This window comes from Streptomyces sp. NPDC002577 (assembly GCF_053594815.1).
Genome location: NZ_JBSFWK010000038.1, coordinates 1 through 57,671, shown reverse-complemented (window position 1 = coordinate 57,671; position 57,671 = coordinate 1). Strand labels below are relative to the sequence as shown.

At 69.3% G+C, this 57,671-nt stretch carries 40 protein-coding genes and 4 pseudogenes; 16 read left to right on the top strand and 28 right to left on the bottom strand.

Going from position 1 to position 57,671, the window contains the following annotated elements; genetic code table 11:
• Positions 1–185: 185 nt before the first annotated feature.
• The 7 genes and pseudogenes from ACWD4J_RS33255 to ACWD4J_RS33225 all read right to left on the bottom strand — a co-directional run bounded on the left by ACWD4J_RS33255 (position 186) and on the right by ACWD4J_RS33225 (position 10,801).
• A complete protein-coding gene (locus ACWD4J_RS33255) occupies positions 186–3,704 on the bottom strand; it encodes a putative Ig domain-containing protein (protein ID WP_451399202.1) in 3,519 nt (1,172 codons plus the stop codon).
• Between the two features lie 343 nt (positions 3,705–4,047).
• Positions 4,048–4,377: pseudogene (locus ACWD4J_RS33250) on the bottom strand (IS982 family transposase); the annotation flags it as partial.
• A gap of 70 nt (positions 4,378–4,447) precedes the next feature.
• Positions 4,448–4,966, bottom strand: a complete 519-nt coding sequence (locus ACWD4J_RS33245; RefSeq protein WP_451399201.1) for a DUF1203 domain-containing protein — start codon at positions 4,964–4,966, stop codon at positions 4,448–4,450.
• Between the two features lie 145 nt (positions 4,967–5,111).
• Positions 5,112–7,106, bottom strand: a complete 1,995-nt coding sequence (locus tag ACWD4J_RS33240) for an acetoacetate--CoA ligase (RefSeq protein WP_451399200.1) — start codon at positions 7,104–7,106, stop codon at positions 5,112–5,114.
• Positions 7,103–8,701, bottom strand: a complete 1,599-nt coding sequence (gene mhpA, locus ACWD4J_RS33235; protein ID WP_451399199.1) for a bifunctional 3-(3-hydroxy-phenyl)propionate/3-hydroxycinnamic acid hydroxylase MhpA — start codon at positions 8,699–8,701, stop codon at positions 7,103–7,105. The genes ACWD4J_RS33240 and mhpA overlap by 4 nt, the downstream gene beginning before the upstream one ends.
• Before the next feature lie 19 nt (positions 8,702–8,720).
• Positions 8,721–9,659 carry a fumarylacetoacetate hydrolase family protein gene (locus ACWD4J_RS33230; RefSeq protein ID WP_451399198.1) on the bottom strand — a complete coding sequence of 313 codons (939 nt, stop codon included), beginning with the start codon at positions 9,657–9,659 and terminating at the stop codon, positions 8,721–8,723.
• Complete coding sequence (locus ACWD4J_RS33225) at positions 9,656–10,801, bottom strand: VOC family protein (RefSeq protein ID WP_451399197.1); 1,146 nt, start codon at positions 10,799–10,801, stop codon at positions 9,656–9,658. The genes ACWD4J_RS33230 and ACWD4J_RS33225 overlap by 4 nt, the downstream gene beginning before the upstream one ends.
• 135 nt (positions 10,802–10,936) lie before the next feature.
• Here ACWD4J_RS33225 and ACWD4J_RS33220 point away from each other — a divergent pair, with 135 nt between their 5' ends.
• Positions 10,937–11,572, top strand: a complete 636-nt coding sequence (locus tag ACWD4J_RS33220) for a TetR/AcrR family transcriptional regulator (protein WP_451399196.1) — start codon at positions 10,937–10,939, stop codon at positions 11,570–11,572.
• 81 nt (positions 11,573–11,653) lie between these two features.
• Here the strand turns inward: ACWD4J_RS33220 and ACWD4J_RS33215 are convergent, their stop codons facing one another.
• Complete coding sequence (locus tag ACWD4J_RS33215) at positions 11,654–12,568, bottom strand: LysR family transcriptional regulator (protein ID WP_451399195.1); 915 nt, start codon at positions 12,566–12,568, stop codon at positions 11,654–11,656.
• A gap of 254 nt (positions 12,569–12,822) precedes the next feature.
• Between ACWD4J_RS33215 and ACWD4J_RS33210 the strand changes: the two genes are divergently transcribed.
• On the top strand, positions 12,823–15,123 hold the full coding sequence (locus ACWD4J_RS33210; protein WP_451399194.1) for an FdhF/YdeP family oxidoreductase: 2,301 nt from the start codon (positions 12,823–12,825) through the stop codon (positions 15,121–15,123).
• Positions 15,124–15,186: 63 nt separating this feature from the next.
• Here ACWD4J_RS33210 and ACWD4J_RS33205 read toward each other — a convergent pair whose 3' ends face one another.
• Entirely contained in the window at positions 15,187–16,110 is a 924-nt protein-coding gene (locus tag ACWD4J_RS33205) for an SDR family NAD(P)-dependent oxidoreductase (protein WP_451399193.1), read from the bottom strand.
• A 146-nt stretch (positions 16,111–16,256) separates the two neighbouring features.
• Between ACWD4J_RS33205 and ACWD4J_RS33200 the strand changes: the two genes are divergently transcribed.
• On the top strand, positions 16,257–17,144 hold the full coding sequence (locus ACWD4J_RS33200) for a helix-turn-helix transcriptional regulator (protein ID WP_451399192.1): 888 nt from the start codon (positions 16,257–16,259) through the stop codon (positions 17,142–17,144).
• 54 nt (positions 17,145–17,198) lie between these two features.
• Here ACWD4J_RS33200 and ACWD4J_RS33195 read toward each other — a convergent pair whose 3' ends face one another.
• The 5 genes from ACWD4J_RS33195 to ACWD4J_RS33175 form a co-directional block, all read right to left on the bottom strand.
• On the bottom strand, positions 17,199–18,020 hold the full coding sequence (locus tag ACWD4J_RS33195; protein WP_451399191.1) for a maleylpyruvate isomerase family mycothiol-dependent enzyme: 822 nt from the start codon (positions 18,018–18,020) through the stop codon (positions 17,199–17,201).
• 217 nt (positions 18,021–18,237) lie between these two features.
• On the bottom strand, positions 18,238–19,668 hold the full coding sequence (locus ACWD4J_RS33190; protein ID WP_451399190.1) for a family 43 glycosylhydrolase: 1,431 nt from the start codon (positions 19,666–19,668) through the stop codon (positions 18,238–18,240).
• Between the two features lie 157 nt (positions 19,669–19,825).
• On the bottom strand, positions 19,826–20,653 hold the full coding sequence (locus ACWD4J_RS33185) for a carbohydrate ABC transporter permease (RefSeq protein ID WP_451399189.1): 828 nt from the start codon (positions 20,651–20,653) through the stop codon (positions 19,826–19,828).
• Entirely contained in the window at positions 20,650–21,582 is a 933-nt protein-coding gene (locus tag ACWD4J_RS33180; RefSeq protein WP_451399188.1) for a carbohydrate ABC transporter permease, read from the bottom strand. Before ACWD4J_RS33180 ends, ACWD4J_RS33185 begins: the two co-directional genes overlap by 4 nt.
• A gap of 67 nt (positions 21,583–21,649) precedes the next feature.
• Positions 21,650–22,975: an ABC transporter substrate-binding protein gene (locus ACWD4J_RS33175; RefSeq protein WP_451399187.1), complete on the bottom strand. Its 1,326-nt coding sequence runs from the start codon at positions 22,973–22,975 to the stop codon at positions 21,650–21,652.
• Between the two features lie 350 nt (positions 22,976–23,325).
• On the opposite strand from ACWD4J_RS33175, the gene ACWD4J_RS33170 reads away from it, so the two are divergent.
• From ACWD4J_RS33170 to ACWD4J_RS33160, 3 genes are all read left to right on the top strand, one after another.
• Positions 23,326–24,390 carry a LacI family DNA-binding transcriptional regulator gene (locus tag ACWD4J_RS33170; RefSeq protein ID WP_451399186.1) on the top strand — a complete coding sequence of 355 codons (1,065 nt, stop codon included), beginning with the start codon at positions 23,326–23,328 and terminating at the stop codon, positions 24,388–24,390.
• A gap of 183 nt (positions 24,391–24,573) precedes the next feature.
• Positions 24,574–27,378 carry a family 78 glycoside hydrolase catalytic domain gene (locus tag ACWD4J_RS33165; RefSeq protein ID WP_451399185.1) on the top strand — a complete coding sequence of 935 codons (2,805 nt, stop codon included), beginning with the start codon at positions 24,574–24,576 and terminating at the stop codon, positions 27,376–27,378.
• Between the two features lie 43 nt (positions 27,379–27,421).
• Positions 27,422–31,003 carry a family 78 glycoside hydrolase catalytic domain gene (locus ACWD4J_RS33160; protein ID WP_451399184.1) on the top strand — a complete coding sequence of 1,194 codons (3,582 nt, stop codon included), beginning with the start codon at positions 27,422–27,424 and terminating at the stop codon, positions 31,001–31,003.
• Positions 31,004–31,461: 458 nt separating this feature from the next.
• On the opposite strand, the gene ACWD4J_RS33155 is transcribed toward ACWD4J_RS33160, so the two are convergent.
• Complete coding sequence (locus ACWD4J_RS33155) at positions 31,462–32,445, bottom strand: helix-turn-helix domain-containing protein (protein ID WP_451399183.1); 984 nt, start codon at positions 32,443–32,445, stop codon at positions 31,462–31,464.
• 111 nt (positions 32,446–32,556) lie between these two features.
• Between ACWD4J_RS33155 and ACWD4J_RS33150 the strand changes: the two genes are divergently transcribed.
• Together ACWD4J_RS33150 and ACWD4J_RS33145 are read left to right on the top strand one after the other, a co-directional pair.
• Positions 32,557–33,588: a saccharopine dehydrogenase family protein gene (locus tag ACWD4J_RS33150; protein WP_451399182.1), complete on the top strand. Its 1,032-nt coding sequence runs from the start codon at positions 32,557–32,559 to the stop codon at positions 33,586–33,588.
• A gap of 415 nt (positions 33,589–34,003) precedes the next feature.
• On the top strand, positions 34,004–34,687 hold the full coding sequence (locus ACWD4J_RS33145; RefSeq protein ID WP_451399181.1) for an LAETG motif-containing sortase-dependent surface protein: 684 nt from the start codon (positions 34,004–34,006) through the stop codon (positions 34,685–34,687).
• Between the two features lie 94 nt (positions 34,688–34,781).
• On the opposite strand, the gene ACWD4J_RS33140 is transcribed toward ACWD4J_RS33145, so the two are convergent.
• The 5 genes and pseudogenes from ACWD4J_RS33140 to gdhA all read right to left on the bottom strand — a co-directional run bounded on the left by ACWD4J_RS33140 (position 34,782) and on the right by gdhA (position 39,628).
• Positions 34,782–35,708: a CU044_5270 family protein gene (locus tag ACWD4J_RS33140; protein ID WP_451399180.1), complete on the bottom strand. Its 927-nt coding sequence runs from the start codon at positions 35,706–35,708 to the stop codon at positions 34,782–34,784.
• Positions 35,705–36,310 (bottom strand): RNA polymerase sigma factor, encoded by a 606-nt coding sequence (locus ACWD4J_RS33135; RefSeq protein ID WP_451399179.1) that lies wholly within the window; start codon positions 36,308–36,310, stop codon positions 35,705–35,707. Before ACWD4J_RS33135 ends, ACWD4J_RS33140 begins: the two co-directional genes overlap by 4 nt.
• A gap of 115 nt (positions 36,311–36,425) precedes the next feature.
• Positions 36,426–37,475 carry an aldo/keto reductase gene (locus ACWD4J_RS33130; RefSeq protein WP_451399178.1) on the bottom strand — a complete coding sequence of 350 codons (1,050 nt, stop codon included), beginning with the start codon at positions 37,473–37,475 and terminating at the stop codon, positions 36,426–36,428.
• A 582-nt stretch (positions 37,476–38,057) separates the two neighbouring features.
• Positions 38,058–38,186: pseudogene (locus ACWD4J_RS33125) on the bottom strand (S-(hydroxymethyl)mycothiol dehydrogenase); the annotation flags it as partial.
• A 77-nt stretch (positions 38,187–38,263) separates the two neighbouring features.
• The gene (gene gdhA, locus ACWD4J_RS33120) at positions 38,264–39,628 is read right to left on the bottom strand and encodes an NADP-specific glutamate dehydrogenase (protein WP_451399177.1); all 1,365 of its coding nucleotides are present in this window, start codon (positions 39,626–39,628) and stop codon (positions 38,264–38,266) included.
• Positions 39,629–39,925: 297 nt separating this feature from the next.
• Here gdhA and ACWD4J_RS33115 point away from each other — a divergent pair.
• Positions 39,926–40,276: pseudogene (locus ACWD4J_RS33115) on the top strand (NAD(P)/FAD-dependent oxidoreductase); the annotation flags it as partial.
• A gap of 163 nt (positions 40,277–40,439) precedes the next feature.
• Here the strand turns inward: ACWD4J_RS33115 and ACWD4J_RS33110 are convergent.
• Positions 40,440–41,597, bottom strand: a complete 1,158-nt coding sequence (locus ACWD4J_RS33110) for an FAD-dependent monooxygenase (protein ID WP_451399176.1) — start codon at positions 41,595–41,597, stop codon at positions 40,440–40,442.
• An 89-nt stretch (positions 41,598–41,686) separates the two neighbouring features.
• Here ACWD4J_RS33110 and ACWD4J_RS33105 point away from each other — a divergent pair, with 89 nt between their 5' ends.
• A complete protein-coding gene (locus ACWD4J_RS33105) occupies positions 41,687–42,244 on the top strand; it encodes a TetR/AcrR family transcriptional regulator (RefSeq protein ID WP_451399175.1) in 558 nt (185 codons plus the stop codon).
• A gap of 177 nt (positions 42,245–42,421) precedes the next feature.
• Here the strand turns inward: ACWD4J_RS33105 and ACWD4J_RS33100 are convergent, their stop codons facing one another.
• The 6 genes and pseudogenes from ACWD4J_RS33100 to ACWD4J_RS33075 all read right to left on the bottom strand — a co-directional run bounded on the left by ACWD4J_RS33100 (position 42,422) and on the right by ACWD4J_RS33075 (position 49,488).
• Positions 42,422–45,175, bottom strand: coding sequence for an alkaline phosphatase family protein (locus tag ACWD4J_RS33100; protein WP_451399174.1), 2,754 nt, complete (start codon positions 45,173–45,175; stop codon positions 42,422–42,424).
• A 5-nt stretch (positions 45,176–45,180) separates the two neighbouring features.
• Complete coding sequence (locus tag ACWD4J_RS33095; protein WP_451399173.1) at positions 45,181–46,536, bottom strand: ABC transporter permease; 1,356 nt, start codon at positions 46,534–46,536, stop codon at positions 45,181–45,183.
• On the bottom strand, positions 46,533–47,474 hold the full coding sequence (locus ACWD4J_RS33090; RefSeq protein ID WP_451399172.1) for an ABC transporter ATP-binding protein: 942 nt from the start codon (positions 47,472–47,474) through the stop codon (positions 46,533–46,535). Before ACWD4J_RS33090 ends, ACWD4J_RS33095 begins: the two co-directional genes overlap by 4 nt.
• Positions 47,475–47,761: 287 nt before the next feature.
• Positions 47,762–48,055: a putative quinol monooxygenase gene (locus ACWD4J_RS33085; RefSeq protein WP_451399171.1), complete on the bottom strand. Its 294-nt coding sequence runs from the start codon at positions 48,053–48,055 to the stop codon at positions 47,762–47,764.
• 70 nt (positions 48,056–48,125) lie between these two features.
• A pseudogene (locus ACWD4J_RS33080) lies at positions 48,126–48,338 on the bottom strand (GH32 C-terminal domain-containing protein); the annotation flags it as partial.
• Between the two features lie 187 nt (positions 48,339–48,525).
• A complete protein-coding gene (locus tag ACWD4J_RS33075) occupies positions 48,526–49,488 on the bottom strand; it encodes a carbohydrate kinase family protein (protein WP_451399170.1) in 963 nt (320 codons plus the stop codon).
• A gap of 249 nt (positions 49,489–49,737) precedes the next feature.
• Here ACWD4J_RS33075 and ACWD4J_RS33070 point away from each other — a divergent pair, with 249 nt between their 5' ends.
• The 4 genes from ACWD4J_RS33070 (at position 49,738) to ACWD4J_RS33055 (ending at position 53,848) form a co-directional block, all read left to right on the top strand.
• Positions 49,738–50,760 (top strand): substrate-binding domain-containing protein, encoded by a 1,023-nt coding sequence (locus ACWD4J_RS33070; RefSeq protein WP_451399169.1) that lies wholly within the window; start codon positions 49,738–49,740, stop codon positions 50,758–50,760.
• A gap of 150 nt (positions 50,761–50,910) precedes the next feature.
• On the top strand, positions 50,911–51,906 hold the full coding sequence (locus ACWD4J_RS33065; protein ID WP_451399168.1) for an ABC transporter permease: 996 nt from the start codon (positions 50,911–50,913) through the stop codon (positions 51,904–51,906).
• A complete protein-coding gene (locus ACWD4J_RS33060; protein WP_451399167.1) occupies positions 51,903–52,739 on the top strand; it encodes an ATP-binding cassette domain-containing protein in 837 nt (278 codons plus the stop codon). Before ACWD4J_RS33065 ends, ACWD4J_RS33060 begins: the two co-directional genes overlap by 4 nt.
• 77 nt (positions 52,740–52,816) lie before the next feature.
• Positions 52,817–53,848, top strand: a complete 1,032-nt coding sequence (locus ACWD4J_RS33055; protein WP_451399166.1) for a LacI family DNA-binding transcriptional regulator — start codon at positions 52,817–52,819, stop codon at positions 53,846–53,848.
• Positions 53,849–53,860: 12 nt separating this feature from the next.
• Here ACWD4J_RS33055 and ACWD4J_RS33050 read toward each other — a convergent pair whose 3' ends face one another.
• The gene (locus ACWD4J_RS33050; RefSeq protein WP_451399165.1) at positions 53,861–55,063 is read right to left on the bottom strand and encodes an aminotransferase class V-fold PLP-dependent enzyme; all 1,203 of its coding nucleotides are present in this window, start codon (positions 55,061–55,063) and stop codon (positions 53,861–53,863) included.
• 475 nt (positions 55,064–55,538) lie between these two features.
• On the opposite strand from ACWD4J_RS33050, the gene ACWD4J_RS33045 reads away from it, so the two are divergent.
• Entirely contained in the window at positions 55,539–56,483 is a 945-nt protein-coding gene (locus tag ACWD4J_RS33045) for a LysR family transcriptional regulator (RefSeq protein ID WP_451399164.1), read from the top strand.
• A 97-nt stretch (positions 56,484–56,580) separates the two neighbouring features.
• Positions 56,581–57,465 (top strand): PhzF family phenazine biosynthesis protein, encoded by an 885-nt coding sequence (locus ACWD4J_RS33040; protein ID WP_451399163.1) that lies wholly within the window; start codon positions 56,581–56,583, stop codon positions 57,463–57,465.
• Positions 57,466–57,671: the final 206 nt, after the last annotated feature.

The window sequence follows — 57,671 nt, the reverse complement described above, 5'->3', positions numbered from 1 at the left end:
GCGGCCGGTGCGGCGAACCGACAACAGGGCCGTCAACGCCCTCGCCGGCTACTACGGCGGCCGCGTGACCGACCGCCTGTAGACCCTTGCGAGACACAGAAGCGCGTCACCACCAGGGCTTGACCCAAGAAGCACACACCCCCTCCCCGTCGGGATCTGGGGTCAAGCCCTGGTGGCCGGGTTCGTCAGGCGCCGGGTGCCGTGTACGTGCCGAAGAACCGCAGTTCGGCGACGCCGATGATGTTCGTGTTGGACAGGCGGATGTACCGGTAGGGCACCGGGCCGGTCGTGGTGCCGGTGCGGGCGAGGTTCTGCCACTGCAGGACGGCCTGGGCCTTGTTGGTGATGGCCGTCCAGCTGGTCAGGTCGTTGGAGCCGAGGAGTTGCAGTCCGGAGGCGCGGCCGGTGCCGTACTGGTCCTGGCGCACGATCAGGTCGGCGCGGTCGAGGGCGAGCGAGCCGCCTTCGTGGAAGTCCCAGACGATGTAGTACTGGCCGTTCACGGCGCGGGTGTCGGTGTAGGTGGTGAGGTTCGCGTCGAAGAGCATCGCGGTGCGGGCGGCCTTGTCGGACTCGGAGGTCCCGGTGAGGCTCACCAGGTCCGCCTTCGCCATGACGCCCTTCACGAGGTTTCGCTCGTTGGAGAGGTAGAGGTACGAGTCGTCGCTGGTGGCGTAGACGGTCGTGCCCTTGGCTCCGGCCTTGCTGGTGTAGTCGGCGGTGAAACGGAGGTTGCGGCCGGAGTCGATGTCGTCGGGAAGGACGACCTGCGCGTGGAACGTGGTGTCCCCGTCCGCGGTGACCTCGGCCTTGTGCCCCTCGATGGTCACCGCGACATCGGTGATGGCCTCGGTCGCGGTGAGGGCGAGGGTGACGGTGTCGCCGTTGACGGCGCGGCCCGGGAGTGCGTTGCTCGACGAGAGAACCGTCGACGAGATCTTGTTGACGGCCTCGTGGCGGTCGCCGTGGATGCGGAACTCGCTGAAGGAGGAGATACCCGGGTATGCGGGATCGGTGGGGACGCCCGGGTCGTCGACCTGGACCTTGACGAACCGGTACTGCTCGTCCTGCAGTTCGTCGAAGACGGCGATGGTCTCCATGGCGAAGTCCTGGTCCGTGGTGTTGGTCGTCTCGCGGACGGTCAGCTTCGTCCAGGTCACCTTGTCGTTGGAGCCGTAGACGTTGGCGCCCTGGGAGCGGTTGGCGAAGTTGTACCGCGCCTGGAGGCCGACGGCGGTGACGGAGAAGCGGTAGTTGACACCGAAGTCGAGGATGAACGGGGCACGCAGGTCGCCGCTGGTGGTGTTGAAGTCGCCGTCGGTCATGTTGGCGATGGCGGCGACGGTGAGGGTGGGCGAGGTGACGAGGGAGGGGTAGGCCAGGCTGCCGTCGTCGCTCAGGCGCGGGGAGAGGAGCTGAAGCTTCGTCACCGCCGTCTGGAGGGTCGCCAGGTTCGCGAGGAATGTCTCGTCGTCCGCCGTGGCGATGGATTCCTTGACGGAGTCGGCGACCGGCCGGAAGACGGCGAGGGAGGCCGTGGTGTAGGTGGCGGTGGTGTCGTAACCGTCGAGGGCGAGCTCGTAGGCGGACTCGCGGTCGGCGGCCACCGGGAGGGTCACGTCGAGGACGGTGTCGACGGTGCCGTCGGTGGCGACGATGTGGAAGGTGTGCGTGCCGGTCTGCGAGGCGTCCGGGGTCCAGCTCAGCGTTCCGGTGGCCGCGTCCAGTTGCGCGCCCGCCGGGAGCCCCTCGGCCTCGTAGGTGACGGTGTCCGACGCGTTCGAGTCGGTGGCCGCGAGCGTGCGGGTCAGCAAGGCGCCCTTGAGCCCGATGATCGTCGTGGCGAGCCCCTGGGTGAACAGCGGCGGCGAGAGCTGGCTGACCGCCAGGAGGTTGACGTGGTCGAGGTCGACGGTCCCGTCCGGCCGTCCCTTGATCCGGTAGTAGGCGATGTAGTTGCCGACGACGCTGGCGGGAATGACGGATGCCTGGAGGTTGTAGGTGAGGTACCGCCACTCGCCGTGCGTGTTGGGCACAGTGAGCGTGTAGTACGGGGCGCTGGTGCGGTCGCGGCTGATCTCGAGGGTCGCGGAGGCGGTGGTGCGGATGCGCACGCCGACCGGATAGTACTTCGAGGTGTCCCCGTACATCAGCTGCCGGATCGCCACGGTGCTGCCCTTCTTCGAGGGGCGGACCTGGACGAACTCGTGCCCGTCCTCCGCCAGCACCTTCGAAAGGCCGTCCAGCAGGATGCTCTTGGTCGCGAACGGCACGTTGGGGTCGGTGTCCTGCGGCGGGGCCTGTCCGGCGAGGGCCCCGGGCAGCGACAGCCAGTACTCGGGGTTGGGCTGGATACCTCCCCAGAAGTTCGCGAGCGAGCCGCCGTAGTAGTAGGTCGGGCCCTCGGCGTTGCCGTGCAGCTCGGCGAGGCCCGGTGCCTCTTTCGGCAGGTTGACGGGCTCCTCGTAGGTGTAGACGTAGTACAGCTCGTCGACGGGATTGAACAGGCGTCCGCGGTAGGCCTCGGAAAGCTTGCCCGGGCCGCCGGTGGTGTCGATCCAGGGGATGTCGTAGCCCAGCATGTAGCGGTAGAAGGCGTCGGCGCCGGTCAGCACGCGGTTGTCGAGGAAGCGGTAGGGGCTGACGGCGTCGCCGGCTGTGGAGACGGTGCCGTCGACCGGGTCCACCCGGGTGCCCTGGACGGTGAGAATGCGGGCCAGGCCCGTGGCGCAGTAGACGTCGTCCTCCGCGTGCGCCTGGTCACGGCCCATCTCCTGGTGTTGGACGAAGGAGTAGCCGTAGGTGTTGAGGGGGTTCTTCCTGTCGATCCTCGGGTAGAGCGAGGCGATCGCGCCGTTCTGCTCGGGCCGCTTGGTGGTGGAGTTGACGGTGTACCACTCGACGCCCTCGCGGTAGCGGTCGAGGTTGTCGGTGAAGATGTAGCCGGCCAGGGCGCCGACGAGCGGGTAGAGGTGCTGGTTGAGGTAGTAGGTGTTCTTGTGCAGGAACGTTTCCGTCATCGGCACGATGAGATTGGTCGTCAGATTCGCGGCGTCGGAGTCGTGCCAGGCGATGTCGTAGTCGGTGTAGTCGGCGTCGAAGTCGGTGGCGCGGAAGATCTCAGCCCCGGCCAGCAGCCGGTAGAGGGGGACGCCGGAGTGGATCTGGGCATCGGCGTAGTAGGCGTACTTGTCCGGGTCCATGTTGCTCCAGATCCGGATGATCTTCATCCCGTTGGCTCGGTAGACCTCGTCACCGGTGATGAAGTAGAGGATGGCCTGGGTGAGTACACCCCAGGAGTCCTCGATGAGCTTCGACTCCGTGCCCTGTGAGGCGAAGGTGTCCGTGCCCGGCCGGTCGAGGACGCTGCCCTGGTTCTTGGACTTGAGGGTCGTGGACGCGTACGACGTCTGCCTCATCGCGGCGTAGTAGCTCGCCCAGGGTTCGACTCCGGCGAGTACCTGGGCGCGGGCGTGGCGCAGGTTGTCGGCCGAGACACCGATGCCGGGATGGGTGAAGCCGTTGGCGCTCCGCCAGGTGCGGAGGGTGGGCAAGCCGTCGTCGGCCGACGTCTCGTCGGCGTAGGCCTGTCCCGCCGCCGTGGCGGGCAGGCCGAGCGCGGCGGCGCCGGCCGCCATGAAGCCGAGGAGAGTACGGCGAGAGGGCTGCTGGGCGTTCGACGGCTCGCGGTGTGCGTCGGACATGCGGCGGCTCCGGGTGGGACGAAACAAGGCAGGATAGAAAACGATTTCTGACCGTATGAGGGCGCGTCGTTGCCGTCAAGACGCGGGGCAGAGGCATTCTTTGGGGATGAATGACCGGCTGGCAGCGAATGCGAGGCTCTCCGTGTAGCAACCGTTTTCTGACCTGGGCTGCTTCTCTTGCGTCTGACGAGGCGTGGGGTTCTCAGCATTCGGTGAACACTGTGCGTTCGCGGCGGCAGCGAAGTGGCCCCTTGCCGACCTGCTGCCGCCAGGGACGGGCAGCACGGTCAGCGCGGCGTGGACGTACCGTCGCTACGACCATCTCCATCAGGGGGCGACGAAGTTCGCTCCACACCGAGGTGTCGGCGGCCAGTAGTCGGGTGACCCGGCGCAGCAGCTCGGCGGCCTTGCGCAGCCGCTTGCTGCAGCCGGGCTGCTTGGGTCGGTACGGGAAGAGACGTCGCAGGTGGGAGTGGGTGTGGCGGAGCCACCTGGCCTCGGCGGTGAAGCCGAACATGGCCTGCATCATCGCCAGCGTGACCAGCTCGGCATCGGTGAGTCGTTGAGCGATCCCTATGGTCGGCCGCCCTGGCGCGAGATGCGGAGACGCCTTCAGCAGGTCGTCGGCCTTCACATGCAGTCCGGTGGCGAGGGAGTCCAAGTCTGGCGTCACAGCCGCACTTTGGACTCCCTCGTTCCATGTGGGCAGCTCATCCGTTGAGATCATTCAGGTGGCATGGCAGCTACCGCTCCTCGGCGGAGGGCCGTCGCACCTCGAAGTGGAAGCATCCGTATTCCAGTGCCCGGACGTGCACGAGCACCACGTCCGGGTCACTGAACGCATCGTCAAAGGCTGCGTCGAAGCCAGCCGCGGCGTCGGCCGGAATCTCCAGAAGGCGTCCACCGACGATATGGCCCCGGGCGTCATAGCGGCGCACGGTACGCAGGGCGCCCGGCCGATCGAAAGGGTAGTTCTCGCCGAGAGTGAACCCGCCGCAGTCGTCGGCGTGGATGAAGACGGGACCCTGTTCGTCGTACGCGCCCGGAAGTGCACCCCTCACGGCGGCCCAGCGTCGCAGCGGGGCGTACGAAACAAGGGCAATCCGCTCACCGAACCTGCTGGGGCGCAGGCAGCAGCGCAGCGGGGAGCCTGCGTCGTCGCGGGTCGCGATGTATGGGGCGCAGGGGCGGCCCGCGTCGTCGGCAACCCGCAGTTCCTTGAGGACGGCTGTTTCAATGGGGAGCACGGTGTACCTGGTCATGTGCCCCATGCTGACTCGACGCACGTGTGTGTGCTGGCAGGAAACGGACGTTGCGTTGCTGCGGCCCACGCAGAAGGCTGACCGAAAGCGCCACACCCGCTGAACACAGGTCCCCCATGACCACTGACCCCTTGGAATCGATCATCTAGTCGAGCCTCCGAGCCCGTCGCTCGCCGCCGAGGCGGGCGTAGTGCTCGATCAGGTCGGGGTTGTCCACGACAGCCGGGTTGACGACCTGCTCGACAGGGGCGCCCTGGAGGAGGCGTTTGACCGGGACCTCCAGCTTCTTCCCGGTGCGGGTGTGCGGGATGGCCGGCACCTCGATGATCTCGTCGGGGACGTGCCGGGGCGAGGCGCCGGTACGGATGGCCTCGCGGATGCGGTCGTGGAGGGCGTCGTCCAGTTCGGCACCGGCCGCGAGGACCACGAACAGGGGCATCCAGTATCCGCCGTCCGGCTCCTCCGCGCCGATGACCAGCGCTTCCGTGATCTCCGGAAGCCGCTCGACCACGTCGTGGATGTCGGCGCTGCCCAGGCGCACGCCGTTGCGGTTGAGAGTGGAGTCGGAGCGGCCGTGCACGATCACGGAGCCGTGGGAGGTGAGGGTGATCCAGTCGCCATGGCGCCATACGCCGTCGTACGCGGAGAAGTAGGCATCGCGGTAGCGGGCACCGTCGGGGTCGTTCCAGAAGTACAGCGGCATGGACGGCATCGGGCGGGTGACGACCAGTTCGCCGACCTGGTCGACGACCGGTTGGCCCTTCTCGTCGTACGCGGCCAGTGCGACGCCCAGGTAGGGCGCGGACAGCTCGCCCGCCCGGACGGGGACGGTGGGCGCTCCGCCGGCGAAGCCGGAGACGACGTCCGTCCCGCCGCTGATGGAGGCGAGCTGGACGCCGTCGCCGACGTGGTCGCGGACCCATGGGTAGGCGGAGGCCGGCAGGGCGGAGCCGGTGCAGCCCACCGCTCGGACCGCTGACAGGTCGTGGACGGACGGGTCGATGCCGAACTTGGCCATACCCAGCAGGTATTGGGGGCTGGTGCCGAAGAGGGTGATGCGGTGGCGGGCCGCGAGCTCCCACAGGACGTCCGGGGCGGCGAAGGGGGCCGGGCTGCCGTCGTAGGTGCAGGTCGTGGCGCCCGTCAGGAGGGTGGAGACAACGAGGTTCCACATCATCCAGTGGGTGGTGGTGTACCACAGGAGGCGGTCGCCGGGGCCCAGGTCGGACTGGAGGGCGAGGGTCTTGAGGTGCTCCAGCAGGACGCCGCCGTGGCCGTGGACGATTCCCTTGGGCAGGCCGGTGGTGCCGGAGGAGAAGACGACCCACAGGGGGTGGTCGAACGGCACGGGGGTGCAGGTGAGCTGCTCGGTGCGCGTCGCCGCCTCCTCCCATGGGAGGACGAGCGACGGGTAGTTCGACGAGAGCCCCGGCAGGGCCAGGTGGTCCACCAGGACGGTGGCCTGCAGGGTCGGCAGGGCGCGGGCCAGTTCGAGGACGGGCTCGCGGCGGTCGTGGGTGGTGCCGTTGAAGAGGTAGCCGTCGGCGGCGATCAGGACGGTGGGTTCGAGCTGGGCGAAGCGGTCGGCGGCGGCCTTGGGGGCGTAGTCCTGCCCGCACACCGACCACACCGCGCCGAGGCTGGCGGTGGCCAGGAAGGCGATGATCGTGTGCGGGGTGTTGGGCAGGTAGCCGACCACGCGGTCGCCCTGGCCGACGCCCAGATCGCGCAGGGTGGCGGCGACCGAGGCGACCTGGGCGCGCAGCCGCTTGCCGGTCACCTCGTAGCCGGCGCCGGTCTCGTCGAGGGCGAGGATGGCAGGGGCGTCGTTCGCGAGGTTGCGCAGGGCGTGGTGGGCGTAGTTGAGGGTGGCGCCCGGGAACCAGCGGGCGCCGGGCATGGTCTCCTCGGCCAGGACCCGCTCGTAGGGGGTGTCCGCGTCGATATCGAAGTACTCCCAGATGGCGCCCCAGAAGCCTTCGAGGTCGGTGACGGACCAGCGGTGCAGGGCGGCGTAGTCGGTGAGGTCGGCTTCGGCGCCCCGGTGCCGGGCGGCCCAGCGGCCGAAGTCCGCGATCCGGCCGCCGGCGGCGGACTCCGGGTCCGGGGTCCAGAAGGGGTCGGCGTACGGCGTGGTCATCGCGCGGTGCTCCTCGACAGGGGGGTGGATACGGGCTGTTCGACGGGCCCGCGGGCGGTGCACAGCAGCGGTGCCCAGCCGGCGGTGTCGGTGAAGTCGCCGCCGCCCGCCGGGACGACGTCCAGGACGACGCGGTCGGGGCGCAGCAGGACGGCGTCGGCACGCCCCGCGCGCAGCCAGGCGGCGAGGGCGCCGTCGTCTCCGGACTCGTGTACGTCGACGACCCGGGCGCCGAGTCCGTCGGTGAGCGCGCGCAGTGAGGGCGGCAGCGGTACCGCGGTCAGCACGGCGAAGGAGTCTCCGAGGACGTCGTCGAGACGGACCTGTTGTCCGTCCTCGGTCGTCACCTGGGGCTGCGGGCAGTAGGTACCGCCGAGTCGGCTGCGTCGTGTCAACGGACCGGCGGGCAGCGGGCGACTGAGGTCCCGGCTCGCCATACCCGTCACCCCGGGTATGCGGCAGACCGCGGCGACGGCGGTGCGGCGCAGAGCGGCCGCGCGGTCCTGGCCGCCGGTCATGGCCCAGCCGGTGGCGACGGCGAGGCGGATCACGTGGCGGGCGTTCGGCCTGCGTTCCCGCTCGTAGGTGTCCAGCAGACGCTCGTCGCCGCCCTGCTGGAGGACGCGAGCGAGCTTCCAGGTCAGGTTGTGGGCGTCGCGCAGTCCCGAGCACAGGCCCTGTCCGACGAACGGCGGGGTGAGGTGGGCGGCGTCGCCGAGGAGGAAGACGCGGCCCCGGCGCCAGCGGTCGGCGACGCGGGCCCGGAAGGTGTACTCGGCCTGCCGGATGACGTGGAAGTCGTCGACGCGCGAGATGTCCACCCAGGGGGCGACGAGCTCGTGCAGCCGCTCGTCGTCGAGGTCCTCTCCCTCGCTCAGCCGGAACTCCCAGCGGTAGCGGTCCTCGCCGATGCGCATGAAGGTCGCCGGGCGGTGCGGGTCGCAGACCTGGTCGACGCCTTCCCAGCAGCGGACGGCGGCTTTCGTCGTCACGTCGATGACGGTCCAGCGTTCCTCGAAGCGCAGGTCCTCCCACCGTGCCCCGATGGCGTCGCGGGTGAGGCTGCCCGCGCCGTCACAGCCGAGGACGGCATCCGCGAGCAGCAGGTGCTCGCCCTTGTCGTCGCGGTAGGCGACGCGGACCGGTCCGTCGGCGGGCGGTCCGACCGCCGTCACCTCCACACCGCCCCGCAGCTCGCACTCCGGGCGGCGGGCGAGCGCCTCGCGAAGCAGCCGCTCCAGCTCCGGCTGGTCGAACATGCTGGTCTGCGGGAAGCCGTGGTGTCCCTGCGCAGACCGCCGGAACTCGGCGATCACGCGGTGCCGGGCGTCCAGCAGCCGCAGTCCGCGGGCGGGACGGGCGATGGCGGCGAACTCGCCGGCGATTCCGGCGGCTTGGAGGATCCTGCGGACCTCGTCGTCGGTGGCGACGGCACGGGGCAGGGGGTAGACGTCCCGATGGCGTTCGAGGACGACGGTACGCACCCCGCGCCGGGCGAGCAGCAGTGCGGCGGTCACACCCACGGGCCCGGCTCCGACGATCACGACCGGTACGCGGTCGGCAAAGTCCACTGGTGGGGCTTGGTCGGCGGTCATGTGCGGCTCACTTCGGGTCTCAGTGCGCGTCGGCCACGGGCGTGCGCTGCTCGCCCAGGTCGATCCGGCCGTCCGGGGTGGCGATGGTGGCGGTGATGACGTCGCCCTGCTGCAGGTAGCGGGGGTTCTTGGCCTGCGACTTGAAGAACGCCTTCCACTTCACCGCGGGCGGCAGCAGCGCGCCGATCTTCTCGACCGGCTTGGGCGGGGCCTTCAGGGCCGTGCCGCCGGGGGTGCCGGTCAGCAGCAGGTCGCCGGGGTCGAGGGTCTGGAAGCGGGCCAGCAGGGTGAGGGCCTGCGCGGGGCGGACGATCATGTCGGCGAGGGTGCGGTCCTGGCGCAGCTCGCCGTTGACGGACAACTTCAGCCGCAGGTCGAGGAGACGGGCGAAGTCCTCCGGCTCCAGCAGTGCCAGGTACGGCCCGGTCGGCGTGAAGGTCGGGTAGGACTTGCTCTCGTAGAACTGCGTCTTCGTCAGCTGTACGTCACGTGCGCTGACGTCGTTGGTGACGACGAGCCCGGCGACGTACGAGGGCAGGTCCCGCTCCTCGACGACGGTGCCGATGGGCAGCAGTGCGCCCATGACCAGGCCGAGTTCGATCTCGTAGTCGAGGAACTTCACATGCGGCGGCCGGACGATGGCCTCGCCGGGGCCGCTGACGGAGCCGGACGCCTTGCGGAAGAAGGCGGGCGGGACGTCGTCGGTGAAGCCCGAATCGCGGGCGTGGCTACGGTAGTTGACCATCTGGGCCACCACCCGGCAGGGGGTGGTGACCGGCGAGAGCGCCACCAGGTCGGCGACGGGCGTGCCCTTCTGGTCCGAGACGGCCGCCTCCCGTACGGCGGCCCGGTCGGCGAGCAGGTCGGTCGTGGTGACCGCCTTGGTGTCGACGGCGACGGCGCGCTCGCCACGCACCACCCACCAGCCGTCGGCGGTGCGCAGGACGTTGGTGCTCATGAGTTCATCGCTTTCATCAGGCCCAGCAGACGTGCGGGGTCGAGTTCGTTGTCGCCGCGCAGGGCATGCAGCACCTCTCGGACCTTGGCGGGGGACGGGCTGGCGCCGAGGAAGTCCCGGGTGACCGGCGGTCCCCACTGGGCGAGGCCGCTCGCCGACATGGGCGCCCAGCCGGGTTCGAGGTCGCAGGAGAACAGGTCGCCGTCGGCGAAGTGTTCCAGCATGAAGTGGTCGGGGTCTCGCCAGTAGTCGAAGAGCTGGCTGCCCTGGATGTGCCGGCCGATGCCCCAGCTGCGCTGGTAGCCGCGCTCGTTCAGGTACGCGCCGCCGGCGGCGATCGTGTCCAGGTCGGTGACCTGGTAGGCGGAGTGGACGTAGCCGGTACCCGGCCCCAGGTGCATCGCAAGCGTGTGATGGTCCACGGCGAGGCTGCCCTGGTCGCAGCGGATGAACGCCATCGTCGGGCCCCGGTCGCGCTGCCCGTCCAGGAACAGGAAGTCGGACACGATCATCCCGAGCATGTCCAGATACCAGTCCAGGGCCCGGCCGAACACCCGCGTCTCCAGGACCACATGCCCCAGGCGCTGGATGCGGGACGGTTCGCGCGGCGGGCGCTGCGTGGCGTTGACACGACGGTGCTCCGTGCCGGAGTTGAGGAGCAGCGGCTGCTGTTCGGGCAGGGCGGGCAGCTGCTCGGCGCAGTGCACGACCCGCACCGGGAAGCCCGACGGGTCGAGCAGGCCGACCGCCCTGCCGCCGCCGGGCACGTCCGCGTCCCGTACCGCCGCCCCCGTCGCGCGCGCCAGCCGGTCCAGATCGGCACGCTCGGCCGCCCGGAACGCCGGGCCGATGAAACGGGACGTGCGCCCGCGCCGGATCACCATGCACGGCGAGCCCGCGAAGGTGCCCCGCAGCCACAGCTCGCTCTCGGTGCGCGCGGCGATCTGGAAGCCGAAGTCACGGGCGAAGACCTCGGCGCGGTCCAGGTCGGGCTTCTCGAACTCCAGCCAGGCCAGGTCCGCGACCTTGATCGCGGGATTCCGCGAGCGGCCGGGATGCTCGCCGCACAGGGCGCCCTGCTCACTGTGAAGGTCCTGGTGGGGCGTCGCGATGGCGGCTGCGGCCACGCGTGTTTCAGACATGGTGCCCTCCGAGCAACATTGCCGTAATGATGAAATCATCATCTCTGACAGAAACCTCGTCAATAGCTCCTCCGAAATAAAGTGAGGGATTCATCAGAACTGCAGTGATCCCCGATGCGCGGCTAGACTCGGCCCATGCCCACGTCAGCCCCGCCCAGCAACCGGTTCGAGCGACGCCGTGCCGAGACCCGCAACGCGCTCGTCCGCGCCGCCCGGCAGATCCTCGCCGAGACCGGGGACACCAGCGCCAGCATCCAGGCGATCGCCGAGCGCGCGGATGTCGGCTTCGGCTCCTTCTACAACCACTTCGAGTCCAAGACGGAGCTGTTCGATGCAGCGGTGGTGGACGCCCTGGAGGAGTTCGGCCAGACCTTCGACGAGCGGCTCAGCGGGATCGACGACCCCGCGGAACTCGTCGCGGCCGGCTTCCGGCTCAGCGCCCGGATGGCCGAGTCCCACCCCGAGCTCATGCAGGTGCTGCGCCGCCGGGGCCTCGGCTACCTCCACTCGGACAACGGTCTGGTCTCCCGGGCGCTGCGCGATCTTCAGGTCGGCTTCGCCTCCGGCCGCTTCACCGCCGTCGAGCCGGTCGTCGCCCTGTCCGCACTGGGCGGGACCCTGCTGTCCCTGGTGGAACTGAGGTTCGCCCGCCCCGACCTGGACGGCGACGAGGCCGCGACGAACCTGGCCGAGATGGTCCTGCGCATGCTGGGCGTTCCACCGGAGGACGCCCACGAGGTCGCCCGGCGTCCGCTGCCCGAACTGGGCTGAGGAGACGGCGCCACAAAGACGACCATTACCACGCCGAGGCCACTACGTACTCCTCCGGCGTACGGCGACGAACCGCGCGACCTAATCCGGGAGCCGTTCCAGCGTCGTGGAGATACCGGCCCGGTCGACGACGTCGATCAGCGCCTGTCCGATCACGGAGACGGGCTCGCGCGCCGGGAGCACCAGGCCGATGCGCTCCGTGCGGACCGGACGGACCAGGGGAACGGCGTGCATACCGGCGGGGACGCCGAAGACGTGCAGCCAGGCGTGCGGCACGATGCTCGCCCATTGACCGGCCCTGACCTGCGCGAACAGGGAGGCGATCGAGTCGGTCTCCACCCGCGGGGTCACGGAGACGCCCACGGCCTCGAACACCGCGTCGAGGACCTGGCGCCCCTGCATCATGGGGTGCAACAGGCAGAGGGGGTACTGAGCCGCCTCCTCCCAGGAGATCTCCGCCGGGCCGGAGCCGGGGGCGGAGCGCCCGGTCAGGAGGACGTAGCGTTCCTGGTAGAGCGGGACGAACTTGAAGTCGTGTTCCACGACGGTGCTGTGGTAGGTCACGGCGGCGTCCAGTTCGTACGTCCTCAGGCGGTTGACGATGTCCTCGGCCTGCAGGTCTGCGAACACCTGGACGGTCGCCAGCGGGTTGGCGGCGCAGAACGGCTGGGTCAGCAGCGCGACCGCCGTGGAGGCGGTCGGGACGGTCCCGATCCGCAGCCGGCCGCTCAGCCCGGCCCGCAGTGCCTGGATCTCGCCCTGCATCGCGTCCCGGTCGGCAAGGATGCGCTGGGCCCACAGGACGACCCGCTCGCCCTCCGGCGTGAAGCCGTCGAACCTGCGCCCCCGCTGGACCAGGGGGATGCCGAGCTCGTCCTCCAGTTTCCGGATGCCCTCGGACAGGGTCGGCTGGGAGACGTAGCAGGCCTGCGCCGCCTTCGCGAAGTGACGGGCGCGGGCGAGGGCGACGAGGTACTCGAGTTGACGCAGCAGCACACCTCAATGATCCCCCGCGCCCGTCGTCCGGCGCTGCTGGGCTCGGTCACGCAGCACTGATCGGTGTGGCCTGTCAGACGATAGGAACTTCCGCTTTGACCCGGCCCTGCCCCCTGACGAAGAGTGTCGTGCGAACGGTCGGTGAGACAGGTCCCGCCCGCGCGTGTCCGAGACGCGCGGGCTGTCCCGTTCCTGGGCGCGCTGGAGGTCGCCGAGCGGGCTCGCCGCCCTGGACGGAGAGGACGTGGTGCTCAGTGCGGGACTTCGACGAACCGGATGAGGACGAGCTGTCGGTGTCGGCTCCCAAGACGTGGGCCACCGGCGCTCCCGCGGTCGTCCACGCCCTGAAGTACGCGCTGGACCAGACGTCGCCGAAGCGCACGGCGCTGACCCTGCTCAACATCAACCAGGCCAAGGGCTTCGACTGCCCGGGCTGCGCCTGGCCCGAGCCCGCGCCGGACCGGCGGCACCGCAACGAGTACTGCGAGAACGGCGCCAAGCACATCAGCGACGAGGCCACCTCGCGGCGGGTGACCGCCGACTTCTTCCAGCAGCACTCCGTCGACGAGCTGAGCCGCAGGTCCGACTACTGGCTCAACCAGCAGGGCCGGCTGACCGAGCCGATGGTGCTGCGCGAGGGTGCGACCCACTACGAGCCGATCGGCTGGGACGAGGCACTGGACCTCCTGGCCGGCGAACTGCGTGCCCTGGACCACCCGGACGAGGCGCTGTTCTACACCTCCGGGCGTCTGGCCAACGAACCGGCCTTCTTGCTGCAGCTGTTCGCGCGGGCCTTCGGCACCAACAACCTGCCGGACTGCTCCAACATGTGCCACGAGTCCAGCGGTTCGGCGCTGAACGAGACCCTGGGCATCGGCAAGGGCAGCGTCAGCCTCGACGACCTCTACAACGCCGACCTCGTCTTCGTCGTCGGGCAGAACCCGGGCACCAACCACCCGCGCATGCTGTCCGCACTCGAGGAGACCAAGCGCCGCGGCGGCCATGTCGTCGCCGTCAACCCGCTGCCGGAGGCGGGGCTGCTCCGCTTCAAGCATCCGCAGAAGGCGCGCGGTGTCATCGGCCGCGGCACGGACATCGCCGACCAGTTCCTGCAGATACGGCCCGGGGGCGACCTCGCCCTGTTCCAGGCGCTGAACCTGCTGCTGCTCGAGGCGGAGGACAAGGAACCGGGCACCGTCCTGGACCGCGAGTTCATCGAGGCGCACACCACGGGCTACGACGCCTTCGCCGAGCACATCCGCGGCACGTCGTGGGATGCCGTCCTGGAGGCCACCGGGCTGAGCCGGGACGAGATCGAGCAGGTGCACGAGCGGGTGCTGGCGAGCCGCAGCGTCATCGTCTGCTGGGCCATGGGGCTGACCCAGCACAAGCACGGCGTGCCCACCATCCGGGAGGTCGTCAACTTCCTTCTGCTGCGCGGCAACATCGGCCGCCCGGGCGCGGGCGTGTGCCCGGTCCGTGGGCACAGCAACGTCCAGGGCGACCGCACGATGGGCATCTGGGAGCGGATGCCCCAGCCGTTCCTGGACCGCCTTGGACAGGAGTTCCACTTCACCGCGCCGACGGCACACGGCCTGGACTCCGTCGACTCCATCCGGGCCATGCGCGACGGGCACGCCAAGGTCTTCATCGGCGTCGCGGGCAACTTCGTCCGGGCGACTCCCGACAGCGACGTCACCGAGCACGCCCTGCGTAACTGCCGCCTGACCGCGCACATTTCGACCAAGCTCAACCGGTCCCACGCGGTGTGCGGGCGCACCGCGCTGATCCTGCCCACGCTCGGCCGCAGCGACCGTGACGTCCAGGCGGGCGGAGAGCAGTTCATGACGGTCGAGGACTCCATGAGCGAGGTCCACGCCACCCGTGGCCGCCTCGCCCCCGCGTCCCCGCACCTGCTCAGCGAGGTGTCCATCATCACCCGTCTCGCCCGGAAGGTCCTGGGCTCCGAACCGGACATCCCCTGGGCGGGCTTCGAGGCCGACTACGACCTCGTCCGCGACCGTATCGCCCGGGTCGTCGACGGCTTCCAGGACTTCAACGAGCGGGTACGGCAGCCCGGCGGCTTCCGCCTGCCCAACCCGGTGAACTCCCGGGTGTTCCGCACGCCCGGCGGCAAGGCCGTCTTCAGCGTCAACGACTTCACCATGCTCCAGGCCCCCAAGGGCCACCTGGTCCTGCAGACCCTGCGGTCGCACGATCAGTGGAACACCATCCCCTACGCGATGGACGACCGTTACCGGGGCATCAAGGGCGGCCGACGCGTCGTCCTCGTGAACCCGGCCGACCTCGCCGACCTCGGCCTCGCGGACGGCAGCCTCGTCGACCTGATCAGCATCTGGTCCGACGGCTGCGAGCGCCGCGCGGACGCCTTCCGCGTCGTCGGCTACCCCACTCCCCCGGGTTCGGCCGCCGCCTACTACCCGGAGACCAACGTCCTGGTGCCGCTCGACAGCGTCGCGGACATCAGCAACACCCCGACGTCCAAGAGCGTGATCGTCCGTCTGGAGCGGGCTGCGGAGCGGGCACCGGCGTGATGCGCTGAAGAGGACGCGGAACGTTGCGGTACCGGCTTCAGGCCCGGCCGAAGGGTTCACGGATCACTCCGCGTACGCCGTGGTGAACCGTTCGGCGGCCTCCCACAGCCGGCCTTCGCGCTGCGAATCGTACGACTCTTCGGAGGACCGGGCCGGACGGCCGCGGTCGACGTACGAGCCGGTCGGTGCCTTGGTCGTACCGAGGACGACATCAGCGAGGTGGCGCCCTGCGGCGCTGCGGCTGGTCGCGAAGGGGGTGAGGGTCATCACCGGCAGGATCCGGCGCATCATGAACCGCGAGACGGGGTCTGCGTTGCGGGCGAGGCCGGTGCCGGGGACGAACCCCGGGTTGTAGGCGACGGCGTCGATCCCGGCCGGCAGGCGGCGCGCGTACTCGTGGACGAGATAGATGGCGGCCAGCTTGCTCGTCGAGTACGCCGTACGGCCGCCGGCTGTGGTGTGCGGCTCGGGGAAGGCGCCGGTGCGGGCGAGGACGTCCGGGGAGCGCCAGGCCGGGCCGGGCACCATGCCCATGTTGTGCTTGAAGTCACCGAAGTGGGTGTCGCTGACGGTGATGACGATCCGGGCGGGGGCGGTGAAGCGGTCCTGTAGCGTGCGCACGAACACGTGGTTGGCGAGCACGTTGACCGTGAAGGTGGCCTCGAAACCGTCGGGCCCCTCGGTCAGTGCGTTGGTGTACTGCATGCCCACATTGCCCACGAAGCCGCGCAGCGGCGGCAGTTCACCGCGATCCAGCCGGTCCCGGATCTCCGCGACTGCCGACCGGACGCTGGTGAGCGAACCGAGGTCCGCCTCGGCATGCGAGACCACCTTCCCTCCCCCAGCGAGCTCTGCGGACAGCCGCGCCCCATCGGCCCCGCGGGCGACGACGAGGAGATGCGTGTCCGGCGACTGGCGCAGGATGCGCTCCGCGGCGACGCGGCCGATGCCGCCGCTCGCGCCCGTCATGACGATGGTGTGCTGCATGGCAAGCTCCTTCACCGGTCAGCCAAGGCGCCCGGCCGGGCGCACCCCTACGCTCGCCGCTGCCGCCGGCGTGAGCCAGTGCCGTGCCCGTCACTAGGACCAGCAGTACCCAGGCTCGTCCGGCGCCCAGAGGCGAGAATCGACCCATGTCTGCCTCTCACTTGGGTTTCGGCGCACTCCTGCGGACCTGGCGCGACCGGCTCTCCCCGGCCGACGCCGGCTTCACCGTGACCGCCGGGCGCCGTGCGCCGGGACTGCGCCGTGAGGAGCTCGCGCAGCTGGCCGGGCTCTCGGTCGACTACGTCCTGCGCCTGGAACAGGGGCGGGCGAGGAACCCCTCGGCCCAGGTCGTCGGCGCCCTCGCCCGGGCCCTTCAGCTCTCCCGGGCCGAACGCGACCAGCTGTACCGGACCGCCGCGCTCCTGCCGCCACGCGACGGGACGGTCAGCACCCATGTGCCCCCGGGCATCCAACGGCTCGCCGCGCGCCTGGGAGACGTCCCGATCGGGGTGTTCACCGCCGACTGGACGTTGGTGTGGTGGAACACCATGTGGAGCGCCCTGCACGGCGACCCCGCCGTGCTCCCGCTCACCGAGAGAAACCTTGCGCGAGCTGTTTTCGGCAACGGCGCCGCCCACGCCGCCCTGCTTCCCTTCCGGTCCGAGCGCGGAAAGGACGCCTTCGCGGCGTCGATCGTCGCCGATCTGAAAGACGCCGCCTCCCGCTATCCCGCGGACGCCCCGCTCGACCGTCTGGTGCAGGAACTCCGTGACGTATCCGAGGTCTTCGCCCACTACTGGGACACGGGGGCGGCGGCCCAGCACACGACCGACCAGAAAACACTTCAGCATCCGCAGATCGGCGACATCCTGCTCGACTGCGATGTCCTGATCGTGCCGGGCGCTGACCTGCGCATGGTCACCTACACGGCAGCCGCCGGAAGCACCGACGCGGGAAAACTCGACCTCCTGCGCGTCACAGGCGGCCGTCCCGCCACCGCGCTGCCACGACCCGCATCGCCTCCGCCCGCCTGACCACCAAGACCGTCGTCCGCCCGTGATGTGGCATATACGCAGCACCGGTTGAATTCAGGGCGCGGTGAAGAGTGTCGGGAAGCGGGGAGCGAGCCAGGGCTTGCGGCCCCAGGCGAGGACGCGGCCCTGTGCAATGGCGCCCCACGGCTCGCGGCGGCCGAGCGCCATGAGCAGAAAGGTGACCGACTCGATGAGGATGGTGCAGTCCGGGCGGCCCGGCGGCTGCGGGCTCACGGCTGCGGCGCCGTTGGTGAAGGTCACGCCGAAGCGGGCGCCGCCCCACAGGCGGATCGTGTAGCGGGCGGTCAGCTGAGCCGCGGCAGCGATGTCGACCACCCGCGGCATGGCCGTGATCATGAAGGGCAGGGTCAGCTCGACCCGGGCGCGGTCGATCATGTGCGGACGACCCAGCGCGCGAGCGAGGTCGTAGCCGTGGCCGAGCATGTGCGTCAGCAGGTAAGAGCCCAGTACGGCCGGGCTCATCGTGCCCAGCGGGGTGGCCAGGGACCTCTCCGTCGCGCCCTGGTCCACCGCCTTGAGGAACGCTGCAGCCTCCCCCACGATCATCTCGGCCAGCGGATCGGCCTCGCGCTCTTCGAACTCGGCGAGCACGCGTTCATTGGCCGCCGCCAGGCTCTGCGGGGTGCCGTCGCCGTGACTGCGCTCGCGCCCTGCGACGATATCGGCCATCAGCTCATTGGCCTGCGCCAGATGCGCTGCCGCCTCTCCGACACTCCACGTCGAGCCGGGAACCGGAACACTCGTGTCGGCAACCCCCCGCAGCAGCACGGCTATTTCCTCGGCAGTGTCGCGTATCGCGGCGCCGAGCCCTTCAGGCAGAGTTCCTCGTGCTTCCTGCCCAGCCACTGACGTCACGCCTCTCCCATCATCAACGTCGTACCCGCAGCGGATCCCGCAGCCCGACGGCGACCCCGCTCGGGATCGCCCGCGGTACACAATCAGGCGACGGGGGCTACGGCAAGACTTGTGCGAGTGCCTTCACACATGCCGCGGCAGTGGGATCCAGGCGGGCCGCCGCAGACGATGTCGCAGGCGCTGTCCCATAAGAGGGCATTTGATCAAATCTGTCGTCTCAGACGACCATCCACTGCTGGTTCACGCCCGCTGTGCAGGTCGACTGGTCCAGGGCCGCGCCATTGGCGGTCGACGCCCCCGCGACCTCGAGGCACTTGCCGCTGTTGACGTTGGTGAAGGTCACGTACCCGCCGATCACCGAAGTCCTCGTCCACAGCTGGTGCGAGGCCCCGGTGCACGTTGCCTGGACGGCCACCGCGCCGTCCGCGGTGGAGGCGCCGGAGATCTGCAGGCACTTGCCGCTGTTGACGTTGACCAGCTCGTAGTCGGTGCCGACGGCGGTGGGCATCCATTGCTGGTTGGCCCCGGAGTTGCAGTTCCCGGAGTTCACCGCTGCCCCGTCCGCCGTACTCAGGAACCAGACGTCCGCGCACTTTGCGCTGTTCCGGTTCAGCAGGTGGTTGTTCGCCGACCCGAGCGGACCGGCGATGACAGGCCAGCCGTCGGCGAAGGTCACCTGACGGATGTCGAGGGTCTCCTGCCCGGAGTTGTCGCCGTCGTAGTAGTGGTAGGCGAGGAACTTGGACGTGCCGTCGTCGTAGGCATCGGCCCCGCCGGCGGCCACCTTGGGGTAGGCGCCGGTGAGGACGGTGGTCCCGCCGCCGGAGGCCATGTCCGTGCCGTTCTGGTCGAGGTACGGTCCCGTGATGCTGGTGGACCGGCCCACCACCGTGTAGTAGGTGCTGTTGACCCCGCTGCAACAGGTGCCCTTGGAACCGAAGAGGTAGTAGTAGCCGCCGTTGAGGATGATCGTCGGGTTCTCGATGCCGACGGCGATGTGCCAGAGGTTGTTGTCGGTGGTGGACAGCTTGCCGGTGGCGGCGTCCAGGACGTGCATGTAGGTGCCGCTGCCGGTCCAGGAGCCCCAGGAGATGTACAGCCGGCCGTCGGGGCCCCAGTCGACGTTGGGATCGATCGGGTAGTCGACGTCCGTGATCATGCCCTGGTCGGTCCACGGGCCCTCGATGTTCGTGGCGGTGGCGAGGCCCATCACCGCGTACCTCGTGCCCCAGAGCGAACCGGCGTAGTACAGGTGATAAGTGCCGTTGAAGTACTTGATGTCCGGAGCCCAGATGTTCGGCGGGGTCGAGCCGAGCTTGCTGGTGATCCAGGACGGGGTCGACTCCCAGACGTTCCCCACCTTCGTCCATCCGGATGCCGCGGTGCCGCTGCACGTCTTGCGGATGGTGATGGATCCGCTGGGGTTGAGCGGGTCGTTCTCGAACCCGGTGGAGAAACCGTAGTAGCAGCTTCCCACCTTGATGACGCTCGGGTCGTGCATGCGGATGTCACCGCTGAGCGCCTGTGCGGGGGAGGCGGTGACCAGGCCGAGGACGGTCAGGAAGGCGACCAGGACCGCGGCGGGTGTGGGGCGACCGCGTCTTGCGCGCATCGCGGGGCGCGGCTCCGGGTGGTGGTGGACGTCCATGCGTGACTCCTGCGTGTCGATGTGGATGGGAGGGGATCAGCTCTCCCCCGTGTGGGCGACGACCCTTTCGGGCAGCGCTTCGTCCCGCATCGAGCCCATCGGGGAGCGGATGGTGCGCGGACGCAGGCCGGACCGAGAGGAGCGCCCGGCGGTCCCACTAGCCCTTGACCGCTCCGGCCGTCATGCCCGCCACGATCTGCCGGTTGAAGAACAGGAACATGATCAGCGGCGGGATCGTGATGAGCAGGATGTCCATGAAGAGCAGGTTGTAGCTGGTGTTGTACTGACTCTGGAAGTTGAACAGCGTCAGCTGGACGGTGGCGTTCTGTTCGCCGGGCAGGAAGTACAGAGGGTTGGTGAAGTCGTTGAAGACGGCGACCGACTGCACGACGATCACCGTCACGATGACCGACCGCAGCATCGGGAAGACGACCCGGAAGAAGAGCCGTAGTGGTGACGCCCCGTCGATGATGGCGGCTTCGTCGAGTTCGCGCGGGATGGTGGCCATGAAGGCGCGGAACAGCAGGACGGAGAAGGACAGACCGAACGCGATCTCCACGAGTATCAGCCCGGGGAGGGTGCCGAACAGGCCCGCCTTCTGCAGGACCCAGATCGTCGGCACCACGGCCGGCGGGATGATCAAGCCGGACAGGACCAGGAGGTTGATCAATCCCGTCCAGCGGGTGACCCGCCGCTGCAGTACGAAGGCGACCATGGCGCCGAGCACGACGAGTCCGGCGACACTGGCGACGGTCAGAATCACGCTGTTGATGAACGCGATGATGAGGATGTAGTCCCGCGCCTCCAGCACCTGGACGAAGTTGTCCACCAGTTGGAAGTGGCGTGGCCAGGAGAAGTCGAGCCGAGCGGCCTGCTGGGGGTCCTTCACGGCCGTGAGCACGATGAACGCGAACGGGATGACGAACACGACGACACTGACAGCGACCGACAGGACGCCGAGCCAGGTACGGGTGGCGTTCTTCATCGCTCGACCTCCTTGCGGGCGAGGAACCGGGCCAGCGGGACGACGATCGCCGTCACGACAAGGAACAGGACGACGTTTCCGGCGGTGGACAGGCCGTAGAAACCCGCCTGGTACTGCTTGTAGATGACGGAGGCGACCACGTCGGAACTGAAGCCCGGACCGCCGCGCGTCATCGCCCAGATGAGGTCGAAGGACCGCAGGCCGCCGATGAGCGAGAGGATGACGACGGTCGACGTCGCCGGCCAGCTCAGCGGAAGGATGACGCTGCGGAAGAGCTGCCACGGGCCCGCGCCGTCGATCTTCGCCGCCTCGTAGTAGTCGTGCGGGATGGACACGATGCCGGCGATGTAGATGACGGTGGCCAGGCCGACGCCTTTCCAGACGTCGACGAGGGCCACCGACAACAGCGCGAGCGAGGGGTCCGTGAGCCATCCCGGGCCGTGGATCCCGACAGCCGCGAGGGTCTTGTTGATCACGCCGTACGAGGGATCCATGAACGCGGTGAAGGTGATGCCGACGCCGACGGTGCTGACCAGGACGGGGAAGAACACCACCGAGCGCAGATAGCCGCGGGCGCGGATCTGGCTGGTCAGCAGGATCCCCAGGAGAAGGCCGAGGATCACCTTGAGGCCCGAGGTGACGACCGCGTAGATGAAGGTGTTGACGAAGCCCTTGACGAGGGCGGGCTCCTGGAAGAACTCGGTGAAGTTGTCCAGCCCGATGAAGGCCGACTTGAAGATGGTCCACCTGGTCAGGCTGAAGTAGAAGGACGCAAAGGTCGGGACGAGGAACAAGGTCCCGTAGATCACCGCCGCCGGCAAGTAGAACCAGGTGGGATAGGCGCTCTGCATCTTGGCGGACCGACGCGTTCTGATTGCCGCTTTCAGCGCCTTGGCCGTCGGTGGCTCGGTCGGTGCAACTGTGGTCATCGGTCGACCTCTCTCGGGAGCCTCCCCGCACCCGTGCCGGGGCCGGGGAGGCACTGGGTTCGGTGTCCTACCAGCCCGACAGCCCGAGCTGCTGAGCCTGCTTCTTGACGTCCTTGTCGTACTGGGCCGCACCGGACCTGGCGCTGGAGATCCCCGATCCGACCTGTACGCAGATCTGCTCGAGGTTCGGGCCCTTGACCGGCGAGAGGAACTCCAGCGCCGGGCTCTCGTCGTCCTTCGTGAAGTACGCCGCGACGTCCTTGGTGATCGTCGGCACGTCCGACGGCAGGGTGCATCCCTTCACCAGGTAGGGGCCGGTCGGCGTCGACGCTTTGCCCTGGGAGGCGCAGCCGGCCGGGCTCGCGGCGTACGCGAGGAACTTCCGAGCCGCGGTGAGCTTGTCCCCGGTGGTGGACTTCGGGACGTAGAAGGCGTTCGGGAACCACGCCGTCAGGCCGTTCGTGGAGGCGTTGTCACCGGGCAGGGCGAAGAAGCCGATGTCGTTGAGCTGGTCCGGGTTGCTCGTCTTGATCGCACCGATGACGGTGGAGAGCATCGGGTACTGGGCGCCCTTGCCGGTGGCCAGCATCTGCAGGCCCTTGACGAGGGTGGCCGACGCGTAGTCGGAGTTTTCCAGCTTCAGGTCGTGGACCTGCTCCAGGTGCTGGAAGCCCTTGATCGCGTTCGGGTCGGTGGCGAACTTCGCCTTGTCGGCCGTGTACTTCTTCGCGAAGTCCGGTTCCGCGGCGGCCACGTTGTGGAAGTCGCCCAGGACGAAGAGCTGGGAGGTCCAGGTGTCCTGGTAGGTCTGGATGACCGGGGCGATGGCCGCGGCCTTGATCTTCTTGCTGTTGTCGATGAACTGCGCCCAGGTCTTCGGCACCGTCAGGCCGAGCTTGGCGTAGACCTTCTTGTTGTAGAGAACACCGCCCCCCAGAGCCGAACCGAAGGGGACGCCGTAGGTCTGGTTGTCGATCGTGACCTGCGGCAGGAACGATGTGGCGAGGTTCTTGACGTACGGGTCCTGGGTGATCGGCGCGAGGTTTTTCGCCGGGTCGATCTGCTGGAACAGCGAACCGGTGTTGTACGAGAAGACGTCGTCCATGCTGCCCGTCTGGAGCCGCGTCTTGATGAGGTTGTCGCCGTCGGTTCCACCGGGGCGCGTCTCCACGCTGACCCTGATCTTCGGATTCTCGGCCTCGAAGTCCTTGACCAGTTGCTTGGCGGCCTGGAGGTTGTCGGGCGCGTTGTCGACGAGCAGCTTGATTGTCGTCGCACTGCCGTCCCCGCTGGACGAGCCGAGGGAACCGGCGCCGCAGGCGCTGAGCAGGAGCGGCAGAACGGCGGCTGCGACGACGGCCGCCCTTCTCTTGGTGAGAGTGGTTGACCTCATTGGCGTTCCTTCGTTCAGACAGGTATGAATCGATTCAATCAACGGGTGTGCGCGAGCGTGGGCGAGGAGGGCCGAGAGGGAACCCGTATTCCCAAGCGGCTTTCAAGTGAGAGGAGGCAGAACCGATAACGATTCGCCCAGGGCTTATGGACCCTCTGGTCGCGGTCGACCGTCTCTGACACCCTGAGCGGCCGACCATGACGCAACCGCAGCCGATAGCCCCTGTCATGTCATGCAATCGTCTTTCGTGTAACGTTCCACGAAGGGATGCCCCAAAGGTTGAAGCGAAGAGGCCGAAGCCGTCAAGCCATCTGCGAGTAACGTTCCGGAAACGCCACATGGGGCAGAGCATGACAACGGAGGTGGGCACCCCAATGCAACCGGCAGGCGGCTCGAAGAGGGTCACCATCACCGACGTCGCGCGCAGCGCGGGCGTGTCCACCTCGGCGGTGTCGAAGGTGCTGCGCAACGCCTACGGGGTGAGCCCGGCGATGCGTGAGCGGGTGCAGACAGCCATGGCCGACCTGGGCTACCGCCCGCACGCCGCCGCACGCGGCATGCGGGGCCGCACCTACACCATCGGCGTCCTGCTCGCGAGCATCCGCAACGCCTTCTACGCCGACCTCCTGGAGGGGGTGGACACACGGCTGCGGAGCACCGAGTACGCGCTGTTCATCGGCTCCAGCGGCTCCTCCGAGCTGGTGGACCAGACGAAGCTGATCCACGCCATGGTGGACCGGCAGATGGACGGCCTGATCCTGATCGCTCCCGCCGTTCCCCGCACGGAGGTCGTGCGCATCGCGGCCGACGTGCCGACAGTGGTGATCGGCCACCACGACCCCTCGCCGGCGTACGACTGCGTGGTCAACCAGGACGGCGTCGGCGTCGACCTCGTCGTGGACCATCTGGTCGGCCTCGGACACCGGGACATCGCCCACATCTCGCATCCGACCGTGCGCGGCAGCCAGTGGGAGCAGCGGCCCGAGCACCACGTCCGGGCCGCCTACCGCGAGGCGATGACCCGGCACGGCCTGGGGGACCTGGCCCGCGTGGTGAACTCCGGGTACTCCGACGAGGGCGGCTACCGGGGCGCCATGGAACTGCTCACCTCCCGGCGCCCGCCCACCGCGATCTTCGCCGGCGCCGACGTCGCCGCGACCGGAGTCTTCCGCGCCGCCGCCGAACTCGGCCTGCGCATCCCCGAGGACCTCTCGATCGCCGGATACAACAACACCTCCGTCGCCGCCCTCTCACCGGTGAGCCTGACCAGCGTCGACCAGGCCGGCGCCATGATGGGCGAGACCGCGGCCAGGCTGCTGCTGGAACGGATCGAGAACCGACGTGACCGCGCGGTCGTCATGGCCTCGACACCGCACCTGGTGACGCGCGGCAGTACCGCACCGCCGCGCGCCTGAACACCCACACCCTCGGCGCAGGAGCGCCGACCGCCCGAACGCGCTCCGAGACTGCGGCAAACGTCGGATCCGCCAGATTTCCCGCGCCGCCCCTCTTGACGTGCCAGACATATCCATCTCAGGGTTGAGTCGTTTCAAACGTAGAACGTTGCACACAACACGACCCAGGAGCGAGGAGCGGGCATGAGCCTGAACCGTCCCGAACCCGGCACGACGGTGGTCTCGATCCGCTTCGAGCACCGGGAGGACGCGCTCGGCATCGGCACCCCCGAGCCGCGCCTGTCCTGGCAGGTCCGCACCGACGACCCAGCGTGGCGGCAGACGGCATACGAGGTGGAACTGGACGGCGCCACGACGGTACGGGTCGATTCGTCTGAACAGGTCCTGGTGCCCTGGCCGTTCGAACCCCTGCCCTCCCGTCGGCGGGCCAGCGTCCGGATCCGGGTGGCCTCTGGGGAGTGGTGGAGCGACTGGAGTGCGCCCACCGCCGTGGAGACGGGGCTGCTGTACCCCGACGACTGGACCGCCCGCTTCATCACCCCCCGCGCCCACGGCACCCTCGATGCATCCGCCCCCGAGGTCGTGCGGACGTTCGCGCTGCGTGCGGATGCCGTCTCGGCCCGTCTGTACGCCACCGCTCACGGCGTCTACACCGCGTCCCTGAACGGCACCCGGATCGGCGACGAGGTCCTCGCCCCCGGCTGGACCAGCTACAGCCACCGGCTGCGGTACCAGACCCACGACGTGACCGCGCTGCTGACGAAGGGCGAGAACACCCTTTCGGTCATGCTCGGCAACGGCTGGTACCGCGGCCACCTCGGTTGGTGGGGCGCCCGCGCGCTGTACGGCGACCGGCTGGCCCTGCTCGCGCAGCTCGAAGTCCGCTATGCCGACGGCTCGGTGGAGGTCTTCGGCACCGACGAGGAGTGGCGGGCCCGGGACACCGGGATCATCGCCGACGACCTCTACAAGGGTCAGCGCACCGACCTGCGGTTCACGCCGGGCGAAGCCGACGGTCCGGTGGACGTGCTTCCCGACGAGGAGGCGGACCTGGCCCGGCTCATCGCTCCCGAGGGCCCGCCCGTACGCGTCACCGAGGTGCTGCCGGCCTTGAAGGTCTGGCAGTCGCCGTCCGGCCGCACCCTCGTCGACTTCGGACAGAACGTCGTCGGCTGGGTCCGCCTGCGCCTCAGCGACACCGCGGGCGGCACGGAGATCACCGTCCGGCACGCCGAGGTCCTCGAGAACGAGGAGCTGTGCACCAGGCCGCTGCGTACGGCCGACGCCACCGACACCTACCTCCTGGCCGATGCGGACGAGGCCGTCGTCGAACCCTCGCTCACCTTCCACGGATTCCGCTATGCCGAGGTCACCGGTGTGCCGGACCTGACGGCCGAGGACGTGCAGGCCGTGGTGGTGGGCAGCGACCTGCGCCGCACGGGCTGGTTCTCCTGCTCCGACCCGGATCTCGAGCAGTTCCACGAGAACGTCGTCCGGGGCACACGGGGCAACTTCCTGGACGTACCGACGGACTGCCCGCAGCGCGACGAGCGGCTCGGCTGGACCGGCGACATCCAGGTCTTCTCCCCCACCGCCTCCTTCCTGTTCGACACGGCGGGCTTCCTGTCCTCCTGGCTCGCCGACCTCGCCGCCGACCAGCACTCCGACGGCGCGGTGCCGTGGGTGATCCCCGACGTCCTGGACACCGAGGCTCCGAACGCGGCGGCGTGGGGCGACGCGGCGCCGGTGGTGCCCTGGGTGCTGTACGAGCGGTACGGCGACCTCGGCATCCTCCGCCGGCAGTTCGGGAGCGCTCGCCGATGGGTCGACAAGATCGCCTCACTCACGACCGACGGTGTGTGGGCGGGCGGCTTCCAGTTCGGCGACTGGCTGGATCCTGCCGCGCCGCCGGACGACCCGTTCGCCGCCCGTACGCCGCCGGACGTCGTCGCCACCGCGTGCCTGGCCCGGTGCGCCGACGTCGTCGCCCGCACGGCCGGAGTACTGGGCCGCTCCGAGGACGCCGCCCGGTACTCCGCGCTGGCCGCCGCGACCCGGGAGGCGTTCGCCCGCGCCTTCGTCACCCCGGCGGGCCGGATCCTGGGCGACTCACCGACCTCGTACGCCATGGCCCTGCAATGGAACCTGCTGCCCACCCCGCAGCAGCGTGCGACCGCCGGGCGCAGGCTCGCCGACCTCGTCCGTACGAACGGCTTCAGAATCGCCACCGGATTCGTCGGCACCCCGCTGATGACCGATGCCCTCACCGCCGCCGGACGCCCGGACCTCGCCCACCGGCTGCTTCTGGAGAAGGGCTGCCCCTCCTGGCTGTATCCCGTGACGATGGGTGCCACCACCATCTGGGAGCGCTGGGACAGCATGCTGCCCGACGGCACGGTCAACCCCGGCCAGATGACCTCCTTCAACCACTACGCGCTCGGAGCCGTCGCCGACTGGATGCACCGCACCGTGGCGGGACTGGCCCCGGCTGCACCCGGCTACCGCGAGCTCTGCGTGCGCCCCCTGCCGGACCGGTCGCTCACCCACGCCGCGGCCGTGCATCTCACCCCGTACGGCGAGGCGTCGGTGAGCTGGCGCCGCGACGACGGGCGCTTCCACCTCACGGTGGTCGTGCCCGCGGGAGCGCGGGCCTCCGTCCACCTGCCCGGTTCCGGGCAGCCTCCGGTGACCGTGGCCCACGGCACGCACACCTGGACCACCGAGGATCCCTGCCTCGCCTCGGCAGCATCCGAAGTGGTCACCGTCCGGGACCTGATGGACGATCCAGAGGTCTGGGGGCGCACGGTCGGCATCCTGACCCGGCACGGTCTGGGCGGCGACTCCGCTCAACTGGCCCGCAGGCTGGGGCCGTTCCTGGACATCCCGGTCGGCCGACTGCCCGCGCTGCTGAACAAGGTTCTCTTCGAAAACGGCGGCGCCGACGCGGCCGCCGCTCTCGAGACCCTGCTGAACGGTACGGCGGACTGACGCGCACGAAGCCGGCTGACCCAATTCAAAAAGTGGAGATTCCATGCTCCGTAGTCACTCGCTCTTGTTCGTCCTCCTGAGAGGCTTCGTCATGTTTGCCGTGCTCGGAAGCGTGGCGGTCCTGCCGACGTCCGTGTCCCCCGCGGCGTCGGTGTCGGACGCGCTGTTCGCCGTGAAGGGGCTGACCACCAACGGCCGGGTGAACCCGCTGGGCATCGGTGGTGAGGACCCCGTCTTCGGCTGGAAGTTGGCGTCGACCAGGCGGGAGACATCGCAGAGGGCCTACGAGATCCAGGTCGGACGCACGCCGGGGTCTGCCGATGTGTGGTCGTCCGGCAAGGTGGACTCCGACCGCCAGGTCGGAGTCCAGTACGGCGGTCCAGGCCTGGAGGCGGCCACGCGCTATTACTGGCACGTCCGGGCCTGGGACGACAAGGGAGTCGCGAGTCCGTGGAGCACGGATGCGTACTTCGAGACGGGTCTGCTGAATGCCGGCGACTGGGACGGTGCCCAGTGGATCACTCGTCCTGAGGCCCCGAGTGAGCTGGACAGGTGGACCGACTACGTCGCCACGGTCGAGTTCAAGCTCGACAGCGCCGCCTTCGGCATGTTCCTGCGTGCCTCCGATGTGAACAACGGATACATGTGGCAGTTCAACGTCACGGGCTCGACCCCGATGCTGAGGCTGCACACGAAGATCAAGGGCAACTACACCGTGGTGCAGCAGGTGGATCTCGCGCCCTACGGCTTCACCAACGCGAGTCTCCTCGCCGGCCGGCACACCGTCCGCTACGACGTGGTGGGCACCACCATCAAGACGACCCTCGACGGCAAGCTGGTCAACACCTTCACGGACACCACATTCACCAAGGGCTACATCGGTTTCCGCACACACGCTTGTTGCGGCGAGCAGGGAACGGTCTACGACACCGTCGTGACCAGCACCGACGGCGCCACGCTGCTCGACACCGACTTCGCCTCCGGACGGAACCCGTTCACCGGCGGTGAGATCACCGACTCCGCCCTCGTCGTGTCCGGCACCACGGACGCGCTGTACGAACCCGCGGCCCGGCCGCTGCCTTTGCTGCGCAAGGACTTCGCGACCAAGGCCGACAAGGAGATCGCCTCTGCGCGCGTCTACGCGTCGGCACTCGGCCTCTACGACCTGGAGATCAACGGAGAGCGGGTCGGCGACCAGGTGCTCGCCCCGGGCTGGACGAACTACCACCAGCGCATCCAGTCCCAGACCTACGACGTGACGAAGCTGCTCGAAAGCGGCGACAACGTGATCGGCGCGTCCCTGGCGGACGGCTGGTGGGCCGGCAAGGTCGGGCTCGGCTGGAGCCGCCAGTACGGGGACACCCCTGCTCTCGTGGCGAAGATGCGCATCACCTACACCGACGGCTCGGTCCAGTGGATCGCCACGGACGATTCGTGGAAGGCGGCGGACGGCCCCTACGTAAAGGCTGATCTGCAGGACGGCGAGACCTATGACGCGCGTCTGGAGCCGTCGGGCTGGAGCCGGCCGGGATTCGACGACGCGACGTGGGATCCCGCCGCGAGCCTGGAGTCCCGGACCGCCCTCCTGGTCCCGCAGAGCGACGAGCCGGTGCGCCAGACCCAGGTACTCGAGGCCCAGAAAACGACCGAGCCCACCGCCGGGGCCTACGTCTACGACCTCGGTCAGAACATGGTCGGCGTGTCACAGCTGACCCTGACCGGATCCGCCGGTCAGACAGTCAAGATCCGCTACGCGGAGGTGCTCAACAAGAACGGCACCCTCTACACCGACAACTTCCGCGGAGCCAGGGTCACCGACCGCTACGTCTTCGCCGAGTCCGGAACGGTGACCTACGAGCCCACCTTCACTCAGCACGGGTTCCGCTACATCGAGATCACCGGAGTGACCGAACCGCCATCACTCTCCGACGTCAGGGGCGTCGTGTGGGGTTCCGACCTCCCCACCACCGGCGCTCTGAAGACCTCGGACAGCATGCTCAACCAACTGGTGAGCAACATCTCCTGGAGCCAGCGGGGCAACTTCCTCTCCATCCCCACCGACACGCCCGCCCGTGACGAGCGCCTGGGGTGGACGGGTGACATCAGCCTGTTCGCGCCGACAGCCAACTACCTGGTCGACACCCGCGCGTTCCTGGCTCACTGGCTGGCGGACGTACGCAACTCCCAGTACGCCAACGGCGACCTGCCGGCCGTTGTGCCGAGCCCTCAGGGTCAGTTCGGCGACAGCGGCGTCGGGTGGTCCGACGTCATGATCACCGTGCCGTACTCCGTGTGGCGTTCCTTCGACGACACCCGCATCCTGCGGGAGAACTACCCCGCCATGCAGAAGTTCTTCCAGTTCGTGCGCAACAGCGCCGGACCGGACCTTCTCGAGCCCGGCCGCACCACGTTCTTCACCAACGACTGGCTGCATCTCGACGACCCGACCGAGCAGGGCATTCTGGGCACGGCCTACTACGCCGAGGACGCCCGCATGATGGCGGAGACGGCCGAGGCCCTGGGCGACGAAACGGCGGCGTCCGACTACAGCAAGCTCTCCGCTGACATCCGCAACGCCTTCACCAAGGCCTACGTCGCAGCTGACGGCACCGTCAAGGGCAACTCCCAGACCGGGTACGCGATGGCCCTCGGCATGGACCTCGTCTCAAATCCGACACTGGTCGAGAAGGTCGGCGAGAAGTTCGTGGCCAAACTGGCGCTCACCGACTACCACCTCAGGACGGGCTTCATCGGCACGCCGCTGCTGCTGCCCGCGCTGAGCAAGATCGGCCGGGCCGACCTGGCCTACAAGATGCTCCTGCACAAGGACTACCCGTCCTGGGGCTACGAGGTCGTCAACGGTGCCACCACCATGTGGGAGCGCTGGAACTCGATCATGCCGGACGGCAGCTTCGGCCCGGTCGAGATGAACTCCTTCAACCACTACGCCTACGGCGCCGTGGGTGACTGGATGTTCCAGAACATCGGCGGCATCTCAGCGCTCAAGCCCGGCTACAAGCGCTCCCGGATCGCGCCGGTGCCCGGCGGAGACCTGACGGAGGGCTCCGGAAGTCTCAAGACCGTCTACGGCCTTCTGTCGTCTCGCTGGAGCACCCACAACGGTGCTTTCGACCTGAAGGTGAGCGTGCCGGTCAACACCGTCGCGGAAGTTCACGTACCGTCCAAGACTCGCTGGGCGGTTACCGAGGGCGGCCGCCCGGCCGACGACACCAAGGGTGTTCGGTTCCTCCGGATGGAGGACGGGGCTGCCGTGTTCGAGGTCGGGTCGGGGTCCTACACCTTCGGCGTCGATACCGTCCTCGGCGGCCTCGGCGAGGCCAGGGAGGCGGCCGGAGACCTGCGTGACCTGGTGGCGAGCCTGGACACTCCGGGCAGGCCGACGGCAAGCGAGACGGCCCGGCAGATCCAGACCTCCGCCGAGGCTGCTTGGACCACCTACGTTGCGGGTGGTGCCCAGAGCACCGACGAACACCTCGACCGGGCCCTGGCACGTCTGGGCGACATCGATGACTGGACTGCTCTGCAGGTCGACAAGGGAACACTGACAGCCTCCCAGGCAGCGGCGGTGCAAGCGCTCATCGACCGCATCGAAGAGGGCCTGTGAAGCTGTCCGCCTTGCCCATGAGCGCTGAACCGCGATCGCAGCTACCCGTCGAGGAGTGGTTCACCGGCTCAACGATCCCGGTCACGATCGTCAGCCAGAACTGCGGCTGCTGCCGCTGACATCGCTCTCCTGCCAGCCGGGGCCGGGGCTGGCAGGAGGTGCGGGGCACGGTCCGCCGACCTCCGGCTCCACGGCAGCCGCTCCCCGCAGAGCCTGGCCGGCTCCAGCCTGGTGGCCCGCCGCGTGACGTCTACCGACGGCGCTTTCGAAGCGACGAGGTCGTGTGCCACAGCCGTGTCACATCGTGCGGTCAACCACGGTCAACGGGGCGGCGTCCATGCGGGTCGCGAGTTCGGGTGCTCGACGACGTGGCGGACCCGCGTGCCGGCGCCACTGTGCTCAGAACTCCACGAACCCGACGCCGACCGGGTCGCCGTACTCGACGAGGCATACGAGGCTCAGGGGCGTTGGTGGTGGTGCCCGCTGTCGTTCGGGCCGGGGCGGGTCCGCGAGCGGAAGGTGCGGCGGTAGGTGTCCGGAGGCACGCCGACTGTGCGGTTGAAGTGGCGGCGCAGCGTCGTGGCGGTGCCCATGCCGGTGGCTGCCGCGATGGTGTCGATGCTGTCGTCGGTGGTCTCCAGCAGCTCCTGGGCGTGGCGGATCCGTTGAGTGAGCAGCCATTGCAGTGGGGTGGTGCCGGTCACCGCTCTGAAGTGGCGCCCCAGGTTGCGCGAACTCATCCGTGCCTGGCGTGCCAGGTCCTCCACGGTCAGCGGCTGGTCCAGCCGTTCGATCACCCAGGGGAACAGTTCGGCGAGCGGGTGGTTGTCCGGGGCGGGCACCGGGGTGGTGACGAACTGGGCCTGGCCGCCGTCCCGGTGCGGCGGCACGACCAGGCGGCGGGCCAGCGCGTTGGCGATCGACGAGCCGTGGTCGAGGCGGACGAGGTGCAGGCACAGGTCCATGGCGGCAGCTTTTCCGGCGGAGGTGAGCACGCTGCCGTTGTCCACGTAGAGGACGTCCGGGTCGACCGTCACCTGGGGGTAGCGGGTGGCCAGGGCTCGGGTGTGCGCCCAGTGCGTGGTCGCGCGCCGCCCGTCGAGCACGCCTGCGGCAGCCAGCACGAACGCGCCCGTGCAGAGGGAGGCCACGCGTGCGCCCGCCTCGTGGGCCGCGCGCACCGCGTCGACCAGGTCGGCGGGTGGGTCCTCGTCGATGTCGGCCCAGCCCGGGACGATCACGGTGTCGGCGTCCGGGAGCTGGTCGAATCCGTGGTCGGGCTCCAGCTGGAACCGGCCTGCCCGCACGGCGCCCGGCCCGCAGACGGAGACGCTGTACCAGGGGTCGGCCACGCCGGTCATGTCGGCTCCGAAGACCTCGCACGCCAAGGCCAGCTCGAAATGCAGCATCCCGTCGGTGACGGCCAGCGCGACAGTGTCCATGTCCGGAATTGTACGGGGCATGGCGTTCCAGACACTCGCGTGGGTCACCCGGCCCCCGCCAGGATGTCCGTGACAGATCGCAGCAGATCGTTTGAGGACGGGGGAACTCCCATGGGATCGGGACTGACGGTGGTGGTGTTCGGCGCGTATGGGCACACAGGGCGCTTTGTGGTGGCACAGCTGCGGGATCGCGGGTTCGTCCCGGTCCTCTCCGGCCGCGACGCCGACAAACTGAAGGCGCTGGCGGTGTCCGAGTCCGGCCTGGATGCCCGCCCGGCGTCGGTCGATGACCCGGCCTCGCTCGACCGCGCACTGGCCGGTGCGGCGGCAGTGATCAACTGTGCCGGGCCCTTCGCGACGACGGCCGCCCCCGTGATCGAGGCGGCCCTGCGCGCCGGAATCCCGTATGTGGATGTGGCGGCCGAGATCGAGGCCAACGTCGATACGTTCACGCACTTCACCGACCGCGCCCGCGGCGCAGGAGCGGTGATCGTCCCCGCAATGGCCTTCTACGGCGGCCTCGGCGACCTCCTGACCACCGCGGCGATGGGAGACTGGACGGCGGCCGACGAGGCGACCATCGCGTACGGGCTGAGCAGTTGGCACCCCACCGCCGGGACGCGTACGGCGGGCGCGGTCTCCCGGCAGCGGCGGGGCGGCCGACGCGTCGTGTACACGAACGGGCGGCTGGACTACCGCCATGACGACCCGCCGACCCTGCAGTGGCCCTTCCCCGACCCGATGGGCCACCGGGCCGTCATCGGGGAGTTCACGATGGCCGACGTCATCACCGTTCCCAGCCACTTGTCCATCCCCGAAGTACGCACCCACATGACGATCGAGGCGGCCAGGGACGTATCGGCCCCGGACACACCGACGCCGGCCGCCGCCGACGAACTTGGGCGGTCCGCGCAGACCTTCCTCGTCGACGTCGTCGTGCGCTCCGGCGGCAGTGAACGGCGCGCTGTGGCGAAGGGCCAGGACATCTACGCCGTCACCGCGCCACTCGTGGTGGAAGCCGTTGACCGCATCCTGACAGGACGGACCAGGACGGTCGGCGTCGCCTCCGCCGGCGCGATCTTCGACGCGCCCGACTTCCTCCGTGCACTGTCCTCGCACATCTCCCTGGAACTGCGTCCGTAGCGGCGGGCCGGCCAGCTGTGTGCCGGGCTGCTGCAGTTCGGCGTCGGATCGCGGCGTCGGAGCCTGATGTTCCCAGGTGCGCAAACGGCCGCCACGGCGGCCGGCGCTGGCCTACTTACGGCCCTCGAAGGTCGTGTACGGCTACTTCGCCAGACGGCGGAAGGGCGGTGTCTTCGAGCAGCTCACCGGGCTACTCGAATTCCGGCGAACGACGGCGCGGCGGCGAGGGCTTGGCGCATTCGGGATGTTCAAACGCCTCGATGGTTAACGAGCGAGTAAAGACGACTGCCTTGCCGGACAGCGGCGTTGACAGCACTTACCCACCGCTTATAAACCTGTGAGTCTCTTGGGGAGGTTGTTGTAGGAGCAACGTCCCCGTAACCCCCCGCTATTGCACATCCCGTGAAGGGCAATCGTGTCCATATCCTCCCGCACCGCACGCTCGGTGCGCATCCTCGGCGTCGCCTCCGCCACCGCCGCGCTCGCACTTGGCGCCGCCGGTAACGCGCTCGCCTGCAACATTCGTGACTTCTCGGCCGTCGCGTCCTGCGACGACAACGGGAAGGGCATCATCACCGTCACCGACACCGACGCCTCCGGCAAGGTGGCGACCGTGACGGTCTACCTGGAGTCGAACGGCGCGGACGCCCGGAAGGTCGGCGAGCAGACGGTCACCGGCACCAGCCAGGGCGCCACCATCACGTTCTCCGAGGACTGGGCCCCGAACGCCCAGTACCGCATCCACGTCAATGTCGACGGCGTGTTCGACAAGAACATCTCGCCGAACCTGACGGCGCCCTCCAGTGCCTGCACGGCCTCGGAGACCACCCCGTCGGCGTCGACCACTCCGTCCGCCTCGGAGACCCCGAAGCCATCGGACACGCCGTCCTCTTCCGCCACCCCGTCGGCGTCGGAGAGCACGGCCCCCGCCACCTCCGGGGACAACACGCCTTCACCCGCGGCCGGTAGCTCGGACCTGGCGGAGACCGGTGCGAGCTCCAGCACGCCCCTGATCGCCGGCATCGCCGGTGGCCTGGTCGTCATCGGCGGCGCACTGTTCTTCGGCATGCGCCGTCGCGGCGCGTCGAAGACCGACTGACGCCTGGAACAAACCGCACGGATGCGACGGCCCGCCCCTGCCGGGGGCGGGCCGTCGCGCGTGCACGCGCCGATTCACGGATGAAGCGGGAAGGTCAGCCGATCTTGTCGGCGGGGCCGACGGACAGGTAGGTGACGCGCGTGGTCTTGCCGCGGTCGCTGCCCTTGGTGCTGACGCTGCTGGTCTCCAGCAGGGCGCTGGTCTTGGGGTCGATCACCATGTGGTCGGTGCCGGCGACGCCGCTGAAGACCAGCTCGGTGCCGGTGCGGCCGGCACTGTCCTTCACCGTGCCGACCAGCTTGACCCCGTGGAGACGGGCGAGGGCCCGGTACAACCCGGCGCGCAGTTCGGGCCCAGCGGGGGACTCGCCGAGGAGGGCGCCGGCCTGGAGGAAGGCGGACTGGCCGGCGTACTCCTTGGAGCTGTTCATCAGTGTGACCAGCTGTGCCGGGTCGGTGGGCAGCCGGTCCAGGTCGCTCCAGCTGTGCAGTTCCTTGGAGCCGAGGCGCCAGGCGAAGGTGCCCGGCTTCTTGTGTGTCTGACCGCCCGCGACCGTGTAGACGGCGTCCATGGAGCGAGCGTAGTAATAGTCGGTCGCGGGGGTCGGCTTCGTTCCCGTGGTGCTGACCCTCGTCCGCACCTTCCAGTACCGCCCACTGGCGGCTGTCCTGGCGTAGGCCACGTCCGCGGTGTGGTCCAGGAAGGTGGCGGCGGTGATGGCCTGCGCCTGGTGCGGCGTACGGTGGCCGCCGGACTGGTCGGCACCCGTGACGCTGTACGCGACCACTCCCGATGCGACGGCGGCCGCCGCCACCGCAGTCGCGAGGATCCGCCGGCCATGGGCGAAGGGGCGCCGCCCGAGGGGAACTACCGCGGAGTGCTGCGCGGTCTCCTGGCGGGCGGCGGCCTGCACCGCTGCCAGCGCCTGCGCGACGGCCTGCGGAGCCGGGGGTTCGACGCGGCCCGCGGCCTGGAGCACCTCAGCGCCGGGGAAATCGAGGAGGTCCTGTCGCTGGGTCATGCCGATTCCTTCCGGTCCGTACGTACGGGGGTGGCAGGCGTCAAGGCCAGGTGGCGGATGGGGGCGAGGTGTGCGCGCAGCCGGCCGCGTGCACGGTGCAGGCGGGAGCGAGCCGTGCCTGCGGGGATCCCGACCACGGCGGCGGCCTCCGTCGGCGTCAGCTCCTCCCAGGACACCAGCAGCAACAACTCCCGCTCCTCAGCGGGCAGATCGGCCAGTGCCCGGCGCAGTTCAGGTGCCAGGGCGGCGGCGTCCAGCCGCTGGTCCACCGCCTGCCACGGGTCGACCTCGACCCGGTCGGCTGGGGCGGTCGCCCGCCCGGCCCGCCGGATGTGCCCGGCGAGGACGTTGCGGGCGACCCCGAACAGCCATGCCCGAGCCGATCCGCGTGAGGCGTCGAAGGTGCGGCGCGCTGCGAAGGCCTGCAGCCATGCCTCGGACAGCAGGTCGTCGGCAGCGCCGGGCGCGCGCCGGGCGAAGTAACCGTGCAGGGCGGGCGAGAACTGTTCCACGAGGGGTGTGAACGCGGCCGGGTCGCCCACAGCGCACGTCAGCAGGGCGTCACCGTCATCGCTGCCCTGGTGCTTGTGATCCGTTTCCACGGAGTCTCCGTCTCCGACCGCCTGACGGCGGTCTCAACCCGTACTTGTCGCGCGGCGCGCGGAGCGTTCGCGCCGCCGACATCCGAGCCGGACAGGAGGGCCCGCCAGGCCTGCTTCAGGCGGCGGACCTGGACTCGGCAGTGCGTCGCCGCAGTGCCGACGTGGTGAGCGACGGCGGAGACCAGGCGCCGTCCGGGTGGTAGACATCGGTTCCGGGCGGCACGATGTCGTCGATCCGGTCCAGGACGGTGTCGTCCAGCACCACGGACGCGCCCTTGAGCGTGCTGTGCAGTTGCTCCATGGTGCGCGGGCCGATGATCACCGACGTGACGGCTGGATGCGCGAGCGGAAAGGCGATGGCCAACTCGGGCAGCGAGCAGCCCACTTCCTCGGCCACGGCAACGAGCTGCTCGACGACCTCCAGCTTCGCGACGGTACGCGGCGCCGATGGATCGAAGCGGTCCGGGTTCAGGGTGGGACGCCCGCTGCTCAGATCGAGAGCCCGGCCCTTGCGGTAGCGGCCGGTCAGGAACCCCGAGGCCAGCGGGCCCCAGGTGAGCACCCCCATCCCAAGACGCTGCGCCACCGGCAGCACATGTCTCTCCACGCCGCGGGCCAGCAGCGAGTAGGGCGGCTGCTCGGTGCGGAAGCGGTGCAGCCCGCGGCGGTCGGCCACGTGGTACGCCTCGACGATCTCGTCCGCGGGGAACGTGGAACAGCCGAAAGCTCTGATCTTTCCCTGGCGCACAAGGTCGGTCAGGACTGAGAGCGTCTCCTCGATATCGGTCGTATGGTCCGGCCGGTGCACCTGGTAGAGGTCGATCCAGTCCGTTCCCAGCCGCCGCAAACTGTCTTCCACCTCCCTGACGATCCAACGCCGCGAGTTTCCGCCCCGATTGGGGCCGTCTCCCATGGAGAAGTGGACCTTGGTCGCAAGCACCACGTCGTCGCGGCGGCCCTTCAGCGCCTTGCCGACGATCGTCTCCGACTCTCCGGCCGAATACATGTCGGCCGTGTCGATGAAGTTGATCCCCTCGTCCAGCGCGGCGTGGATCATCCGGACGCACTCGCCGTGGTCGGCATTGCCGACGAAGCCGAACATCATAGTGCCGAGGCAATAGGAGCTGACCTCGATACCCGTCCCGCCCAGAACCCGGTAACGCACGCAACTCTCCTTTAATCTCGCCCTGTTGGGAACAAAGCGTCATTACGAGGTGGAGTCCGCTCCAAGCCAGGCAAAGCCAGCGCTTGCGCCGGGCAGCCCGTCCCAGGCGAACTCCGTGCAGCCACAGCGCGACGGAACGGCGGCAGCGAATCCCCCGGACTCAGTCCGCACCGGCGTCAGGACGCTTGTGTCCCACCTTCTTGACGAGTCCGTCATTGGCTGCGCCGGGAAAGTCCTGGCTGAGGCCTGCTTCCCCTGCAGCACTGGCCCACCCACGCATCCCACGGACCCCGAAGCCGGTGATGTGCCCCACTATTGGCGGTCACGCGTCGAATCGCGGTCACGAGACCGTGTGCCGTGGAAAGTGGTGAACCTCTCGCGAGGCCTACACACCTGCCCCCGACCAAGAGGTCTCCGCCGTCGAGCGCGAAGGTCCCCAAGGTGACGAGGGGTTCGATGCCCGCGGCCGTCACAGCACCACCACCGAGCGCAGCACGTCACCGTGGTGCATCCGCTCGAACGCCTTCTCCACCTCGTCCAGGGCGATCGTCTCCGAGACGAAGGACTCCAGGTTAAGGCGCTGCCGGCCATCACTCCGCAGCCGAGCAGTCCGGCGACGGTCGCTGAGACGGCCGGGTCGACCTTCGTGCACTGCCCGGCCGCCACCAGAATCTTCTCCGCGAAGGCACCGATGCCGAGGGCAAGGGAAAGTCGGCGCTGATGCCGCCCTCCTTGTAGCGCAGGTCGGTGAGCACACGCTCCGACGTGAGGGACGTGTCAGATCACTGTCAGATCACCCCGAGGTCGAGCATGGTGTCGGCGACCTTGACGAAGCCCGCGACGTTCGCCCCGACGACGTAGTTGCCCGGGACCCCGTACTCCTCCGCGGTCGCGCGGCAGGTGGTGTGGATGCCCGCCATGATGGCCGCGAGGCGGCGGGCGGTGTCCTCGAAGGACCACTTGTCGCGGGTGGCGTTCTGCCGCATCTCCAGTGCGGAGGTGGCCACGCCGCCGGCGTTGACGGCCTTGCCCGGGCCGAACGCGACGCCCGCATCCTGCAGCAGCCTTACGGCCCCCGGGGTGGTGGGCATGTTGGCGCCCTCGGCTACCGCCACCACTCCCCCGGCCACCAGGTTCCGCGCAGCGTTCTCGTCGAGTTCGTTCTGGGTGGCGCACGGCAGTGCGACCGAGCACGGTACGTCCCAGACGGAACCGCCCTCGACGTAACGGGCCCGGGTCTCGGTCTGGGCGTACTCCTTGATCCGGCCGCGGCGGACTTCCTTGATGTCCTTGACCAGCTCGGTGTCAATGCCGGACTCGTCGACCACGTAACCGTCGGAGTCCGACATCGCAACGACCCTTGCGCCGAGTTGGTGCGCCTTCTGGGCGGCGTAGATGGCGACGTTGCCGGAGCCGGACACGACGACCTGCCTGCCGTCGAGGTCCTGGCCTCGTTCGGCCAGCATTTCGGAGACGAAGTAGACGGTGCCGTAGCCCGTGGCCTCGGTCCGTACGTGGGAGCCGCCCCAGCTCAGGCCCTTGCCGGTGAGCACCCCGGACTCGTAGCGGTTGGTGATGCGCTTGTACTGGCCGAAGAGGTAGCCGATCTCGCGGGTGCCGACGCCGATGTCGCCGGCCGGTACGTCGGTGTGCTCGCCGAGGTGGCGGTGGAGTTCGGTCATGAACGACTGGCAGAACCGCATGATCTCGCCGTCCGAGCGGCCCTTGGGGTCGAAGTCGGAGCCGCCCTTGCCGCCGCCGATGGGCAGGCCGGTCAGCGCGTTCTTGAAGATCTGCTCGAAGCCGAGGAACTTCACGATGCCGAGGTCGACGGTGGGGTGGAAGCGCAGGCCGCCCTTGTACGGCCCCAGGGCGGAGTTGAACTCCACGCGGAAGCCCCGGTTGACCCGTACCCGCCCGGTGTCGTCGACCCAGGGGACGCGGAAGACGAGCTGCCGCTCCGGTTCACACAGGCGCTCCAGGATGCGGTGGCGCGTGTACTCGGGGTGGCGGGCGAGGACGGGTTCCAGGGACTCCAGCACCTCGCGCGCGGCTTGGTGGAACTCGGACTGTGCGGGATCCCGCGCCAGGATTTCGGCGTAGACCCCGGCGGTCAGGCGCAGGTCCGCGGCGGGCGTGTGCTGGACGGTCATGGATGTACCTCCGTGGTTTGGCGCGTTGCGTGATGGGCGCTCGCGAACGAGAACGAGGCAGAGAGGGCGGAGGGTGCGCGGCGTCCGCGTGGCGTCCGTCGCGTCCCTCCGCCCGGGTTCAGCGGACGGTGAGGCCACCGCTGACGACCGGCGTCTCGCCGGTCAGACAGGTGCCGTGGCATCGTCATCCGGCACAACTCGTGGTTCCAGCCCAAGACGTACTTCGGCGTGCCCCGCCGGCAGGTGCCGTTCCTCGCCGGCTTCTCCCCGACTCAACAGGACCTGATCAACCGGCTCATGGCCCACCTGTCGATCGGGGAAGGGAACGCCTGTCCCGGCATGCCCCAACCCGAGGGAGCCACCCTCGCCGAGGGCCGCGCGGTCCTCAACGACCTCCTGCTGTACGGGATCCACCACGGCCGCATCACCGTCCGACCGGGCATCGAGCGGTTCGACGGCAACACCGTCCACTTCAGCGACGGCACGGCCCGCGACTACGACACCATCCTGTGGACCACCGGCTTCAACGTCCGGCTCCCGTTCCTCGACGACACCTTGTTCCGCTGGGCTGCCGGGGCGCCGGTCCGCTACGCGGGCGGCATCGTGACGGAGACCGCCGAGAAGCTGTACTTCATCGGTCGCATCGCGCCGCGCGGGCCGCAGATCCCGGTCTACGTCATGCAGGCCAAGCTCGCGGCCAGGATGATCGAGCTGCACGAACAGGCGGGTCCGCGTTGGCGCACTCCAGGCCGGCGCCCGGGTTCTTGGCGTGGGGCGGGGCGTGCTGCGGCCAGGGGCGGGCCCGGTGACGTCAGCCCAGGCTCGGCGGTGTCCAGTCGGCGTGCCGCAGGATGGCCCGGACGGTCACGCGGGAGGGGGCCAGGTGGAGGGCCGCGTTGCGCAGGGCCACGGCCAGGGGGTGGGTCAGTTGCTGGCCCATGCGGCCGGCCCGGCGTGCGGCCCGGGCCACGGACTGGCTGCGCGGGCGGCGTTCGGCGTCGTAGCGGGCCAGTGCCGATTCGACCGTGGGCTCGGTGGCGAGCGCGGCGGCCAGTGTGGCCGCGTCCTCCAGGGCCTGGCAGGCGCCCTGGCCGAGGTTCGGAGTCATGGCGTGTGCCGCGTCGCCGACGAGCACGATCCGGCCTTCGGCGAAGGCGGGCAAGGGCGTTGCCAGCTCGTGGATGTCGTGGTGCAGGACGGCGTCCGGCCGGGTCGCGTCCAGCAACGCGGGGATCGGATCGTGCCAGCCGCCGAATAGGCGGCGCATCGCGGCAAGAGCGTCCGGATGCCGTACGCCCGGCGTCGAGTTGAGCACCGCGTGCCACTCGGCACGGCCGTCGGTGAAGGCGATGTGGCCGAACTCGGCGCCCTTCCCCCAGGTCAGTCCGAAGTCGGTGGGCAACGACACCGGATGCTCGGTGATGGCGCGCAGGACCGTCGAGCCGCTGTAGGCGGGGCCGGGGTGGCCGGGGAACAGCTGGCCGCGCAGCCGGCTGTGCACTCCGTCGGCCGCCACGACCAGGTCCGCCTCCAGGACGCCGTCCTTGACCGGCACCCGCATACGGCCGGGTACCGAGCAGTCGACGGATGTCACCTCGGCCCCGATGAGCAGGCACGCGGGAGGCAGAGCCTCGCGCAGCAGACGGTGCAGCACGGCCCGGGGGATACCGACGATCGGCGTGCCCAACTCGCGCTCGAGCACGGCCCCGTCCATCCGGGCCAGCCATCTGCCACCGGGAGTGCGGGTACCCCCGGTGTACTGGGGCCGCGCGGCCGCGCGTACCGCTTCGCCGACACCAAGGACGTCCAGGGCTCGGATGCCGTTGGCGTGCAGGGAGATGCCCGCGCCCACGTCAGCCAGGACGCGGGCCCGTTCGACGACCGTCACCTCCCAGCCGATCCTGCGCAGGCCGATCGCCGCGGCCAGCCCGCCGATGCCTCCCCCGACCACCACCGCACTGCCGCCCATGCCCCGCCCCTCTCCTACCACCCTGCCGCGCTCTTTCTACAGATGTAGAAGGAGGGTATCCAGCTCCTCTACAGGTGTAGAAATGGGGGGTGCCTGACGATCGACGTACCGTCCTTGCCGACACGGCCATCGGAGTGCTCGCCGAGACCGGGATACGAGGACTGACCCACCGCGCGGTGGACCGGGCGGCGGGCCTGCCGCCCGGCACCACCTCCGCCTACTACCGCACCCGCCAGGCGCTGCTCACCGCACTGGTCCGGCGCCTGGTCGCGCTCGACCAGGCGGAACTCCAGGAGATCGGGAGCCGGACTCCGGTACCGCGGAACGCCGACGAACTGGTGGCCGGGATCGCCGCCTTCGTCGAGCGGCGGCTCACGGGAGACGGACGGCGGCGCTCCCTCGCCCGCTACGCATGCGCCATCGAGAGCGTCCACCACCCCGAGCTGCGGGAGATCCTCGTGCCGCGCGAGAACGCGGGGCGACACGTCGTACGGGACTTCCTGGCCGCGCAAGGCCTGGCGGACGCCGACGCCCGTACCGTCACGCTGCTGACGTGCGTGGACGGACTGGTCTTCGACCGCCTGGTGAGCGGCGGAAGCGTGTCCGACCAAGAGATCCGGGGGCTGGTGACGGCGGCGCTGCGATAACCCGCCCCCCTCCCGGCTGTCTGCGCTACTGCATGATGGACCCGGTAGGTGGGTCGGCGTGCCGATACAGCTGTAGAACTGCAGGGTGTAGCCGCGCCCTGGCCGGCGCCCGGCCAACCGAAGCGGCCCTGGCCGGCGGTGACGCCGGCCAGGGGCCCTTGACGCGATCAGGCTACGTCAGCCATCGGACTCAGACGACGGGATGTAGGCACCGGGTACGTCGTTCGGCGCGTAGACCTTGCTGTCACCGGGGTACGGCTTGGTCCAGTTGTGGGTCTCGTACCACGTGTAGCGGTTCATCTGCTCGGGGTTCGCGTGGTCGGGCACGGCGTTGGCTCCGGTCAGCCGCTGTTTCGACGCCCAGGTCTTCCACTGGTCCGCGACCTTCTGCGCGGACGCCGGCACCGCGGTGGACGTCGGCGCGGCCGCAGCCGTGGCGTCCTGCGGGGCCGGGGTGTCCGCACCGCAGGAGGGCGTGGGGCTCACGCCGAGGGTCAGCGAGGTCCGGTTGGGCACGGCCGTGAACGGCGTGTCGTCCGCCTTCTGCGTGAACGCCCCGTACATCGGGGTGGCCGCGCTGTCGAGCTGGTTCATCGGGTGGATCCCGAGGATCTGCTCGATGGTGCGGACCATGGTTATCTGCGAGTAGAAGTGGCTGTCGACCGCGCCGTGCTTGGCGTACGGGCTGATGACCTGCACCGGGGCGCGGTGGCCGTCGACGTGGTCGAGGCCGGCCTGGGAGTCGTCCTCGACGACGAAGATCGCCGAGTCCTTCCAGTACTTGCTGTGGGTGATCTCGTCGACCATCCTGCCGACCGCGAGGTCGTTGTCGGCGACCTCGGCGGCCGCGTTCGCCGGGCCGCCGGTGTGGTCGTTGGAGAACCAGAACATGTTCAGGTTCGCCGGACCGTTCTTCTCGAAGTCCTGCTTCCAGATCTGCTCTTTGTAGATGTCCGGGACGCTGAGGTCGAACAGCGGGAAGCCCTGCACCGACACGTCGTTGAGCGAGGGGATCGCCGAACCCGTCTTGATCGGGTACTGGGTCTGGGCCCCGGTCGCGGCCATGTTCTTGCTGTCGCAGTACAGGTTCTGCCAGGTCGCGTCGGCCGGCTTGGTCTCCAGCGACTGGAACTCGCCGAAGTCCTTCACGGACTTCCCCGCCGCCTGCGCGCCGGTCCAGATGAACCCGGTCTTCTGGTGGCCGAGGACGTCGTTCTCGGTGTCGTAGCTGCGCGTGTACTCGCCGGCCGACGACTCGGTGTACTCCGGGTTGTCGGACTGCATCAGCCAGTTGTGGCCCTCGGCGGAGTTCGTGCCGATGTCGTAGAAGTTGTCGTACAGGCCGAACTGCTCGGCCAGCGCGTGCTGGTTGGGCGTCACGTTCTCGCCGAACTGCGTGAGCGACGAGTCGCCGTTGCCCTGCGGGAGGTCGCCGAAGACCTGGTCGTAGGTCCGGTTCTCCTTGACGAGCAGGAAGACGTGCTTGATCTTCGAGGGGTCGCCGATCCGCGTCGGGACCGCTACCGGCTTCGCCGTGCTCTGGCCCTCGGCCACCTTGACCGAGCCGCCGGTCCAGCCGTTCTGCTTGAACACCTTGGCCGTCTCGGACTTGATGACACTGTCGTCCGGCAGCGTGAACTGCGTCAGGCTCGACGTCGTGTCATGGGTGTTGTGGCCGGCGCTGTCGGGGCGGCGGGCGTCGACGCCGCGGGTGTTGGAGACGACCACCTGCTTGCCGACGGTGGTGATCTCCGAGGGGAAGTAGTCCGTCGGGAGCAGGCCGACGTAGCGGGCCGGCTGCTGCGGGGAGGTGTAGCGGTAGACGGCGACCGCGTTGGCGCGGCCGAGCGTCACCAGCAGGCGGCCGTCGTCGGTGAGCGTCACCGCGTTGGGCTCGTAGCCGACCGACGCCTCCGGCCACGGCTGGGTGGCGATGGTCTGAACGACCTTGTCCTTGCGGGAGTCGATGACCGACACGCTGTTGTCGGCGGTGTTGGTGACGAACACCGCGCCCTTGCGCGCGTACACCGCGGTGGGGTGCAGACCGACATCGATGGTGCCGACGGCGGCGGACGGGTCCGCGGTGTCGATGACGCTGACCGTGCCGGTGGTGCTCGCACCGGTCTTCGGGTTCGCCACCACGTCGGTGCCGTAGGAGTTGATGGTGATGTCGCCGGCCTTGGCCGGGCGCCCGCCCTCGTTGCTGACGTAGAGCTTGCCGCCGACCAGGGTGATGCCGCGCGGGGCGTTGCCGACGGCCCAGCTCTGCTTGATCGTCCCGGTCGCCGCGTCTATGGCGACCACCTTGTTCTGCCCGTTGACCGCGGAGTACACGGTGGAGCCGTCGGCGGAGAACACGGCCGCGCCCACCAGCGCCTGCTTGGAGCCGTCGGCCGCGATCGGGACGGCCGTCGGGTTGGCGAGGGTGCCGTCCGCGCTGACGGTGAACTTCGTGTAGCCGTTCGCCTGGCCCAGCCACAGTTGCTTGCCGTCGGGCGAGTAGGTCGGGCCCTCCTGGCCGACGGCGCTGCTGCTGATGCGCAGGTCGTCCACCGCCTTGGTACCGACCTTCTGCTTGACCTGCCCGGTCGAGAGGTCCATGACGACCAGCGACGCGTCACCGTCGGCGATCGAGGCCGCGAGGTGGGTGCCGTCCGGGCTGACGGTCGACGACATGATCTTGCCGTCGTCGATGACGCTGCGGCTGCCGTACGGGTTGATGTACTGGTCGGCGGAGACGACCTGGCCGTTGGCGGTGACCTGGCCGACCTGCTGGGTGCCCAACTGGTACGTAGAAGCGACCGCGGTGCCCGTGACACCGAGGGCAACGGCGATGCCCGCCGTCACCAGCACGGTCCGGCGGCCGACGCGTCTGCCGAAGAGGTTGACCTGCTGCTTCTCGTTACCCCGGCGCTGCCGTATTACCTGCATCGGAACTATCCCTTCGAGGTGGTGTCGAGCAGTTCGACGTTGCCGTCGAACTGCCACAGCGGATTCGGGGCGTCCCCGGTCGAGGTCCGCACCAGGAAGTAACCGTTCACTTCCTTCGGCCCGTCGCCGTCAGCCACGAACCGCCCGTCTGAGGTGATGTCAAGCTGGTAGATGGCCGTCCCCGCGACCGTGGCGCTGGGAAGATGCCAGGTCACGACGCAACGCCAGTCGTTGCCCGCCCCCTGTTGGGCGCCTTGGCCGTCGCTCTTGGTGCACGCCGCGGTGGCCCGCAGTTGCGCCTCGGTGACGGCAGGGCGGTGGAGCTGCTGGGTCTGCATGCGGTAGAGGTGGGCGAAAGCCGTGGCGACCGACCGCTGAACCTTGTCCTGCTCGATTCCGGAGCCCGTCGACGGGGTCGCCACGGCGACCACCGCGACGGTGAGGGCGGTCAGTCCGACCAGCGGCAGAAGTCCGCCAGAGATCGCGCGGCGGCCGGAACCGTCGTAGGCCAGGTTGGTGAAGTCACGGCGGAGGAAGAGCAGATACGCCAGTGCTGTTGCGAGAACGGCCCACACCAGGCTGACCGCGATGCCGATCAGAAGCGGGCCGAGCTGTGCCGGGTTGGTGAACAGGCCGTTCCAGGAGATGAAGGCGTAGCCGGGCAGGGCGAGGCGCACGGCGACGGGCAGCGGCAGCATCTGCGCGACCGACATCGCCAGCGCGACGATCGGGGGCAGCAGCAGCCCCATCGGGGACCGTCCCAGGGCGACCGAGCCGAGGAGTCCGATCGCGGCGAGGGCGAGGGTCGGAGCGAGGGCCGCAACCCAGGCGAGCAGGACCCGGCCGGCCGCGTCCCCGGGCGCCAGCAGATGTCCGTCGAGGCCGACCAGCGGCTGGTTGCCGACCGCCACGACCCCGCCGACCGCGCTGGAACAGGCCAGTCCGGCCACGAGCAGCAGGATGACGCTGAGGCTGGCAAGTGCCTTCGCTACGAAGATCCGTCGAGGCGACCGGACCGCCACGAGCAAGTGGCGCCAGGTGCCGAGCCGGTCCTCGGAGGCGAACACGTCACCGGCGACCACCGAGATCAGCAGCGGGAGCGCCCAAGTGCCCGCGAAACCGAGCATCACCAGCGGTCCGGCCCACCCTGTGGCGTGCATCCAGCGACCGAAGAGGGTGTCGACGGGGAGCGTGCTCTGCTGGCTCACCGCGGCGACGAAGAGCGCCGGCGCGATCCAGCAGGCGAGGACCAGCAAGCGGATCCGCCATTGCGACACCAACTTGACCAGCTCGAAGCGGTAGCCGCGCGACACCGAGACGCGCGGGGCGGCAACGTTGTCGGCGGCGACGGTCGCGGTCATCGGCCGGCCTCCTGCTGCTCGGTGAGGGCGAGGAACGCGGCCTCGAGCGGCGACACCACGGGAGTGAGCTCGCGCACCGCGATGCCCGCGTGTACGAGCCGCACCACCAGTTCGTCGAGGGCGGGCACCTGGGCGCGCACGACGAGCCCCTCGGCATCACGCCGTGCCCCGGCGTCGTCGATGACGCCGATCCCGGCAATGTCGACAGCCACCCAGCGGGCGGCCTGCGGGTCGGAGGTGAGCAACCAGTAGTCGAGTTCGGAGTTCTCGGCAGCCAGCTTGCTCAACGGGCCCGAGAAGACGACCCGTCCGGTGGCGACGATGGTGACCTCGGAGCACAGCGCCTCGAGGTCGTCCATGCGGTGGCTCGAGAGCACGACGCTGGTTCCGTCCGCCGCGAGCCGGCTGAGGACACCGTGCACGTGTTTTTTCCCGGCGGGGTCGAGGCCGTTGGAAGGTTCGTCGAGTACGAGGAGCCGGGGCTTGGTGAGCAGGGCGGCGGCGAGCCCGAGCCGCTGACGCATGCCGAGGGAGAAACCGCGGGCCCTGTCGTCGGCGACATCGGTGAGCCCGACCTGGTCGAGCACGTCGTCGATCCCCGTCGTCCGCGCGTCGTGGCCGCGAAGAGCGGCCAGCGCGGCGAGGTTCTGCCTGGCGGTGAGCGAGGGGTAGAGACCGGGCCCGTCCACGAAGCCGGCGACACCGTCGGGAGCGGTAAGCGCCCGCCCGACCGGCGTACCCAGGATCTCGAGGCGGCCGCCGTCGGCGACCGCCAGGCCCAGCAGGAGACCGAGCAGTGTCGTCTTGCCGGCGCCGTTCGGTCCGACCAAGCCGTGGATCTGCCCCTGCGTCACATCCAGGTCGATGCCGTCGAGTGCGACGACGTCGCCGAAACACTTGGTGATCCCGCGAGCCCGGACTGCGAGAGGTGTGTCCATGAGTCCCTTCTTTCGAAAGCCTCAGGGACCCTAGGGACGGCACACAACACAGGCACAGACGGTTGGTTGAACGTACATGGAACGGATCGTCAAGACGTCGGCAAGTCCACGCGCACAAAACAGCCAGCATCGAGGCAGACTTGGGCACGTTGGAGGCCAGACTTTCGACGCCGGGCCTTGGCCCGGTGGGCCTCGTCACCGTTGGCCTCGCGGGCAAGACTGCGCCGCCGGCCCGCAGGGGCCGGGCCCGCCAGGCGGGCCCGGACGGGTGGCCGGATCAGGCCGGGTCAGTCCGCCGGATCGAGGAACGTCAGTACGGAGGCGTCCTCCTCGATCAGCGGGGCGAGGGCTGCGTTGAACGGCGCGCCGTACGGGGCGTTCAGGTGTGCCTGGAAGGCGTCCTCGTCCCGGTACACCTCGAAGATCCAGTAGGCGCGCGGGTTGGACGCCTTGGTGTAGACGTCGAAAGCGAGGTTCCCGTCTTCCTCGCGCACCTTTCGGGCGTAGTCCAGCAGCAGGCGGGCGACCTCGCCTTCCGCTCCCTCGCGGGCGGTGAACTCGGCGAGCAGGGTCTTGTTCACAATGTTCGTCTTCCTCTGTGGTCGGGGGTCAGTCGCGACAGGAGCCGAGGTGCCGGACATGGGCGCGGTCCAGCGTCACCTTGCCGTTCCTGGCCTGCAGGGGTGCTGTCTGGAGGCCGGGGAAGGTGCTGTTGAAGTCCACGGCGCCGGAGCGGGTGCGGTCGACGTACAGCTCCTGTGTCGTGGTGTCGTAGCCGATGACGGTCTCCTCTCCCCCGGCGCCGGTGCGCACCTTCAGGCCGAACCGTTCGGCGTCCTTGAGGGAGAAGGCGGCCTCGATGTCGGCGTCGTCGTCCACGGCGCCGAAAGGAGATGTCAACGTTGACCTATGTCATCGATGACATCGAGTGCGCCCGATGATGGTGGCAATCCTGCCAACGCGTCAACGGTGCGGGCTCGGTTGCTGCGACGCGGCCCGTCTGCCCGATCGAGCAGGGCCGGCCGACCTCGGCGCCGCGCCTATCTACCCGTCACGCGCCTTCGACGGCCGCGAACTGCGCAAGCTCGCTCTGCCACGGCGGATTGGGGCCGGCGACCGAGCAGGTCAGGGCCGCGACCTGGACGGCGAACCGGCAGGCTTCCGCGACATCGCCGAGAGCGAGATCTGTAAGCCGACCACCGAGGAGTCCGCGGGCGCCGAGGTGGTGCAGCAGCCCGGCGGTGAAGGAGTCCCCCGCCCCGACCGTGTCGACCACCCGCGTCACCACCGCGGGCACCTGCAGCCGTTCGCCGTCGAGTGACACCAGAGCACCGTCGGCGCCACGCGTGATCACGACAAGTCGCGCACCCGCGGCGTGCCAGGTGTCGCACGCCTGCTCGGGCGACGTCTCGGGCAGGAGGAGCGCCAGGTCGTCCTCACTCAGCCGCAGCACATCCGTGACTCCGCACCAGTGCTGCAGCCTGGCGCGGTAGACCTCGGGGCGCACCAGCAGCGGCCGGACGTTGGGATCGATGCTGATGGTGGCCTGGGGAGAGGCTGTTGCCAGGAACTCCTCCACCGCCGCCGCGCCTGGCTCACGGACCAGCGCCAGAGACCCGGTGTGCAAACAGGCAGTTTCGGACAAATCAACCCTCGCCAGTTCCTCTGGAGTCCACTGCCAGTCTGCCGTGTTCTGCGCATGGAACGAGAACGTGGCCTGCCCCTGTGTGTCCAGCTCCGCCACGGCCAGCGTGCTGGGCTCGGGGGCCTGGACGGCATACGACAGGTCCACGCCGGACGCCTCCAGGTGGGCCCGGAACAGGCGGCCGAACACGTCGCCGGACAGTCGCGCGAGGAAGCGGGCCGGGGTACCCAGCCGTGCCAGGGCGACCGCCGTGTTTGCGGGTCCGCCGCCGGGCAGCACCCGCAGTGCAAGTTCATCCGAGGCGCTTGCGGGTTCACAGAAGGCGTCGGCTACGCACTCTCCCAGGACGGTGATCTGACTCGGGCTCATGGGCTGCTCTTTTCTCAGAAAGTACGGGCGCACGGGGACGCGTCGCGACACAGCCGCTGAACAGCTACGAGCGGGCGACGGCCACAGACGTTGCCGATTTGTGACGAGTGCAGGGCATTGACGTTTCCGCGAACCGGAGTCCATCATCCTCCGCAAGCCGTGTCAACGATGACATAAGTCAACGATGACACCTCGGGACGGCATGCTCCGATGCCGGCCGCGCCGCTCGCAATCCCGCAGGAGTCGTTCATGTCTCGCACCACTCGTCTGACCCCCTCCCTCCTCCGAGCCGCTGCGTGTACGGGCATCGCGGCCCTCACCCTGACGGCCTGCGGATCCGGCTCAGGATCCGCCTCCGGCTCCGCGAGCTCCGGATCAGGCAGCGTCAAGGTCGGCCTGATCACCAAGACCGACACCAACCCGTTCTTCGTCAAGATGAAGGAGGGTGCGGAGAAGGCCGCCAAGGAAGACGGCGTCCAACTGATGACCGCCGCGGGCAAGTTCGACGGGGACAACGCCGGTCAGGTCACCGCCATCGAGAACATGGTCGCCTCCGGGGTGAAGGGCATCCTCATCACCCCGAGCGACTCCAAGGCCATCGTGCCCGCGATCCAGAAGGCCCGCGCCAAGGGCGTCCTGGTCATCGCCCTGGACACGCCGACCGAGCCGGAGAGCGCGGTCGACGCCCTCTTCGCCACCGACAACCTCAAGGCCGGCGAACTGATCGGCGAGTACGCCAAGGCCGCCATGCAGGGCAAGTCGGCCAAGATAGCCACCCTCGACCTCGCGCCGGGCGTCTCCGTCGGAGTCCAGCGGCACAACGGCTTCCTGAAGGGCTTCGGCGCCACAGACAAGGACGTCGTCTGCGCCCAGGACACGGGCGGCGACCAGGCCAAGGGCCAGACCGCGATGGAGAACTGCCTGCAGAAGGCGCCCGGCATCAACGTCGTCTACACCATCAACGAACCGGCAGCCCTGGGCGCGTACACCGCGCTGAAGGCCAAGGGCCGGGAGAAGGACGTACTGATCGTCTCCGTCGACGGCGGCTGCGCCGGCACCCAGGCGGTCAAGGACGGAAAGATCGCCGCCACGTCGCAGCAGTACCCGCTGAAAATGGCCGCCGAGGGCGTCAAGGCCGTCGTGACGTACGCCAAGGACGGCAAGAAGGCGTCGGGTTACACCGACACCGGTGTCACCCTGATCACCGACAAGGCGCAGACGGGAGTCACGTCCAAGGACACCGGGTTCGGCCTGGAGAACTGCTGGGGCTGAGCCGGCCCCCGAGGACCGTACGACGTCGCCTCTCCCCTCAGCGGGGCGGCCGGCCCCGACCCCTCCCCGACCTGGGCCGGCCGCCCCCTCGTCCACTTGTCTTCCGGCAAGGACTGACAAGGACTTCTGTCTTCCGACAAGGACTTCCGCATGACAGCCACGACCACGCCGTACGCCGAGCTCAAAGCGCCGACCACGGCCCGCAGACTGCTCACGGCACCGACCACCGGCCCGCTGGTCGCCCTTCTTCTGGCCTGCGTCTTCTTCTCCCTCTCGACCGACCAGTTCCTCACCGGCGGGAACTTCTCCCTGATCGTGCAGCAGGTCATGGTCGTCGGCACCCTCGCCATCGGCCAGACCCTGATCATCCTCACGGCGGGCATCGACCTGTCGTGCGGGGCCGTGATGGCGTTCGGCAGCATCGTGATCGCCAAGATGGCGGCCGAGGGCTCTCTGCCGCCGCTCCTCGCCATCGCCCTGGGCATCGTGGTCTGCGCCGGCTTCGGCCTGCTCAACGGGCTGCTGGTGCAGAGGATTCCGCTGCCGCCGTTCATCGTGACCCTGGGCATGCTCAACGTCGCGTTCGCGCTGACGCACATCTACTCCGAGGAGCAGACGGTCACCAATCTGCCCGGCCCGCTGACGGCTCTCGGGCAGACCTTCCCGCTCGGCCACACCGACATCACCTACGGCTCCCTCGTCACCATCGCCCTGTTCCTCCTCCTCGCCTACGCACTGAGCAGCACCAGTTGGGGCCGGCACGTCTACGCCCTGGGCAACAGCCAGGAATCGGCGCGGCTGAACGGCATCCGCACCTCCCGGCTGACCATCGGCATCTACACCGTGGCCGGCCTGCTCTACGGCGTCGCCGCCCTGCTGCTCATCTCCCGCACCGGAGTCGGCGACCCCCAGGCAGGCCAGACCGACAACCTCGACAGCATCACCGCCGTAGTCCTCGGCGGCACCAGCCTCTTCGGCGGACGCGGATCGGTCCTGGGCACCTTCATCGGCGTCCTCATCGTGGGCGTCTTCCGCAACGGGCTGCAGTTGATGGGCGTCGCCTCCATCTACCAGACCCTGATCACCGGTGTCCTGGTGATCCTCGCGGTGACCGTCGACCAGATCTCCCGGAAGAAGGCCCGATGACCGCCACCGACTCCCCCACCCCTGTCCTGCAGGCCCGCGGTCTGGTCAAGCGGTACGGGCACGTCACCGCCATCGACGGCGCCGACTTCGACCTGCTGCCCGGCGAGGTCCTCGCCGTCATCGGCGACAACGGCGCCGGCAAGACCAGCCTCATCAAGGCGCTCACCGGCGCGCTGGTCCCCGACGCCGGCGAGATACGCCTGGGCGGCGAACCGATCCAGTTCTCCGGTCCCCAGAGTGCACGCGCCCACGGCATCGAGACGGTCTATCAGGACCTGGCCGTGGCCGCGTCCATGGACATCGCCTCCAACATGTTCCTCGGCCGCGAACTGCGCCGCCCCGGCGTCCTCGGCAGTGTCTTCCGCATGCTCGACAAGAAGCGCATGCGCCAGGAGGCCGCCGAGCACATGGCCGACCTGAAGATCGGCCTGCGGTCGCTCACGCAGGCGGTCGAGACACTCTCCGGCGGACAGCGACAGGCTGTGGCAGTGGCCCGTTCCGTCGCCTGGGCGCGCAGCGTCGTCGTCATGGACGAACCCACCGCCGCCCTCGGCGTCAAGGAGTCCGGCCAGGTACTGGACCTCATCCGCCGCGTCCGCGACAAGGGCATGCCGGTCGTCCTGATCAGTCACAACATGCCCCATGTGTTCGAGATCGCCGACCGGATCCACGTCCACCGGCTGGGCCGGCGCGCCGCGCTGATCAAGCCCTCCGACTACTCCATGGCGGAGGTCGTCGCCATCATGACCGGCGCGCTCAGCATCGATGAGACCGGGGGTACTGTCGTAGCGGATTCCGAGGCCGCGAAGGCCGCCGGAGTCCAGGCCACCTGACCACACGACCCAGTTCTCGCAGTTTCCGGCCGAGGCCGCGGCCGGAACAGAGAACTCACAGGAGACGGTTTTCCTCCATGGCAGCGAACCGCCGACCCACCTTGGCCGACGTCGCCCGAGAAGTCGGCGTCAGCGCCAAGACGGTCTCCCGTGTCCTCAACGAGGACGGACCCGCCTCGGCGCAGACCAGGGAACAGGTGCTCGCCGCCGTGGCCAAACTCGGGTTCCAGCCGAACCTCATGGCACGCAACATCCGCGTCGGCGGACCCGACACCACCATGGGACTTGTCATCCCCGACGTCGGCAACCCCTTCTTCGGAGCCGTGGCCCGCGCCATCGAGGACACCGTCCGCGAACGCGGACTGACTCTGCTCATGGGCTCCTCCGCGGACGATCCCGACCGCGAACGCGCGCTGACGGACAAGTTCCTCGCCCGGCGCGTCAGCATCCTCATGGTCGTGCCGTCCGTCGGCGCCGACCACTCCCATCTCAAGTCCCACCGCACGGCGGGACTGCCCGTCATCTTCCTCGACCGCCCCGGAGTCGGCCTGTCCACGGACAGCATCGTCAGCACCAACCGTGCGGGAGCCCATGACGGCGTCGCCCACCTGATCGCCCACGGCCACCGGCGCATCGGCTTCGTCGGCGACCTGCCCGTGAAGCTGTACACCCGCCGCGAACGCCTGGCCGGTTACCGCTCGGCCTTGGAGGAAGCCGGCCTCCCCTACGACCGCACCCTGGTCACCAACGCGCACGACCAGCAGGGCGCTGCGACCGCGACCTCCCAACTGCTCGGCCTGGCCGATCCCCCCACCGCCCTGTTCGCCGGCAACAACATCGTGGGACTGGGGATAGTCGCCGAACTCGCCCGCAGCAAGCGCAAGGACGTAGCCGTCGTCGCCTTCGACGACGTGGCGCTCGCCGAAGCGCTCGAACCGGCCCTGACCGTCGTCGCCCAGGATCCCGAAGAAATCGGCAGAACAGCCGCGACCACCGCCCTGGCACGGCTCGACGGCGACCGCTCCCGCGCCCGCACCATCACCGTGCCCACGCGACTGATCGTCCGCGGGTCAGGCGAACAGCCTGCCCCTGCCGCACAGAAGGCGTGACCGGCCGTCGGATCACCCGGTGCCGTGGCCGGCTGACCTGCCTGGCGCGGGCAGGGCGCTGACCAGCCGGTCGATCTCGTCGTCCGTGTTGTAGTAGTGCACGGAGGCGCGGACGACCGATGTGAGGGCGCGGGGTTCGAAATCCCAGCGTGCGTAGTCCGCGACGGAGACCGAGACGTTGATCCCGTCGGCTTGCAGCGCGCGTGCGATTGCGTGGCTGTCGTGGCCGTCGACGGTGAAGGTCACGATGGCGCATTGCCGTACTCCCCTGTCGTGGACCCGCACTCCGGGCAGATCCCGGAGTCGTGCGCGCAGGGCGGTGGCGAGCTGGGTCACGCGGTCCTCGATCGTGTCCAGGCCGAGATCGAGGGCGTAGTCGACGGCGACGCCGAGGCCGAGCTTGCCGGCGTAGCAGGTCTCCCAGTTCTCGAACCGGCGGGCATCGGCCCGGACCTGGTAGGTGTCCGACGATGTCCAGGTGGCGGCGTGGAGATCCAGGAAGGGAGGCTCCAGCTGCTCACGGATGCGCGGGGAGCAGTACAGGAAGCCGGTGCCGCGCGGGCCGCGCAGGAACTTGCGGCCGGTCGCGGTGAGCAGGTCGCAGCCGATCTGCCCGACATCGAGGGGCATCTGGCCGACCGACTGGCAGGCGTCCAGCAGGTAGACCACACCGGCCTCACGGGCCACCTCACCGATCTCGGCGGCCGGGTTGACCAAGCCGCCTTGCGTGGGCACATGGGTGATCGCGATCAGCTTGACCCGTTCGTCGATCATGGAGCGCAGTGCGTCGACGTCGAGCTGGCCGTGCTCGTCGTCGGGCACCACATCGATGCGGACGCCATGGCGGCGGGCGGTCTGCAGGAAGGCGATGGCATTGCTCGCGTACTCGGAACGAGCCGTCAGGATCCGGTCGCCGGCCGCCCAGGGGAAGGAGTAGAAGGCCATGTCCCAGGCGCGCGTGGCGTTCTCCACCACCGCAATGTCGTCCCGTCCGGCGCCCACCAGGCGAGCCAGCGCGTCGTATGTGTGCTCGATCCGCTCGGATTGCGCGGCCGCCGCCTCGTATCCGCCGATCTGCTCCTCCAGGCGCAGATGCTCGACCACCGCGTCGACCACCGGGCGAGGCGGCAGAGCCGCCCCCGCGTTGTTGAGATGGACCACCCGTCCAACTCCTGCCGTCTCGCTACGGACCCGCTCGACGTCGATCAGTGCCACCAGCACCCAGCCCCTTCAAGATCCTCGTATCCTCACGAACGAATCGGGGACGACCAAAATCCCCGAGACGCCCGTACCACCCAATGCCCGCTGCCCGTCCGGCACCAACAGCAGCCCGGCCGGGGGTAGCCGGGCCGAGCGGCTGCGGACGGTCGTGAGTCCGCCTCGCCGCCCATGCGATCTCAGCCTCGCCGGAGGTGAACAACTGCGCGCCGACTCGCGTACGGAGTTGATCCGCTCGAACCGCGTACACGCCGTCCGCTCCACCGCCGCCACGACCACACCGCCCATCACACGATCGGCAGCACACTACCCCCGCCCGGAGCCAAACGATCACCACGGGTATCCGGGGTTCCCACCGCTCTTCACGCGGCGGAAGAAGGCTTGGGTACGCCGGACACCCATCCGATCACCAATCGGTGAGCCGATTCCTGCTATCGGAACTCCGATACGAAGGGTCGCTACGCTGGCGACCATGAAGAACCAGACGCTCGCCACGGGTCAGAATCATCCGGCAGCCGGCGGCACCCAACTCCCGCCGCACGCGGATCTGAACCTGCTGCGCACGTTTCTGGCCGTGTACCGCTCGGGGTCCTTCACGGCGGCGGCACCGCGGCTCGGACTGTCGCAGCCGACCGTGACCGCGCAGATCCGCACGCTGGAGCAGCAGACCGGACGCGAGTTGTTCACCCGGCTGCCTCGCGGGGTCGAGCCTGCCCCGTACGCCCACGAGCTCGCAGGAAGAATCGCGGGCCCGCTCGACGCACTGGCCACCCTCAAGGACGCCGGCGCGGTGGCCGCGCCTGTGCACCTGGCCGGGCCGTCGGAACTGCTGTGCGTCCGGGTCCTGCCCGCGCTCGTCCCGCTCGTCGCCGACGGGGTCCAGCTGCGTGTCGCGCAGGGTCTGCCAGAGCCGCTGCTGGAGGAGATGCGCTCCGGTCGGCACGACCTGGTGATCGCGACCCGGCGGCCGCGAGGCCGGGCGCTGGAGACGATGCCGCTCGCCGACGAGGAGTACCTGCTGGTCGCGAACCCCACCTGGGCCGAGCGCGTCGCCGGGCATCCCGAACCCGTGTGCGCCGCCCTGCGCGACATTCCGATGGTGACGTACGCGGAGGACCTGCCGATCATCCGACGCTACTGGCGCACCATCTTCGGCAAGCAGCTCACCGCCCAGGCGGCCGTCACCGTGCCCAATCTCTACGCGGTGCTCTCGGCGGTCAACGCGGGTGCCGGTTACAGCGTGCTGCCCCGCTCCCTGTGCCAGGAGTACCTGGACTCCGGCCGCCTCGCCCTCCTCCACGACCCGGAGGAGCCACCGCTGAACACCCTGTTCCTGGTCCAGCGCCCCGGCGCCGACGCCAACCCCGACGTCCTGCGCGTCCGCGACCGCCTGCGACAGGCGGCCCGTACCTGGTAGCGACGGCCGTGCCGGTCCGGCGTCGGCGTCGGCCGTGCGGATCCTGCAGTAAATGCATGCGCCATCAGTGAAGGTCGGCCGAACTACGATCACTTCCGTGCCTGATGCCACTGCCCTGAACGGAAGCGGTCTGCCCGTCACGATCGTGAACGCGTGCCTGCGGGAAGGCCGCGGCGGCAGCCCGACCGCAGTTCTGGACGAGACGGACCTGAGCAACGATGAACGCCGCGCGGTGCCTGTTCTGATGGGGACGTCACACGCCGTCTTCCTCTCGGTTGAGGACAGTGGACACGACGGTCCAGACGTGTCGTTGCGCTTCTTCACTGCCACGGGTGAACTGCCCGCGTGCGGCCATGGGACGGTCGCGGCTCTGGCATTTCTGGCCGAGCGCGCCGGGGGCGGGGAATGCCAGGCCACGCTCCGCACCTCGGGAGGCGTCTTCCTCGGCCGGGTCACCCGGGTGAACGGCCAGTTCAAGGTCGCATTCGAGCCGGGGTCTGTCGACGTGTGTGAGCCCGCAGGGAGCGAACACGCTTCCCTCTTTCACGCCTTGGGCATCACCTCGGACATGCTCGCTCCCGGCGTCTGCGTCGCCTCACTGGGGCGGCAGCGGTTGCTCGTCCCGGTGCACACAAGATCCGCTCTCGCCGCTCTCTCCCCGGACTTCGACCGGCTTCGTGACGCCTGCGACCGCCTGGGGCTGCTGGGCTGTTACGTCTACAGCGTGCCGACGGCCGAAGGCCGCGTCACGGCCCGTATGTTCGCCCCGTCCATCGGCGTCCCGGAGGACATCGCCAACGCCAACAGCACTGCCTGCCTGGCCTTCCGTCTGGCCCGGGAGGGCATGACCGACATCACCGTGGACATGGGCGACGCGCTCGGTGCCCCCTCGACCATCACGGCTGCAGCGTGGCAGACCGAGGCCGGCCCTCGGGTCCACGTCGGTGGCGCCGCGACCATTGCACGCATCGTCCGTCTTTGACGCAGGCGAACGAGGCGGCCTGCCCGGCCCTGCCCGGCCCATGGATCCGGAAGCGCACGCCATCGATCAGGTGCTGCCGGTCCGGGCCCGGACCGGCAGGCGTCCCGGCTGCCTAGGCCCTGTCGTCAAATTCCCGTCGTCCGCCCGGAGGGCGGGCCTCGCGGTGTCTGGTGCGTGCGATCGCAAGGCGCCGGAGCGCCCTCGTG

Excerpts from the sequence above, each read along its gene's own strand:
- ACWD4J_RS33255 (WP_451399202.1), bottom strand. The coding sequence starts at position 3,704 with ATGTCCGACGCACACCGCGAGCCGTCGAACGCCCAGCAGCCCTCTCGC.
- ACWD4J_RS33245 (WP_451399201.1), bottom strand. The coding sequence starts at position 4,966 with ATGACCAGGTACACCGTGCTCCCCATTGAAACAGCCGTCCTCAAGGAA.
- ACWD4J_RS33240 (WP_451399200.1), bottom strand. The coding sequence starts at position 7,106 with ATGACCACGCCGTACGCCGACCCCTTCTGGACCCCGGACCCGGAGTCC.
- mhpA (WP_451399199.1), bottom strand. The coding sequence starts at position 8,701 with ATGACCGCCGACCAAGCCCCACCAGTGGACTTTGCCGACCGCGTACCG.
- ACWD4J_RS33230 (WP_451399198.1), bottom strand. The coding sequence starts at position 9,659 with ATGAGCACCAACGTCCTGCGCACCGCCGACGGCTGGTGGGTGGTGCGT.
- ACWD4J_RS33225 (WP_451399197.1), bottom strand. The coding sequence starts at position 10,801 with ATGTCTGAAACACGCGTGGCCGCAGCCGCCATCGCGACGCCCCACCAG.
- ACWD4J_RS33220 (WP_451399196.1), top strand. The coding sequence starts at position 10,937 with ATGCCCACGTCAGCCCCGCCCAGCAACCGGTTCGAGCGACGCCGTGCC.
- ACWD4J_RS33205 (WP_451399193.1), bottom strand. The coding sequence starts at position 16,110 with ATGCAGCACACCATCGTCATGACGGGCGCGAGCGGCGGCATCGGCCGC.
- ACWD4J_RS33200 (WP_451399192.1), top strand. The coding sequence starts at position 16,257 with ATGTCTGCCTCTCACTTGGGTTTCGGCGCACTCCTGCGGACCTGGCGC.
- ACWD4J_RS33190 (WP_451399190.1), bottom strand. The coding sequence starts at position 19,668 with ATGGACGTCCACCACCACCCGGAGCCGCGCCCCGCGATGCGCGCAAGA.
- ACWD4J_RS33185 (WP_451399189.1), bottom strand. The coding sequence starts at position 20,653 with ATGAAGAACGCCACCCGTACCTGGCTCGGCGTCCTGTCGGTCGCTGTC.
- ACWD4J_RS33180 (WP_451399188.1), bottom strand. The coding sequence starts at position 21,582 with ATGACCACAGTTGCACCGACCGAGCCACCGACGGCCAAGGCGCTGAAA.
- ACWD4J_RS33175 (WP_451399187.1), bottom strand. The coding sequence starts at position 22,975 with ATGAGGTCAACCACTCTCACCAAGAGAAGGGCGGCCGTCGTCGCAGCC.
- ACWD4J_RS33170 (WP_451399186.1), top strand. The coding sequence starts at position 23,326 with ATGACAACGGAGGTGGGCACCCCAATGCAACCGGCAGGCGGCTCGAAG.
- ACWD4J_RS33165 (WP_451399185.1), top strand. The coding sequence starts at position 24,574 with ATGAGCCTGAACCGTCCCGAACCCGGCACGACGGTGGTCTCGATCCGC.
- ACWD4J_RS33160 (WP_451399184.1), top strand. The coding sequence starts at position 27,422 with ATGCTCCGTAGTCACTCGCTCTTGTTCGTCCTCCTGAGAGGCTTCGTC.
- ACWD4J_RS33155 (WP_451399183.1), bottom strand. The coding sequence starts at position 32,445 with ATGGACACTGTCGCGCTGGCCGTCACCGACGGGATGCTGCATTTCGAG.
- ACWD4J_RS33150 (WP_451399182.1), top strand. The coding sequence starts at position 32,557 with ATGGGATCGGGACTGACGGTGGTGGTGTTCGGCGCGTATGGGCACACA.
- ACWD4J_RS33140 (WP_451399180.1), bottom strand. The coding sequence starts at position 35,708 with ATGACCCAGCGACAGGACCTCCTCGATTTCCCCGGCGCTGAGGTGCTC.
- gdhA (WP_451399177.1), bottom strand. The coding sequence starts at position 39,628 with ATGACCGTCCAGCACACGCCCGCCGCGGACCTGCGCCTGACCGCCGGG.
- ACWD4J_RS33110 (WP_451399176.1), bottom strand. The coding sequence starts at position 41,597 with ATGGGCGGCAGTGCGGTGGTGGTCGGGGGAGGCATCGGCGGGCTGGCC.
- ACWD4J_RS33100 (WP_451399174.1), bottom strand. The coding sequence starts at position 45,175 with ATGCAGGTAATACGGCAGCGCCGGGGTAACGAGAAGCAGCAGGTCAAC.
- ACWD4J_RS33095 (WP_451399173.1), bottom strand. The coding sequence starts at position 46,536 with ATGACCGCGACCGTCGCCGCCGACAACGTTGCCGCCCCGCGCGTCTCG.
- ACWD4J_RS33090 (WP_451399172.1), bottom strand. The coding sequence starts at position 47,474 with ATGGACACACCTCTCGCAGTCCGGGCTCGCGGGATCACCAAGTGTTTC.
- ACWD4J_RS33075 (WP_451399170.1), bottom strand. The coding sequence starts at position 49,488 with ATGAGCCCGAGTCAGATCACCGTCCTGGGAGAGTGCGTAGCCGACGCC.
- ACWD4J_RS33070 (WP_451399169.1), top strand. The coding sequence starts at position 49,738 with ATGTCTCGCACCACTCGTCTGACCCCCTCCCTCCTCCGAGCCGCTGCG.
- ACWD4J_RS33065 (WP_451399168.1), top strand. The coding sequence starts at position 50,911 with ATGACAGCCACGACCACGCCGTACGCCGAGCTCAAAGCGCCGACCACG.
- ACWD4J_RS33060 (WP_451399167.1), top strand. The coding sequence starts at position 51,903 with ATGACCGCCACCGACTCCCCCACCCCTGTCCTGCAGGCCCGCGGTCTG.
- ACWD4J_RS33055 (WP_451399166.1), top strand. The coding sequence starts at position 52,817 with ATGGCAGCGAACCGCCGACCCACCTTGGCCGACGTCGCCCGAGAAGTC.
- ACWD4J_RS33045 (WP_451399164.1), top strand. The coding sequence starts at position 55,539 with ATGAAGAACCAGACGCTCGCCACGGGTCAGAATCATCCGGCAGCCGGC.